Origin of the sequence: Verrucosispora sp. NA02020, assembly GCF_013364215.1 — a bacterium.
Taxonomy (GTDB): Bacteria; Actinomycetota; Actinomycetes; order Mycobacteriales; family Micromonosporaceae; genus Micromonospora.
Genome location: NZ_CP054923.1, coordinates 1 through 57,671 on the forward strand (window position 1 = coordinate 1; position 57,671 = coordinate 57,671).

General features: G+C 71.2%; 47 protein-coding genes and 2 tRNA genes (1 of these 49 running past the window's edge). 29 read left to right on the plus strand and 20 right to left on the minus strand.

Annotated elements, in window-relative coordinates:
* Positions 1-174: 174 nt before the first annotated feature.
* The 5 genes from gyrA to HUT12_RS00020 all read left to right on the plus strand — a co-directional run bounded on the left by gyrA (position 175) and on the right by HUT12_RS00020 (position 5,396).
* Positions 175-3,894 (plus strand): intein-containing DNA gyrase subunit A, encoded by a 3,720-nt coding sequence (gene gyrA / locus HUT12_RS00005; protein ID WP_368660298.1) that lies wholly within the window; start codon positions 175-177, stop codon positions 3,892-3,894.
* Between the two features lie 4 nt (positions 3,895-3,898).
* Positions 3,899-4,825, plus strand: coding sequence for a DUF3566 domain-containing protein (locus HUT12_RS00010; RefSeq protein WP_131053422.1), 927 nt, complete (start codon positions 3,899-3,901; stop codon positions 4,823-4,825).
* Between the two features lie 209 nt (positions 4,826-5,034).
* A tRNA-Ile gene (locus tag HUT12_RS00015) sits at positions 5,035-5,108 on the plus strand.
* 43 nt (positions 5,109-5,151) lie between these two features.
* The gene (locus HUT12_RS32535) at positions 5,152-5,280 is read left to right on the plus strand and encodes a DLW-39 family protein (protein WP_217705935.1); all 129 of its coding nucleotides are present in this window, start codon (positions 5,152-5,154) and stop codon (positions 5,278-5,280) included.
* A gap of 40 nt (positions 5,281-5,320) precedes the next feature.
* Positions 5,321-5,396, plus strand: a tRNA-Ala gene (locus tag HUT12_RS00020).
* 173 nt (positions 5,397-5,569) lie between these two features.
* On the opposite strand, the gene HUT12_RS00025 is transcribed toward HUT12_RS00020, so the two are convergent.
* Positions 5,570-6,529: an SDR family NAD(P)-dependent oxidoreductase gene (locus tag HUT12_RS00025; RefSeq protein ID WP_368660218.1), complete on the minus strand. Its 960-nt coding sequence runs from the start codon at positions 6,527-6,529 to the stop codon at positions 5,570-5,572.
* Positions 6,478-7,221 carry a TetR/AcrR family transcriptional regulator gene (locus HUT12_RS00030; RefSeq protein WP_176092183.1) on the minus strand — a complete coding sequence of 248 codons (744 nt, stop codon included), beginning with the start codon at positions 7,219-7,221 and terminating at the stop codon, positions 6,478-6,480. The genes HUT12_RS00025 and HUT12_RS00030 overlap by 52 nt, the downstream gene beginning before the upstream one ends.
* Positions 7,222-7,520: 299 nt before the next feature.
* On the opposite strand from HUT12_RS00030, the gene HUT12_RS00035 reads away from it, so the two are divergent.
* Positions 7,521-8,483 (plus strand): L-threonylcarbamoyladenylate synthase, encoded by a 963-nt coding sequence (locus tag HUT12_RS00035; RefSeq protein ID WP_176095603.1) that lies wholly within the window; start codon positions 7,521-7,523, stop codon positions 8,481-8,483.
* A gap of 3 nt (positions 8,484-8,486) precedes the next feature.
* Here HUT12_RS00035 and HUT12_RS00040 read toward each other — a convergent pair whose 3' ends face one another.
* A complete protein-coding gene (locus HUT12_RS00040) occupies positions 8,487-13,049 on the minus strand; it encodes an HAD-IC family P-type ATPase (protein ID WP_176092184.1) in 4,563 nt (1,520 codons plus the stop codon).
* A 151-nt stretch (positions 13,050-13,200) separates the two neighbouring features.
* On the opposite strand from HUT12_RS00040, the gene HUT12_RS00045 reads away from it, so the two are divergent.
* The 6 genes from HUT12_RS00045 to HUT12_RS00070 all read left to right on the plus strand — a co-directional run bounded on the left by HUT12_RS00045 (position 13,201) and on the right by HUT12_RS00070 (position 17,491).
* Positions 13,201-13,461 (plus strand): hypothetical protein, encoded by a 261-nt coding sequence (locus HUT12_RS00045; RefSeq protein ID WP_131052530.1) that lies wholly within the window; start codon positions 13,201-13,203, stop codon positions 13,459-13,461.
* A 202-nt stretch (positions 13,462-13,663) separates the two neighbouring features.
* Complete coding sequence (locus HUT12_RS00050) at positions 13,664-15,061, plus strand: MFS transporter (RefSeq protein WP_176092185.1); 1,398 nt, start codon at positions 13,664-13,666, stop codon at positions 15,059-15,061.
* Positions 15,062-15,130: 69 nt separating this feature from the next.
* Positions 15,131-15,760, plus strand: a complete 630-nt coding sequence (locus HUT12_RS00055; RefSeq protein WP_176092186.1) for a GAP family protein — start codon at positions 15,131-15,133, stop codon at positions 15,758-15,760.
* Positions 15,761-15,829: 69 nt separating this feature from the next.
* Positions 15,830-16,609, plus strand: a complete 780-nt coding sequence (locus HUT12_RS00060; protein WP_176092187.1) for an SDR family oxidoreductase — start codon at positions 15,830-15,832, stop codon at positions 16,607-16,609.
* Between the two features lie 37 nt (positions 16,610-16,646).
* Positions 16,647-16,841 carry a hypothetical protein gene (locus HUT12_RS00065; protein ID WP_131052533.1) on the plus strand — a complete coding sequence of 65 codons (195 nt, stop codon included), beginning with the start codon at positions 16,647-16,649 and terminating at the stop codon, positions 16,839-16,841.
* A 101-nt stretch (positions 16,842-16,942) separates the two neighbouring features.
* Positions 16,943-17,491 carry a YbaK/EbsC family protein gene (locus HUT12_RS00070; RefSeq protein ID WP_131052551.1) on the plus strand — a complete coding sequence of 183 codons (549 nt, stop codon included), beginning with the start codon at positions 16,943-16,945 and terminating at the stop codon, positions 17,489-17,491.
* A 53-nt stretch (positions 17,492-17,544) separates the two neighbouring features.
* Here the strand turns inward: HUT12_RS00070 and HUT12_RS00075 are convergent, their stop codons facing one another.
* The 6 genes from HUT12_RS00075 to HUT12_RS00100 form a co-directional block, all read right to left on the minus strand.
* Positions 17,545-18,237, minus strand: coding sequence for a DsbA family oxidoreductase (locus HUT12_RS00075; RefSeq protein ID WP_357214751.1), 693 nt, complete (start codon positions 18,235-18,237; stop codon positions 17,545-17,547).
* Between the two features lie 38 nt (positions 18,238-18,275).
* Positions 18,276-18,704 carry a SufE family protein gene (locus tag HUT12_RS00080; protein ID WP_131052535.1) on the minus strand — a complete coding sequence of 143 codons (429 nt, stop codon included), beginning with the start codon at positions 18,702-18,704 and terminating at the stop codon, positions 18,276-18,278.
* Positions 18,705-18,852: 148 nt separating this feature from the next.
* Positions 18,853-19,278 carry a CBS domain-containing protein gene (locus HUT12_RS00085; RefSeq protein ID WP_176092189.1) on the minus strand — a complete coding sequence of 142 codons (426 nt, stop codon included), beginning with the start codon at positions 19,276-19,278 and terminating at the stop codon, positions 18,853-18,855.
* A gap of 56 nt (positions 19,279-19,334) precedes the next feature.
* On the minus strand, positions 19,335-21,095 hold the full coding sequence (locus tag HUT12_RS00090; RefSeq protein WP_176092190.1) for a proline--tRNA ligase: 1,761 nt from the start codon (positions 21,093-21,095) through the stop codon (positions 19,335-19,337).
* 40 nt (positions 21,096-21,135) lie between these two features.
* Positions 21,136-21,798 (minus strand): response regulator transcription factor, encoded by a 663-nt coding sequence (locus HUT12_RS00095; RefSeq protein ID WP_176092191.1) that lies wholly within the window; start codon positions 21,796-21,798, stop codon positions 21,136-21,138.
* Positions 21,795-22,964, minus strand: a complete 1,170-nt coding sequence (locus HUT12_RS00100) for a sensor histidine kinase (protein WP_176092192.1) — start codon at positions 22,962-22,964, stop codon at positions 21,795-21,797. The genes HUT12_RS00095 and HUT12_RS00100 overlap by 4 nt, the downstream gene beginning before the upstream one ends.
* 132 nt (positions 22,965-23,096) lie before the next feature.
* Between HUT12_RS00100 and HUT12_RS00105 the strand changes: the two genes are divergently transcribed.
* The 3 genes from HUT12_RS00105 (at position 23,097) to HUT12_RS00115 (ending at position 25,378) form a co-directional block, all read left to right on the plus strand.
* Positions 23,097-23,540: a hypothetical protein gene (locus HUT12_RS00105; protein WP_176092193.1), complete on the plus strand. Its 444-nt coding sequence runs from the start codon at positions 23,097-23,099 to the stop codon at positions 23,538-23,540.
* A gap of 67 nt (positions 23,541-23,607) precedes the next feature.
* On the plus strand, positions 23,608-24,369 hold the full coding sequence (locus HUT12_RS00110) for an HAD family hydrolase (protein WP_176092194.1): 762 nt from the start codon (positions 23,608-23,610) through the stop codon (positions 24,367-24,369).
* Positions 24,370-24,478: 109 nt separating this feature from the next.
* Complete coding sequence (locus HUT12_RS00115; RefSeq protein WP_131052542.1) at positions 24,479-25,378, plus strand: alpha/beta fold hydrolase; 900 nt, start codon at positions 24,479-24,481, stop codon at positions 25,376-25,378.
* A gap of 18 nt (positions 25,379-25,396) precedes the next feature.
* On the opposite strand, the gene HUT12_RS00120 is transcribed toward HUT12_RS00115, so the two are convergent.
* Positions 25,397-25,585: a DUF397 domain-containing protein gene (locus HUT12_RS00120; RefSeq protein WP_176092195.1), complete on the minus strand. Its 189-nt coding sequence runs from the start codon at positions 25,583-25,585 to the stop codon at positions 25,397-25,399.
* Positions 25,570-26,379, minus strand: coding sequence for a helix-turn-helix transcriptional regulator (locus HUT12_RS00125; RefSeq protein ID WP_176092196.1), 810 nt, complete (start codon positions 26,377-26,379; stop codon positions 25,570-25,572). The genes HUT12_RS00120 and HUT12_RS00125 overlap by 16 nt, the downstream gene beginning before the upstream one ends.
* A gap of 217 nt (positions 26,380-26,596) precedes the next feature.
* On the opposite strand from HUT12_RS00125, the gene HUT12_RS00130 reads away from it, so the two are divergent.
* The 3 genes from HUT12_RS00130 to HUT12_RS00140 all read left to right on the plus strand — a co-directional run bounded on the left by HUT12_RS00130 (position 26,597) and on the right by HUT12_RS00140 (position 29,098).
* Positions 26,597-26,983 (plus strand): hypothetical protein, encoded by a 387-nt coding sequence (locus tag HUT12_RS00130; RefSeq protein WP_131052545.1) that lies wholly within the window; start codon positions 26,597-26,599, stop codon positions 26,981-26,983.
* A 195-nt stretch (positions 26,984-27,178) separates the two neighbouring features.
* Positions 27,179-27,946: an SGNH/GDSL hydrolase family protein gene (locus HUT12_RS00135; RefSeq protein ID WP_131052546.1), complete on the plus strand. Its 768-nt coding sequence runs from the start codon at positions 27,179-27,181 to the stop codon at positions 27,944-27,946.
* Positions 27,947-28,207: 261 nt separating this feature from the next.
* Complete coding sequence (locus tag HUT12_RS00140; protein WP_176092197.1) at positions 28,208-29,098, plus strand: sulfurtransferase; 891 nt, start codon at positions 28,208-28,210, stop codon at positions 29,096-29,098.
* Between the two features lie 128 nt (positions 29,099-29,226).
* Here HUT12_RS00140 and HUT12_RS00145 read toward each other — a convergent pair whose 3' ends face one another.
* Positions 29,227-29,835, minus strand: a complete 609-nt coding sequence (locus tag HUT12_RS00145) for a TetR family transcriptional regulator (RefSeq protein WP_131052548.1) — start codon at positions 29,833-29,835, stop codon at positions 29,227-29,229.
* Between the two features lie 108 nt (positions 29,836-29,943).
* Here HUT12_RS00145 and HUT12_RS00150 point away from each other — a divergent pair, with 108 nt between their 5' ends.
* The 6 genes from HUT12_RS00150 to HUT12_RS00175 all read left to right on the plus strand — a co-directional run bounded on the left by HUT12_RS00150 (position 29,944) and on the right by HUT12_RS00175 (position 39,189).
* Positions 29,944-31,125 (plus strand): FAD-dependent oxidoreductase, encoded by a 1,182-nt coding sequence (locus HUT12_RS00150; protein WP_176092198.1) that lies wholly within the window; start codon positions 29,944-29,946, stop codon positions 31,123-31,125.
* A 75-nt stretch (positions 31,126-31,200) separates the two neighbouring features.
* A complete protein-coding gene (locus HUT12_RS00155) occupies positions 31,201-32,988 on the plus strand; it encodes an HSP90 family protein (RefSeq protein ID WP_131053724.1) in 1,788 nt (595 codons plus the stop codon).
* Between the two features lie 6 nt (positions 32,989-32,994).
* Entirely contained in the window at positions 32,995-35,901 is a 2,907-nt protein-coding gene (locus HUT12_RS00160; protein WP_176092199.1) for a hypothetical protein, read from the plus strand.
* Positions 35,902-35,992: 91 nt separating this feature from the next.
* A complete protein-coding gene (locus HUT12_RS00165) occupies positions 35,993-36,619 on the plus strand; it encodes a TetR/AcrR family transcriptional regulator (RefSeq protein ID WP_131053726.1) in 627 nt (208 codons plus the stop codon).
* 154 nt (positions 36,620-36,773) lie between these two features.
* On the plus strand, positions 36,774-38,141 hold the full coding sequence (locus tag HUT12_RS00170; RefSeq protein ID WP_176092200.1) for an acetyl/propionyl/methylcrotonyl-CoA carboxylase subunit alpha: 1,368 nt from the start codon (positions 36,774-36,776) through the stop codon (positions 38,139-38,141).
* A 127-nt stretch (positions 38,142-38,268) separates the two neighbouring features.
* Positions 38,269-39,189, plus strand: coding sequence for a hydroxymethylglutaryl-CoA lyase (locus HUT12_RS00175; RefSeq protein ID WP_176092201.1), 921 nt, complete (start codon positions 38,269-38,271; stop codon positions 39,187-39,189).
* Between the two features lie 85 nt (positions 39,190-39,274).
* Here HUT12_RS00175 and HUT12_RS00180 read toward each other — a convergent pair whose 3' ends face one another.
* From HUT12_RS00180 to HUT12_RS00215, 8 genes are all read right to left on the minus strand, one after another.
* Positions 39,275-40,258 carry an aldo/keto reductase gene (locus HUT12_RS00180; RefSeq protein WP_176092202.1) on the minus strand — a complete coding sequence of 328 codons (984 nt, stop codon included), beginning with the start codon at positions 40,256-40,258 and terminating at the stop codon, positions 39,275-39,277.
* A 3-nt stretch (positions 40,259-40,261) separates the two neighbouring features.
* Positions 40,262-41,449, minus strand: coding sequence for a GNAT family N-acetyltransferase (locus HUT12_RS00185; protein WP_176092203.1), 1,188 nt, complete (start codon positions 41,447-41,449; stop codon positions 40,262-40,264).
* Positions 41,449-42,765, minus strand: coding sequence for a diaminopimelate decarboxylase (gene lysA, locus HUT12_RS00190; RefSeq protein ID WP_131053731.1), 1,317 nt, complete (start codon positions 42,763-42,765; stop codon positions 41,449-41,451). The genes HUT12_RS00185 and lysA overlap by 1 nt, the downstream gene beginning before the upstream one ends.
* A 60-nt stretch (positions 42,766-42,825) precedes the next feature.
* On the minus strand, positions 42,826-45,054 hold the full coding sequence (locus HUT12_RS00195; protein WP_176092204.1) for a GNAT family N-acetyltransferase: 2,229 nt from the start codon (positions 45,052-45,054) through the stop codon (positions 42,826-42,828).
* A 66-nt stretch (positions 45,055-45,120) separates the two neighbouring features.
* Positions 45,121-46,374: an MFS transporter gene (locus tag HUT12_RS00200; protein WP_176092205.1), complete on the minus strand. Its 1,254-nt coding sequence runs from the start codon at positions 46,372-46,374 to the stop codon at positions 45,121-45,123.
* A complete protein-coding gene (locus HUT12_RS00205) occupies positions 46,361-47,959 on the minus strand; it encodes a cobalamin-dependent protein (RefSeq protein ID WP_176092206.1) in 1,599 nt (532 codons plus the stop codon). The genes HUT12_RS00200 and HUT12_RS00205 overlap by 14 nt, the downstream gene beginning before the upstream one ends.
* A 14-nt stretch (positions 47,960-47,973) precedes the next feature.
* The gene (locus HUT12_RS00210; RefSeq protein ID WP_176092207.1) at positions 47,974-49,527 is read right to left on the minus strand and encodes a radical SAM protein; all 1,554 of its coding nucleotides are present in this window, start codon (positions 49,525-49,527) and stop codon (positions 47,974-47,976) included.
* A 28-nt stretch (positions 49,528-49,555) separates the two neighbouring features.
* Positions 49,556-52,516 (minus strand): amino acid adenylation domain-containing protein, encoded by a 2,961-nt coding sequence (locus HUT12_RS00215; RefSeq protein WP_176092208.1) that lies wholly within the window; start codon positions 52,514-52,516, stop codon positions 49,556-49,558.
* Between the two features lie 511 nt (positions 52,517-53,027).
* Here HUT12_RS00215 and HUT12_RS00220 point away from each other — a divergent pair.
* The 5 genes from HUT12_RS00220 to HUT12_RS00240 all read left to right on the plus strand — a co-directional run.
* Positions 53,028-53,780: a basic amino acid ABC transporter substrate-binding protein gene (locus HUT12_RS00220; protein ID WP_236145567.1), complete on the plus strand. Its 753-nt coding sequence runs from the start codon at positions 53,028-53,030 to the stop codon at positions 53,778-53,780.
* Entirely contained in the window at positions 53,777-54,571 is a 795-nt protein-coding gene (locus tag HUT12_RS00225) for an amino acid ABC transporter permease (RefSeq protein ID WP_176092210.1), read from the plus strand. Before HUT12_RS00220 ends, HUT12_RS00225 begins: the two co-directional genes overlap by 4 nt.
* 5 nt (positions 54,572-54,576) lie before the next feature.
* Positions 54,577-55,398 (plus strand): amino acid ABC transporter ATP-binding protein, encoded by an 822-nt coding sequence (locus tag HUT12_RS00230; protein WP_131051401.1) that lies wholly within the window; start codon positions 54,577-54,579, stop codon positions 55,396-55,398.
* Between the two features lie 125 nt (positions 55,399-55,523).
* Positions 55,524-57,056, plus strand: coding sequence for an acyl-CoA carboxylase subunit beta (locus tag HUT12_RS00235; RefSeq protein ID WP_176092211.1), 1,533 nt, complete (start codon positions 55,524-55,526; stop codon positions 57,054-57,056).
* A gap of 83 nt (positions 57,057-57,139) precedes the next feature.
* Positions 57,140-57,671, plus strand: the 5' portion of a protein-coding gene (locus HUT12_RS00240; RefSeq protein ID WP_131051399.1) for an acyl-CoA dehydrogenase family protein. It continues 623 nt past the right edge of the window; only the first 532 of its 1,155 coding nucleotides appear in the window; the start codon lies at positions 57,140-57,142; its stop codon lies off the right edge, out of view.

The window sequence follows — 57,671 nt, forward strand, 5'->3', positions numbered from 1 at the left end:
GGGTCGGGACTCCGGTCCGGCAGGCCGGTCCACAGAGTTATCCACAACTTGGCCGCTATCCACAGCAGTTATCCACAGGCACAAAAACGACTCTCAGTCTGATAAGGGTTAACAGTGACCGATTCCCCCGAGTCCACACCGAACGAGCCCGAGGTCCCCGAGGCGCCGGCTGCCGTGGTCGCCCACGACCGCATCGAGCCGGTCGGGCTCGAGGTGGAGATGCAGCGCTCCTACCTCGACTACGCGATGAGCGTCATCGTCGGGCGGGCGCTGCCGGACGTCCGGGACGGGCTCAAGCCGGTCCACCGCAAGATCCTCTACGCCATGTTCGACTCGGGCTACCGACCGGACCGTGGTTACGTCAAGTGTTCGCGCGTCGTCGGCGACGTGATGGGCCAGTTCCACCCGCACGGGGACTCGGCCATCTACGACGCCCTGGTCCGGATGGCCCAGCCCTGGTCGCTGCGCTACCCGCTGGTGGACGGCAACGGCAACTTCGGTTCGCCCGGAAACGACCCTGCTGCGGCTATGCGTTATTGTCTGACCGCAGATGTCCGTATTCGTGCCGCCAGTGGCAGCGTGCGGATCGGTGACGTGGTGCCGGGCGCGGCGTCGAGCAGCGAGAGCGACATCGACCTCAAGGTTCGCGACCGCAACGGCGACCTGGTCCGCGCCTCGGCGTTCTTCCACTCCGGCGAGCACCCGACGCTACGGCTGCGCACCCGCGAGGGGTACGAGCTGACCGGCACCCACAACCACCCGGTGCTCTGCCTGGTGGACGTGGCCGGCGTGCCGACCCTGCTCTGGAAGCTGCTCGCCGAGATCTCGCAAGGCGACCGGGTGGTCCTTCAGCGCAGTGTGCCGGACGAGATCGGCTACCCGATGCTGGAGCACGTCGAGGCCGCCGTCCTCGCGGGTGCCTTCGTCAGCGAGGGCTGGGTCTCCGAGACCCGCGCGGGCTTCAACAACGTCGACCGCGAGTTCTTCGTCCGCGTCCTGGCGGCGTACGACCTCGCTGTCGGCGGTCGTCGGTACGTCAGCGAGCGGGTGATCGCGTCCGGGAGCGTCCTGCACGAACTCGACATCCAGGACCTTTCCGCGCTCCGGGCCAGCGTCCTCGGTGAGATGGTCGGTGCGCGCAGCGCCGACAAGTTCGTGCCGGAGTTCGTCTGGCAGGGGCCAGCGGCAATCAAGCGGGCCTTCCTCCAGGCGCTGTTCGAGGGCGACGGTTCCTCGTCGCTGCTGCCGCGCAACACCATCCAGATCTCGTACTCCACGCGCAGCGAGCGGCTCGCCCGCGAGGTGCAGCAGTTGCTGCTGGAGTTCGGCGTCGTCAGCCGCCAGTGCCGGTACGACAATGGCGAGATCAAGGTCGTGGTGACCAACCGCCGGGACGCGCGGATCTTCGCCGCCCAGGTCGGCTTCCTCGGCCGCAAGCAGGCCAAGCTGGAGTCGGAGTTGGCCTCGGTCCCGGCGAGCAGCACGGCGCTCTCCAGCGACCACGTGCCGCTGGTCGGTGACTTCATCCGGGAGCACGGCGCCAGCCGCTGGACCGAGCGGGACTGGCTGCGCCGGCACAACGTGGACCGGATCGAGCGCTGGGAGCGCGATCGCGACGAGATCGCCGCCCGGATCACCGAGTCCGAGGTGCTCGACGTGGTCGAGCCGTTGGTGGACGGTCGCTTCTACTACGCCGAGGTGGCCGGGGTCACCGACGCGGGTGTGCAGCCGGTCTACAGCATCCGGGTGGACACCGACGACCACTCGTTCGTCTCCGACGGGTTCGTCAGCCACAACACCGAGTGCAAGCTCGACCCGCTCGCCATGGAGATGCTGCGGGACATCGACGAGGACACCGTCGACCTCCAGGACAACTACGACGGCCGGGCCAAGGAGCCCACCATCCTGCCGTCGCGGATCCCGAACCTGCTGATCAACGGCTCCGAGGGCATCGCGGTCGGCATGGCCACGAAGATCCCGCCGCACAACCTGCGGGAGATCGGTGCGGCGGTGCAGTGGTGCCTGGAGAACCCGGAGGCGGACGAGGCCACCACGCTGGAAGCGCTGCTGGAGATCGTCAAGGGTCCGGACTTCCCCACCCACGGTCTGATCGTCGGCCAGTCCGCCATCCAGGACGCGTACCGCACCGGTCGGGGCTCGATCCGGATGCGCGCGGTGGTCGAGGTCGAGGAGGACAAGCGCGGTCGGCCGGCGCTGGTGGTCAGCGAGCTGCCGTACCAGGTGAACCCGGACAACCTGGCCGAGCGGATCGCCGAGCTGATCAAGGAGGGCAAGCTCGGCGGGATCGCCGACATCCGGGACGAGTCCTCCGGGCGTACCGGTATGCGGATCGTGCTGGTGCTCAAGCGCGACGCGGTCGCGAAGGTGGTGCTGAACAACCTCTACAAGCACACCCAGCTTCAGGAGACCTTCGGCGCGAACATGCTGGCGCTGGTCGACGGGGTGCCGCGCACGCTGAACCTGGCGCAGTTCATCCGCTACTACGTCGAGCACCAGATCGAGGTGATCCGGCGACGGACGGCATTCCGGCTGCGCAAGGCCGAGGAGCGGGCGCACATCCTGCGGGGTCTCTCCAAGGCGCTGGACGCCCTGGACGAGGTGATCGCCCTGATCCGGCGTTCGCCCACGGTCGAGGACGCCCGGCAGGGCCTGATCCGGCTGCTGGAGATCGACGAGATCCAGGCGACCGCGATCCTGGACATGCAGCTGCGCCGCCTCGCCGCGCTGGAGCGGCAGCGGATCCTCGATGACCTGGCCAAGCTGGAACTGGAGATCGCCGACCTCAAGGACATCCTGGCCAAGCCGGAGCGGCAGCGGCGGATCGTCTCGGAGGAGCTGGGCGAGATCGTCGCGAAGTGGGGCGACGACCGGCGTACCCAGATCATCCCCTTCGACGGCGAGGTCTCGATGGAGGACCTCATCGCCCGCGAGGACGTGGTGGTCACCATCACCCGCACCGGGTACGCCAAGCGGACGAAGGTGGATCTCTACCGCTCGCAGCGGCGCGGCGGCAAGGGTGTCAGCGGTGCCACGTTGCGGCAGGACGACATCGTCAGCCACTTCTTCGTATGCTCGACGCACGACTGGATGCTGTTCTTCACCAACAAGGGGCGCGTGTACCGGGCCAAGGCGTACGAGCTTCCGGAGGCCAGTAGGGTGGCCAAGGGCCAGCACGTGGCCAACTTGCTGGCGTTCCAACCAGACGAGCAGATCGCACAGATCATCGAGATTCCGAATTACCAGGTGGCGCCCTACCTGGTCCTGGCGACGAAGAACGGCCTGGTGAAGAAGACGCGGCTTGAGGAGTTCGACTCCAACCGGTCCGGCGGCATCATCGCGATCAACCTGCGCGATGAGGACGAGCTGGTCGGTGCTGCGCTGGTCGACCCCGGCGAGGATCTGCTGCTGGTCTCCAAGAACGCCCAGGCCATCCGGTTCAACGCGACGGACGACGCGCTGCGGCCGATGGGCCGGGCCACGTCGGGTGTGATCGGCATGCGCTTCAGCGACGAGGACGAGCTGCTGGCCATGGAGGTGGTCCGCGAGGGGCTGGACGTACTCGTCGCCACGAACGGGGGATACGCGAAACGTACCCCGATCGAGGAATACCCGGTCCAGGGCCGGGGAGGTAAGGGCGTACTGACTGCGAAGATCACCGAACGGCGCGGTGGTCTGGTCGGTGCCGTCGTGATCGACCCGGACGACGAGCTGTTTGCCATCACCAGCAACGGTGGCGTTATCCGGACTCCGGTGAAGCCTGTACGCCGTACACGCGACCGGAACACAATGGGGGTCAAGCTGATGGACCTCCCGGATGGCGTGACTATCGTGGCGATTGCTCGCAATGCCGACGAGCCTGACGAACAGGACTAGTTGAATGACGGAGACACAGGCGAAGTCGGGGAACGCGGGGACCTCGGCCAACCCGGTCGACGAGGATGCCGCGAAGACCGGCACGCCAGCGACCGGCCGCGCGGCCGTGGGCCGGGCGACCGTTCCCGCCGACGCGCCTGCCCCGAAGTTCACCCGGGCACCCGGTATGGCTCCGCCGCCCGACAAGCCCACAGACGAGAAGGACGCCGAGGCGTCCGGCGACAAGCCGGGTGCCGAGGCCGCCGTCTCCCCGGGCACACCGACAGCTGCCGCCAGCGCCGCCGGCAAGCCGTCGACCCCGACGAAGAGCGGACCTCGCCCGGGTCAGCCCTCGCCGGGCACCACCGGCGTGCTGCCGGCGATGAGTACCGGCACGACAGGTACCCAGCCACGGATCACCGGTCTCGGCCCGAAGCCGGACGCCAACCGTCCGCTCGGTGCGGGTCGCCCGGCTAACGGAGGTGGCCTGCCCCCGGGAGTCGGCTCGTCGGCCGTCGGTGCCGCGCGGGTGGGCGAGGCGGTACGCGCCGCGCGTACCTCGGTCAGTTCGGCCGCGTCGCGCGGACCGCGTCGGGCCCGGCTGAACCTCAAGCGGATCGACCCCTGGTCCGTGATGAAGTTCGCGTTCGCCGTGTCAGTGGTGCTGTTCATCGTCATCGTTGTCGCGACCTCGGTGCTCTACCTCGCGCTGGACGCGATGGGCGTCTTCACCAGCGTGAACGACAGCCTGGGTGACCTGGTCAACGCGGGTGGTGGGCAGGGCACCAGCGGTTTCCAGATCACCGCACGTGGCGTGATCTTCAGTTCGGCGCTGATCGGTCTGGTCAACGTCGTCCTGTTCACCGCGCTGGCCACACTCGGGGCGTTCGTCTACAACGTCTGCGCCGACCTGGTCGGTGGCATCGAGTTGACGCTCGCCGAGCGCGACTGACACCTCGGGAACATCGCCTCCGGGCCGGCCGCTCCTCGCGGCCGGCCCGGTCGCCGTTTCCGGCCCCGACCCGGGGCGTCCGGGGTATCTCGGTGGGCTCACCACCGGCTCTCGGGTAGTTTCGAGGACGACGGTGTCGGGCAGTCCCGAGGGTCCACCCCGATTTGGGGCGGCGTGAGCGGATGGGTTAACCTTGCTCGTCGCTACGCGGGGCTATAGCTCAGTCGGTTAGAGCGCAGAGCTGATAACTCTGAGGTCGCTGGTTCGATTCCAGCTAGCCCCACCGCAATGGTCCGACGGTGCGTCGAGCGTAAGGGGCAGGCCCCATGTTCAAGAAGCTGTTGATCCTGGCCGGCGTCGTCGGTGTGGCCGCCGTGGTGGCCAAGAAGATCAAGGAAGCGAACGACGAGCGCGCGCTCTGGCACGAGGCCACCACCTCCCCGGACCTGCGCTGATCGTCACCGTTCCGATCGGCGGGCGCCTCAGCCCGCGTACGGGGCCCTAGCTCAACTGGCAGAGCACTGCCTTTGCAAGGCAGGGGTTAGGGGTTCGAGTCCCCTGGGCTCCACCAGCACTTTCCTTGGTTGATCTCGGTCCGAGTACAGCCATTCGTACAGCCAAGCCCCTGTAACGAGTCGTCAGGCCCTTCCGGTGGGCGACGAAGAACCCCGGTTGACGCCGACCGCGGTCGACACTTCAACCGGGGGTTCTGTACGCGGCGGTTGTCGGCTGTCAGCACCATGTCTATGGCTGCATGCCGACCAGTTCCGCGCTGCGCTCCCAGAGGGCCTCGCAGCGTTCGACGGAGAGCGTGTGGTCGGGCGTGGTGACCTGTTTGCGGTCCACGAAGAAGCGTCCGTTCACGCCGTCCAGGCCGGGATCGGTCGCGACCCATACCGGGTTGTCGGCTCCCTGGTCGGGTGTCTTCCGCAAGGGGTTGAGGTTCACCATCGTGTCCAGCATCTTGCCCAGTCCGCGCGCGTCACGGGAGAGGCCGGTCTGGGCGATGATCCCGGGGTGGGCTCCGTTGACGGTGATGCCACTGTCCGCCACCCGTCTCGCCAGGCTGTAGACGAACATCGTGTTCATGTTCTTGGTGCGTGCATAGGCGGCGAAGGGGCGAAAGCTGGAGAAGCGACCGAGCGCCCGGGCGTTCTGTGTGTGCAGATCATCCAGGTCCACCGGGTAGGACCTCAGCACGGTGGGGCTTGCGCCGACCACGACGAACCGGGCGGGGCGCTCCTTGACGGACTCGACGAGGGTTCGCATCAGCACGTAGGGCGCCAGGTGGTTGGTGGCCAGGGTGAGTTGGATGCCCTCGTCGGTGCGAGTGCCGATGTCGGCGGTTATTGCGGCGTTGTTGATCACCACACTGGGTGACGTGCTGTCAGCGAGTCGGTCGGCCAGTGTGCGGACCTCCCGGATCAGCGACAGGTCCGCGCTCTCCAGGCGAAGGTCGGCGTCCGGAACCGTCGCCCGGATCCTGTCGGCGGCCTGTCGCAGCGTTGCGTCGCTACGACCGACCATGACCACGCTCATCCCCGCGGCGGCGAGTCGGCGGACGGCGGCCTCTCCAATGCCACGGGTACCTCCGGTGACTATCGCTTGCTTGCCCTCGTACCTCTGTGATCTTCCGCCGTCGGCTCTCTCGGTCATGTGTGTGTCCTTCGCTGTGGCGGGTTGTCTGTGAGGGAGGTGAGCCATTCGCGCAGCAGCGCGACTTCCGTCGCACGCAAGGGCCCCAGGAAATCCGGCGGCAACGCGTCGAGGAGAAGGCGGGCGGGCCGTGACGTGCCTGCGGCGACCTCGTCGCGCGCGTTCTGAGGATGGAACAGTGCGTGGGCGACGGTGTCGCGAACGTTCGTCGAGATCGGGTGCGTGCTGTCGGCCTGTAGGGCGATCAGCTGCAACACCACCCCGATCGCGGCAGCCGACATCGTCTGCGTCGCGACCTCGACGGGGACCTTGAGATAACCGCCCACACCCCATTCGGTGACCTGGCGGGCGAGCTCTTCCTGCGCCACCAACGCCGCGGGAACGGTCTGCTCAGCCTGGGGATTGCCGAACATCAACCGGTAGTGGGCAGGATGCTCGCAGCCAAAGGACACATGCATGTCCCATCCCGCACGGAAGTCATCGAGCACATCACCGCTCCACCCGACGGCATGCTTTCTTGCGAGATAGGCGTTGAAACCCTCCAACACCGCCGCATCCAGCAGCGCGTCCTTGTCCGCGAAATGATGGTAAAGAGTCGGGGCGGTGACGCCCGCCCGCGCGCAGATCTCGCGCGTGGAGATCTGGCCATCTTTCGACGAGGCCAGCAGAAGCTCTGCGGCACGCATCAGCCTCGTGCGGACATCACTCTCGACCGCTCGGGTCGAAGGACTGTCGCTCATGTTATCAACGCTACACGATATCGTCGCAGTTTGGGTAGCAGCGATACCCCGACGCTCGGCGTCGGTGACAGGCTCGAACCGCACCCGCGTGGAACAGCAACGGCGCGACCACCCGATCCCGCAACACGCGGCCCAGCGATAGACGCTCCGCGCACTCCGCCTTGGTCGGCGGTACGGGACCGGGGGCGGTGCCGCTCACTGCGTACGTTGCCGATTTCTCGGGGGGAGTCGGGGCATGTCGGGGCAGGCGTCGGACGCAGGCTAGCGTCGACGGTGTGAGCACTGGATCTCCGCGCGTCCTGCCCGCCGAGGGTGACCTGACCGAGGCCGCCTCGGTGCTGCGTACCGGCGGATTGGTGGCCTTTCCCACCGAGACCGTCTACGGCCTGGGGGCGAACGCGTTGGACGCGCGGGCGGCGGCCCGGATCTTCGAGGCGAAGGCGCGGCCCAGCTTCGATCCGTTGATCACCCACCTTGCCGACGCCGCTGACCTGGAGGCGCTGGTGGGGGTGGTCCCGGCGGGCGTGGCGGCGTTGGCGGAGCGGTTCTGGCCGGGGCCGTTGACGCTGATCGTGGACCGCCCGGAGGCGATCCCGCCGATCGTCACCTCCGGGTTGGCGACGATGGCGGTGCGGGTGCCGGACAACGAGTACGCGCGCCAGCTGATCGCCACGGCGGGGGTGCCGGTGGCGGCGCCGAGTGCCAACCGGTTCGGGCAGCTCAGTCCGACCCGGGCGGAGCACGTGGTACGCGGACTGGGTGGCGCGGTGGACGTGGTGCTCGACGGTGGGCCGACCCGGTGCGGGATCGAGTCGACGATCGTGGACGCTCGCGGGGACCGTCCGGTGGTGCTGCGTCTGGGCGCGTTGCCGGTCGAGGAGGTGGAGAGGTTCACCGGCCCGGTGACGGTGCGTCAGGGCAGTTCGGGGCAGCCGGTCGCGCCGGGCACGTTGGCCGCGCACTACGCGCCGCGTACGCCGCTGCGTCTGCGGGACGTGGGGGCACCGCCTGTCGAGGACGGGGTTCGGCGTGGCTACCTGGCGTTCCGGGATCGGCCGGCGGGCGGCTGGGCGGCGGTGGAGGTGCTCTCGACCGCCGGTGACCTGACCGAGGCGGCGGCGCGGCTCTTCGAGGCACTGCACCGGTTGGACGCCGCCGGGGTCACCGAGATCGTCGCCGAGCCGGTGCCGGAGCGCGGGGTGGGGCGGGCGGTCAACGACCGACTGCGTCGCGCCGCCGCCACCTGGCATCCCGCCGGCTGACGGTCACGACTCCTGCGGGCCGGAACCGACCCGGGCGGCCCGACCGTCCGCCGACGCCGGGCTCGGTGACGAACCGTCGGACCTAGCGCTATCAGTCTGTGCACCCTCGGCCCGTGCGCCGTCAGCCTTCGCGCCGTCGGTCCGCGCGCCGTCGGCCTCAGCGTGAGAGCTGCCGGCCTGAGCGTGAGCGCCGTCGGCCTGGGGTAGGCGGGCGACCAGCTTGGTGAGGGCGCCGTTGGCGAAGGTGGCGCCGAGTGCGGAGCCGGTCGCGATGGTCCAGCCGACCGGTCCGAGCGGGGTGCACCCGAAGAACTGGCTGACGCCGGGGGTCTGCACCACGACGGCCAGGACGCCGACCGAGGCGGCGGTGGAGGCGAGTACGGACGGGCTGGTGCCACCGGCCAGGACGGTCTGACCGAGTTGGGTGCCGACCAGGGAGACCAGGGCGACGGTGCCGGCGCGCCGGCGGCTGCCGGTGTAGCGGGCCAGCGTCCAGCCGGCGGTCGCGCCGAGGGTGGTGGCGGCGGCACGCAGCCCGATCTCGCGGGTCATGGTCTCGCCGAGGGAGCTGTCGGGGCCCTCGCGGAGCAGCCCGTCGGTGTGGTCGCCGTCGCCGGGTGGGCGGACGGCGATGGCCAGGGCGGGTGCCATGTCGGTGAGCAGGTTGACCAGCAGCAGTTGGCGTCCGTTGAGTGCGGCCTGACCGGTGGCGGCGGCGGTCAGCACGCTGAACGCGATCTCACCGAGGTTGCCGCCGACCAGGATGCTCAGCGCGTGGCGGACCGATGACCACATCGCCCGGCCCTCGACCAGGGTGGCGATGATGGTCTCCAGCCGGTCGTCGGTGACCACCAGGTCGGCGGCGGCGCGGGCCGCCGGGGTGCCCCGTTGGCCGAGGGCGATGCCGACGTCGGCCAGCCGGATGGCGGGTGCGTCGTTGGCGCCGTCGCCGGTCATCGCGACGGTCCGGCCGCACTTCTGCAACGCCTGGATGATCCGCACCTTGTGGGCGGGGGTGCAGCGGGCCACCACGTCGGTGGCGGCGAGCCGGGCGGCGAGGGCGTCGTCGTCGAGGGCGTCGAGTTCGGTGGCGGTGACCACCCGCTGGGCGTCGCCCGCGCTGATGGTGGCGGCGATGGCTTCGGCGGTCGCCGGATGGTCACCGGTGATCATGATGGTGTGCACACCGGCCTGCCGGATCCGGCGCACGGCGGGGGCGGCGCTGTCGCGGACCCCGTCGGCGATCGCCAGGAATCCGGTGAAGACCAGGCCGCGTACGTCGTCGTCGGTGAGGTCGGGGTCGTCGACCACGCATTCGGCGACGGCCAGGATGCGGTGTCCGGCTCCGGCGCGCTCACCGAGCAGGCGGTGCAGGTGGGCCCGGCCCGCGTCGTCGAGCGGTTCGTCGCGGCCGTCGGTGCGGCGGGCGGCACAGCGGGGCAGCACGCTCTCCGGCGCGCCCTTCACGCTGAGCAGCATCCGCCCCTCGGTCTCGCCGACCGTGGCGTGGTAGCCCCGGGACGGCTCGAAGGGAAGGCCGCCGACGGCTCGCCAGCCCGGTGCCGCGTACTGCTCGGGGACGCCTGCGGAGGTGGCACCGCGCAGGACCGCGCGGTCGGTCTGCATGGACAGCTCCTCGGGGTCGTCGGCGGCGGGGGTGGCGCGCAGCGCGGTGGCGAGGATCTGCCGGAGCCGGTCGTCGATCTGGTCCGCCGGGGCGTACCCGTCGGCGTCTCCGACGCCCGCGAGCAGCAGGTGGCCCTCGGTGAGGGTGCCGGTCTTGTCGAAGCAGAGGACGTCGACCCGGCCGAGCGCCTCGATGGTGCGCGGGTTGCGGACCAACGCGCCGTGCTCGGCGAGCCGCCGGGCGGCGGCCAGTTGGGCGGCGCTGACCAGGAAGGGCAGTCCTTCCGGCACGGAGGCGACGGCAAGGTTCGCGGCGGTGGCGGCGGTCTGTGCCAGGGGTACGCCGCGCAGCAACCCGGCACCGACGACGGCCACGGCCGACCCGGCGGCCAGCGGGATCGCGGCCCGGGTCAGTCGTCCGAGCCGGGCCTCGACGCCGCTGGCGGGTGGGGCCTGTCGGGCGAGGGCGAGACTGCGCCCGGCCTCGGTGTCGGTGCCGGTGGCGACCACGACGGCGACGCCACGTCCGGCGGCGATGGTGGTGCCCTCGTAGAGCATCGACCGGCGGTCGGCGACGGCGGCGGCCACCACCGGCTGGTCGGTCTTGGCGACCGGCAGCGACTCACCGGTCAGCGAGGACTCGTCGGTCTCCAGCCCGACGCTGTCCAGCACCCGGCAGTCGGCGGGTACGGCGTCGCCGGATTCGAGCACGATCACGTCGCCCGCCACGAGGTCCTCGGCCGGGATCACCCGGTCCGTGCCGTCGCGGCGGACCCGGGCGGTGACGGCCGCGCGGGACAGCAGCGCGGCCAACGACTTCTCGGTGTTGCGCTGGTGCACGGCGCCGACCAGCGCGGACGCACCGACCACGCCACCGACCAGGGCGGCGTCGACGAGCGAGCCGAAACTGGCGGAGAGGACCGCCCCGGCGGCGAGCACCGGCGTGAGCGGGTTGGCCAGCTCGTCGACGAAGGCCCGCAGCAGCCCGCCGGGACCGGAGGTCTCGCCCGGCCCGGCGGCGCGTCGACGCTCGGCCTCGGTGTCGGTCAGTCCGCCGCGTTCGCTTCCGAGCTGGTCGAGGACGGTCGGCACCGGCATCAGGTGCCAGGCGGTGAGCGCCGGGGCCGTCGACTCGGTGCGGGCGGAGAGGCGGCCGGCGCGCCACATGCCGTGCGCGAAGGCCAGTGCCGCCGCTCCGTTGACCGAGGCGAGGCTGCGGCCGGGCAGCAGCGCGGGGTCGGCGGTGAAGGCCGCGAGTGCGCCGAGCCCGCTGCCGGCCAGCCCGATGCGCATGTTCTGGCTGGTCATCCGGCGGGCCACCCCGGCTGCCTCGATGATCAGTGCGACCGATCGCAGGTCGGTGCCGACCAGCAGGTGTGCTCCCCAGGGCGGGGTGGCTTCCGGGTCGGCGACGCCCAGGCCGCAGTCCGCCGCGGCGAGCGCCGCGCGGTCGCCGGAGACGAGCATCACCACCGCTCCCTCGCGTTGCAGGGTGCGGATCGATTCGGCCAGCCGGTCGCCGCCGGGCAGGAGCGCGTCGGCGGAGGCGTACCGTTCGGTGTCGTCACCGGCCACCACGAGCCGCAGGCCGGCCTGTCGGGTGACGGTGGGCAGGGTGTCGACGCCGGGCGCGGGTTCCGGTTCCACCCGCAGTACGGACGCGAGGGTGTCGCCCTGGGCCAGCCCGAGCAGGGTGCCGCCGCGTTCGCGGAGTCGGCGGCTGTCGTCGGTGTCGCCGGGATCGTGGACGTCGAGGCGGTCGAGCGGGCCGAGTCGCCATCCGTCGAGTCGGCGGACGTCGGTCGGCGCTGTCGGCGTGAACAGGGCGAAGGCCCGTGCCGCGACCTGGGAGGTGTCGGCGCCGGGTAGCGGGGCCAGGTCGGCCAGGACGCCCCGGTCGGAGCCGAGCACCCGGGCGTCGAGGACCAGCGTGTCGATCCGGTCGAGTTCGCGCAGCACGCTGCGGTCCATCGCGATGACGCCCCGCCTGGCGAGGATGCGGCCGAGTTGGGCGGCGTACCCCTCGCGACCGCTGCCGGGTGCCTTGGGTAGCGCGGAGAGCCCCAGCGCGGCGGCGCGTTTCGGACCGACGACGGGTGTGGCGGCGGCGAAGGCCGCCGCGCCGGTGCCGAGCATCCGGGTGACGTACCGCTCCGGGGCGCCGTCCGGTTTCGGGCAGGGACGTTCGCCGACGGGCGAGCGGGCCACCGCCCGGTCCGGCTCTCCGGTGAGGCGGGGTTCGGCCTTCTCCCAGGCGTGCAGTTGGGCGAGCCCTTCGCCCCACTGCACGATGCGTTGGGCGCCGTCCAGCACGATGCCCGTCCAGCCGCCGGTGAGGCCCTGCACCACCGCTTCGGCGAGCGGGAAGATGACCTCGGCCCGGGGGTCGCGGCGCAGGCCGAAACCGGCGAGGGCGTGCAGCTTCGGGTGCAGGTCGATGGCACTGAGCAGGCCGGACACCTCGGCGGGCACCGGTGTCACGGGCAGGATCCGGGTGGCCGCGGAGATGGTCAGGCCGAGCGCGTCGGAGGCGAGCGCCCCGAGGGTACGGGCGGTACGCGGTCCTTCCTCGGGCGGATGCGGGGGCGGGATCTCCGGGTCGGGCTCGTGCGGGCAGGTGCGTTCGACCCGGGCGACGGCGGCGATCAGGTGGCGTACCTTCGGCCCCGGTGTGTCGACGGCGACGACCACCCGTCCGGAGGGGGCGTTGACCCGGGCCCAGAGCACGCCGGGCATCCGCTCCAGGGCCGCCTCGACCTGCCGGGCCAGCGTGTCGCCGCCGTCCTGGCAGACGCCGTGCACCTCGATGTGGTGGCGTCCCGGCCGGGACCACACCCGACGGCTGGACAGCCCGACGGCCCGGGCCAGCCGGGTGGCGGCGGCACCGACGCTACGTGAGGCGTCGCCCACCAGCGGCGGTACGGACACGGGTCGCCGCATCTAGCCTCCTACCGGTCGGGCCCGGCGGCCTGGCTTCCCGGCGGGGCGTCCCTTATGCCCGTCGGGGCGGGGAAGTTTCTCGGCTCGGCGGGCATGGACGGCCTCGACGGTGGAATCCGGGGTGCGCGTCGTCGTCCACGGGGAGGCCGAGATGAGTGCGTTGACACGAGAACTCAGCGGGACGGAGGAGACGCTGCGGGCGTTCACCCACCGGGTGGAGATCCCGTGGCTCGGCATGGTGGCCGTACCACCGCCGGACAAGCTCGCCTACTACGCGGGAATCGGGGTGCTCACCGCGCTCCAGGTGATCGAGTGGCCGCTGGCGCTGGTGATCACCGCCGGGCACCTGCTCGCTGATCAGCACCTGTCAGGGCTGGCGAAGGGCATCGGGGAGGCACTGGAGTCGGCCTGACGGTTAGCGGCGTCACCCTTGACCTGAACCTGGGTCTAGGTCGCATGCTCACCGACATGCCCATCGTGTCGCTCCGGCGTTCCGTCGGTGTCCCGGCCTGCCATGAGGACGTCCGGTGACCGCCATCGCCTCGACGCCGGATGTGACCCCGGCTCCAGCTTCGGCGAGGGACGAAACGATCTTCGCCGCTCGGCTGCGGGCGATGACTGTGGGCAGCGTGGCGCTGGTCTCGTTGCTGGCCTTCGAGGCGCTGGCGGTGGGCACCGCCATGCCGACCGTGGCCCGTGCCCTGGACGGCCTGGCCCTGTACGGGATCGCCTTCGGCGGCCCGTTCGCGGCGGGCGTGGTGGCGATGGTGATCTCCGGCATCTGGTGCGATGCCCGGGGACCACGCCTGCCGATGTGGTCCGGTCTCGGCGGCTTCGTCGTCGGGCTGCTGCTCGCCGGGAGCGCGATCACGATGGGCACGCTGGTGGTGGGCCGGATCGTGCAGGGATTCGGCTCCGGTCTGCTGTCGGTCGCGTTGTACGTGATCGTCGCGAAGGCGTACCCGGAGCACCTGCACCGGCGGATCTTCGCCGCGTTCGCCGCCGCGTGGGTGGTGCCGTCGCTGGTGGGGCCGTTGCTGGCGGGCCTGGTGGTGGAGTACGTCGGCTGGCGGTGGGTCTTCCTGGCGGTGCCGGTGGTGGCGGTGCCGGCGGTGCTGCTGGTCCATCCCGGCCTGCGGTCGATCGGCGCGGGCCCGTCGACCAAAGCGGGCCCGTCGACCAAAGCGGGCCCGTCACCGGACGGGCCGGTTACCGGCGTCGACGGGCCGGTGCGGTCGCCGCGCGACGCGTTCGGTCCGCTGAGGCGGATCGGCTGGGCGTGCGGGGCGGGGGTGAGCGCCGCACTGCTGCACATCGGGGGTCAGCAGCGCGGCGTCACCGCCGTGGCGTTGGTCGGGTCGGCCATGGTCGGTCTGCTGGTCTGCGCTCCGCGACTGCTGCCCGGCGGATTCCTCCGGGCCGGACGGGGTCTACCCACCGTGGTCGGCCTGCGCGGGTTGGCCTCCGGCGCGTTCGTCGGCGCGGAGGTGGTGATCCCGCTGATGCTGTCCCGCGAACGCGGATTCTCGCCCACCGCAGCCGGCCTGGTGCTGACCACCGGGGCGGTCGCGTGGTCGTTCGGGTCGTGGCTACAGGGCCGGGTCCGCGCGCCCCGCAGCCGGGCCACCCTGCCGAGAGCCGGGCTGACCTGCATCACCCTCGGTGTCGCGGTGGTGGGCCTCACGGTGCTGCCCGCCGTGCCGGTCGGGGTGGGCGTGTGCGGCTGGGCGGCGGCCGGGATCGGCATGGGCCTGCTGTATCCGTCGCTGTCGGTGCTGACCCTGGAGTTGTCGGCCCCGGGCGAGCAGGGACGCAACAGTTCGTCGTTGCAGTTGTGCGACTCGCTCGCCGCAGCCGCCGTGCTGGCGCTGACGGGCGCGGTGCTGGCGGCGGGCGCGGCACCCGGCCCGGGCAGTTACGCGGTGACCCTCGCGGCAGCAGCCGGGTTGGCGCTGGTCGGCGCGCTGCTCGCCGGTCGGGTCGTGCCCGGCGTACGGGTCGCGGCGGCCTGAGCCCGGCGGGTGTGCGCATCCGCTGAATCCGGGGTGCGGGGCGGAGGCAGCCGGGAGGATGGGCACGCGATGAACTTCCTGACTCTCCTACCGCTGGCCGTGGTCATGGTCGCCGGGACCCAGTTGGTGGCGGCGGTCTTCTTCGCCTCCTCCGACCGGCCCCGGGCCGCGTCGCTGGGCTACCTGGCCGGCGCGGCCATCGTGGTGTGCGGCGGTACGACCCTGGCCTGGCTGGTCACCCGCCTGTTCCGGATCAGCCTCGACACCGGGGACGGCCGGTTCGAACGGGTCGTCGACTGGATCGTCCTGGCGCTGTTGGCCGTCCTGGCGGTGGTGGTGTTCCTGCGCCGGCACTCCGGGCCGCCCGCCTGGATGGGTCGGCTCCAACACGCCACTCCCCGGTACGCGCTCCGCGTCGGCCTGCTGCTCTTCCTCGCCATGCCGGCCGACGACCTGACCATGCTCACGGTCGGTGCCAGCGCCGCCCGGCAGGGCCTGCCGTGGTGGCACCTGCTGCCGTTCATGCTGCTCACCCTCACCCTGCTGGCGTTGCCGCTGCTGGCGTTGCTGCTGCTCGGCCGTCGGGCGGCAGCGGTGCTGCCCCGGATCCGGGACTGGGCCGACAGCCACGCCTGGCTGGTCAGCGAGGCGGTGATCGCCTTCTTCGTCGTACTCACCGTGCTGGATCTGATCCGGTGAGGTGGCCCACAGCTGTCACGTCGCGCCGGTCTCGACCCGTCGTCCCGGTAGTCGACGAAGGAGGCTGAGATGCGGGTACTGGTCACCGGAGCGGGCGGCCGGCTCGGCGGGGCGGTGCTGCCCCGGCTGGTCGCCGAGGGGTTCCAGGTGCGGGCCACCAGACGGCGGGCGCGTACCGGATCGGGTGTCGAATGGGTGGTGGCGGACCTGGCGACCGGCGAGGGCGTCGCGGCGGCGGTGGCCGGGGTGGACGCGATCCTGCACCTGGCGTCCTCGCCGACCCGGCGTACCCACGAGATCGACGTGCGGGGCACCGGCCGGTTGGTCGCCGCGGCGGCCGGTGCGGGCGTGGCCCACCTGGTCTACATATCGATCGTGGGCGTGGACCGGGTGCCCTACGCGTACTACCGGCACAAGCTCGCCGCCGAGCAGGTGGTGGCCGCCGGTGGGGTGCCGTGGACGGTGCTGCGGGCCACCCAGTTCCCGCAGTTTCTCGACGAGCTGCTGCAGATGTCCAGCAAGCTCGGCCCGGTGATCGCCGACCGGGCCGTGGTGGCCCAGCCGGTCGATCCGGGTGAGGTGGCGGAAAAGCTGATCGAGCTGCTGCGCGCCGGTCCGCGCGACGGCATCGTGGAGTACGGCGGCCCCGAGGTGCTGCGGTTCGACGACGCGGTACGCACCTGGCGGCAGGCGCGGAACTCCCGCCGCCCGATGCTGCCGGTGCGTTTTCCCGGCCGCCTCGGTCGCGAGCTGCGCGACGGTGGACTGGTCACCGAGGCCCGCCCGACCGGTCGTCGCACCTGGGCGGAGTACCTGGCCGACACGTACGGGGGAACGGCGACAAGATGACAGTCGCTCTCGTTCACGTTCGTCCTACCGTCGGCTCATGCTCACGTTCGTCGTCACCTGTCTCCTGTACGTCTGCGGCTTCGTCTTCCTCTACGGGGTGATCCGGCTCGCGGTCCGGCACGCACTGGAGGACATCGAGGCGCGCCGCGTGCAGGCGGAGCGGGCGGAGGAGATGGCCGTCGCCCGGGACCGGGCGTTGCTCCAGGAGCACGGTTTCCTGACCAACGGCTGACCGGCGACGGGACCGGCGTGTCCTGTTGCCGGTCGCTCCACGGCTGGCCGGGGCCCTCGGTGACCAGCGCACGCGTCGCGGGTGCGACGATCGCTTCCGTGATGGGAACGTTGCGCACCGAGCCCGCCCGTAATCGCCCCGACCTGCTGGCCGCACCGGTCGCCGACGCGCTGGCGCAGTGGCCCGCCGACGCGCCGGTGGACGTCGACGCGGTGCTGGTCGCGCCGATCGACGCCGAGCTCGCCGACACCGCCGCATTCTGCGCCGCGTACCAGGTGGGGCTCGACGAATCGGCCAACTGCGTGGTGGTCGCCGGCAAGCGGGAGGGCGTCGTCCGGTACGCGGCCTGCGTGGTGCTGGCCACCACCCGGGCCGACGTGAACGGCGTGGCCCGGCGTGCGCTCGACGTCCGCAAGGCGAGCTTCGCCCCGATGGCCGACGCGGTCGAGTCGACCGGCATGGAGTACGGCGGCATCACCCCGATCGGGTTGCCGCCAGAGTGGCCGATCCTGGTCGACGCCCGGGTGGTGGCCGCACCGTACGTGATCATCGGATCGGGTGTGCGGCACAGCAAGATCGCCCTACCGGGCTCGGCGCTGGCCGTGTTGCCCGGTGCGCGAGTGGTGGAGGACCTGGCCAGGCTGGCCTGATCCTCGATCGACGTCGATGTTGTTGCACGTGAAACATCGCCGCCGCCAATGGATCAGGAGCCGGCGGCCTCACGTTCCGCGACCTCGCTGAGGGCGGCGAGCAGGGTGGCCGGGTCCTGGGCGCCGGAGACGGCGTACTTCCCGGCGAACACGAAGGTCGGCACGCTGGTGATGCCGAGCTGCCGCGCCTCGGTCAGCTCCTCGTCGAGGGCGGGGACGCCCTCATCGGAGTCGAGGAAGCGGCGGGCTTCCGCGCCGTCCAGCCCGACACCGGTGGCGATCTCGGCGAGCGCCGCCCGGTCGCCGATGTCCACGCCGTCGGTGAAGTGGGCCTTGTGCAGGGCGTTCACCGTCTCGGTGCCGCGACCCCGCTCGGACGCCCAGTCGATCAGTCGGTGCGCCTCGAACGTGTTGGCCGCGATCGCCCGCGAGAAGTTCAGCTCCAACCCGACGCTCGTACCGATCTCGGCGACCTGGGCGGCCATCTGCTGGGCCTGCTCCGGGCCGCCGAACTTGGCGGCCAGCGCGTCGAGCAGCGGCACCGGCGCGGTCACCGGGGACGGGTCGAGTTGGAAGGGGCGATGCCGGACGGTGACCTCACCGTCGTACGAGGCGAGGGCCTCCTCCAGGCGACGCAGGCCGATCCAGCACCAGGGACAGACCACGTCGGCGTAGATGTCGATCTCCATGACCGGAGACAACCCGCCGGTACGCCGATCTGTTCCCGTACCTGCCGATGGAGTGATCCGGCCCGCTCCCGGACCTGCCGTGGGAGCAGGGCAGGTCAGCCGACCTGCTCGCGGACCTGCCGCTTGAGTCGGGCGAGGATGGCGTTGCCGCCGCGTACGCGTAGCGGGCTGATCGCCTGCGCCAGACCCATCCGCTGGTACAGGTCGTCCGGGACGGCGAGCACCTGCTCCGGGCTCGCACCGGCCAGCCCCTCGGCGAGGATGCCGGCGAACGCGCGGGTGGTGGGCGCCTCCGGCGGGCAGTCGAACAGGGTGCGCACGGTGCCCTCGGGCGTCACCTCGGCGCGGAGGAAGAACGACGTCTGGCACTCCGGCACCTGCTCCATGCCCTCGTGCCCGGTCTGGTCGGCGGGCAGCGGCGGCACCGCGTCGGAGTACTCCAGCAGCATCTCCAGCACCACGTCACGGGGTGCGGAGGCGAACTCGTCGACGATCTCCGCCAGCTTGCTCGGCATCTCGGGCATCCCGCCAGGCTACCGGCGCCAGGCGCGGCACTGCGGTCGCGCCCACGGCCGTGGTCGCGGGTGCACCCGGGTGTTAGCAGGGGACCCCTTCTCTACCGCAGGCGTTAGAAAGGGGCCCTTCCTTACACCTGTCGCTTTCTGACACCTGTCACACCTGGGGGGCCTGTTCGCTGATCTCGCTGAGGGCGGAGGTGGGGTCGAGCTGCATCGCCAGGTCGCCGAGGGAGACGATGCCGACCAGTTTGCGTTCGTGGTCGCAGACGAGGATGCGGCGGATACCGCGCTCGCGCATCAGGGCGGCTGCCTTCGCGGCGGTGCAGAACTGCTCGATCATCACCACCTCGCGGGTGAGGATCGCGCCGATGGTGGTGGTCGTCGCGCTGGCGTTCTCCGCCACCGCGCGGACCACGATGTCCCGGTCGGTCAGGATGCCGGCCAGTTCGGCACCGTCGGTCACCACCACGTCGCCGATGTCGGCGTCCCGCATCACCCGGGCGGCCTCGTCCAGTGTGGTCTCCGCCGACAGGTAGATCACCTGTTTGGTCATCACGTCGACGACCCGATACTCGGTCATGAGAGCCTCCAGAACACCTTCTGCCGATCGGGATGCGTTACCCGGTTACGTGACTGCTACACCACGTTCCGGCCTACCTCCTCAACGAGACGCTCCGTCAGGTCGCCTACCAGGATCTCGGCACGTTCCCCGGTGGACCGGTCACGGAGTTCGACGTACCCGTCGGCCAGGCGGCGGCCGACCACGACGGTGCGCGGGATGCCGATCAGCTCGGCGTCGGTGAACTTCACCCCGGCGGAGACTCCCGCCCGGTCGTCCACCAGCACCCGCAGACCGGCGGCGGCGAGTCGGGTGCCGAGGTCGAGCGCCGCCTCGACCTGCGGACCCTTGCCGGCCGCCACCAGGTGTACGTCGCAGGGGGCGATCGCCGCCGGCCAGACCAGTCCCCGGTCGTCGTGGTGCTGCTCGGCGATCGCGGCCACCGCCCGGGACACCCCGATGCCGTAGCAGCCCATGGTGGGGCGTACCGGCTTGCCCTGCGGTCCGAGGACGTCGACCGTGAAGGCGTCGGTGTAGCGGCGGCCGAGTTGGAAGATGTGTCCGATCTCGATGCCCCGACGCATGGTCAGGCTTCCGCCGACGCAGGCGGGGCAGGGGTCGCCGGGGCGTACGTCGGCGGCTTCGACGGTGCCGTTCGGGGTGAAGTCGCGGCCACAGACCACGTTCGTGGCGTGCCGCCCCGGCTCGTTCGCCCCGGTCAGCCAGGCGGTGCCCGGCGCCACCCGGGGGTCGACCAGATAGCGGATGCCGAGTTTGTCGAAGACCTGCGGCCCGATGTAGCCGCGGACCAGGTCGGGCCGCTCGTCCCAGGCGTCGAAGACGTCCACGGTGGCCGGTGCCAGCACCGCGGCGAGCCGTTTGAGGTCGACCTCGCGGTCACCGGGCACGCCGATGACGAGCAGTTCGGTTTCATGAACGCCGGGTCGGCGTACGGTCAGCACGACGTTCTTGAGGGTGTCGGCGGCGGTCCAGTCGTCGCGTCCGGCGAGTCGACGGTCGTTGGCCAGCGCGACCAGGCTGGCGATGGTGGGCGTCTCCGGGGTGTCGTGCACCTCGGCGGGCGGCTGGGCCAGCGGGTCACCGGCCGCCGGGGCGGGCGTCGTCACCGCCTCGGTGTTGGCCGCGTAGTGGCAGTCCGTGCAGCCCACGAAGGTGTCCTCGCCGACCGGCGCGATGGCCAGGAACTCCTCCGAGGCGGAACCGCCCATCGCCCCCGACGTCGCGTGCACCACCGTGTACTCCAGGCCCAGCCGGTCGAAGACCCGCCGGTACGCGTCCCGGTGCCGGTCGTACGCTGCGCGCAGCCCCGCCTCGTCCAGGTCGAAGGAGTACGCGTCCTTCATCAGGAATTCGCGTCCGCGCAGCAGTCCGGCACGGGGCCGGGCCTCGTCGCGGAACTTGGTCTGGATCTGGAACAACGTGACCGGGAAGTCGCGGTAGGAGGTGAACAGGTCCTTCACCAGCAGCGCGGCCAACTCCTCGTGGGTGGGGGCGAGCAGGTGCTCGGCACCACGGCGGTCGGCCAGCGTGAAGATGTCGTCGCCGTACTCGGTCCACCGTCCGCTGGTGCGGTACGGCTCGGCCGGCAGCAGCGCCGGGAAGTGCACCTCCTGGTCACCGATCGCGGCCATCTCGGCCCGGACGATCTCGGCGACCCGGTCCAGCACCAGCTTGCCCAGCGGCAGCCAGGTGTACCCGCCGGGGGCGGCTCGGCGCAGGTAACCGGCGCGCAGCAGCAACCGGTGACTCGGCACCTCCGCGTCGGCCGGGTCCTCGCGCAGCGTCCGGATCAGCGTGGTCGACATGCGCAGCAGCATGGCCGCAGCGTACGACCCGGGGTGCCCGACGGCGATCCGATTAGGCGTGGCCAGGGTCGTCGAGCCCGGCGCGATGGGCGATGACGGCCAACGCGGTGCGGTCCCGGGCGTCCAGCTTGGCCAGCAGGCGACTGACGTACGTGCGGGCGGTGGCCGGGCTGATGAACAGCGCCCGGCCGATCTCGTCGTTGGACTCGCCCAGCCCGACCCGGGCCAGCACGGCCCGTTCCCGCTCGGTGAGCACGGCCAGTCGAGGGTCCGGCGGCGGCAGCCGGGGAACGGCGGCGAGCTGTTCCATCACCCGGCGGGTGACGGTGGGCGACAGCAGGTTCCCACCGGCTGCGGCGGTGTGCACGGCTCGCCGCAGGTCGTCCGAGCCGGTGTCCTTGAGCAGGTACCCGGCGGCACCGAGCCGGACCGCCTCGACGATGTCCTCGTCGTCGTCGAAGGTGGTGAGGATCAGCACGCGCGTCCCGGTCAGCGTCTCGTCGGCGCGGATCGCGGCGGTGGCGGCCAACCCGTCCAGGATCGGCATCCGGATGTCCATCAGCACCACGTCCGGCCGCAACCGGCGGGCCAGGTGCAGGCCGGTGCGGCCGTCGGCGGCCTCCCCGACGACGCGGATCCGCGCGTCGGACTCCAGCAGCGTGCGGATCCCGGCCCGGACCAGGTCCTGGTCGTCGACCACGAGCACGGTCGTCACGTCGTACCCGCCCACGGCAGTTCGGCCCGTACGGCGAAACCGGTGGGCTGGTGCTCGGCGGTGAGTGAGCCGCCGAGGCTCTGGGCCCGCTCCCGCATCCCGGCGATGCCGTGCCCGCTGTCCGCCGCGCGGTCGGTGCTCCGCCGGTCCGCGCCGGAGTCGGTGACCGACACCGTCACCTGCCGGTCGTCCTGCGCGACGTGGATCTCCACCCGGCTGCCCGCCGAGTGCCGGACCACGTTGGTGACCGCCTCCTGGACGATCCGGTATGCGGCGGCCTCCACCGGCGCCGGCAGCGCGGAGTGCAGGTCGACCCGCACGTCGACGTCGAACCCGGCGGCACCGGCCGCCCCGGCCACCGCGTCGAGGTGCGCCAGCGACACGACCGTGCGGGCCGGGTCGTCGTCCCGACGGAGAAGGGCCACGGTCCGCCGCAGGTCGTCCATGCTCCGGCGGGCGGTGGCGCGGATCAGCTCCAGGGCCGACCGGGTGGCCTCCTCGTCGCGGCCCAGCGCCTCCCGGGCGACGTCGGCGTGCAGCGCGATCACCGAGGTGGTGTGGCCGAGCGAGTCGTGCAGGTCCCGGGCGATCGCGAGCCGCTCACCCTGCACCCGGGCGTCCGCCTCCTGCCGGTAGCGCTCCCCGGTCAGCTCGGCGATCCGTCGCGCGTCGGCCTGCGCGGCCCGCCGGGACCGCAGGCTGTCGCCGAGCGCGATCGCCGCACCCATCAGCAGTACGTGACCGGCCAGCTCGTAGCCGACGACGAAGGAGAAGTTCTGCCCCTCGGCGAGACGGACGACCACGGACACGACGACCACCACCACGGCACCGGTGATCGAGGCAGCGAGGCGGCCCTGCTCGGCGGCGGAGAAGAGGGCGGCGGCGACCGGCACGGCCAGACCGACCGCCGGGTAGCCGGCGGCGTAGTAGGCGAACAGGCCGAGCACCGTGACGGCGAGCACCGCCACCGGGTAGCGGCGGCGGGCCAGCATCAGCGCGCCGAGACCGACCGCCCACAGGTAGGCGATCCGGTCCGGCTCCTGCCGCCCACCCTCGTTGGCGGTGATGACCACCGAGACGACGGCGGTGACGCCCACGCCGAGCAGGACGTCGGTGAGCCAGGGCCGGACCCGGCGTACCGCAGACTGGCTCGGCTGACCGCTCACCGGCCCAGCGTACGGCGCGGACGGGGCGCTCCGGAGTCGTCGCGGGGCGACGTCCGGGGTCGCCTCCCGACGTACCGCGATCGGGTCCGCGTGCGGATGGCAGGCGACCCGGCCGTCCCTAGCGTTGCCGGCATGACCGCTACCTCGTCGCACCGCTCCATGCTCGGTCTGCCGCTGCTCGCCCTGTTCGGGTTGGCCCTGCTCGGCCTGCCCAGGGTGGTGTTGCACGACCTGGGCCTGGTGCACGAGCGCACCTTCGTCAACCTGCTGCTGGTGGTCGTACCGCCGGTCGTCTGGATCACGGTGGCGCTGGTCCGGAGGGTACCCAACCCGTTCCTGACCCTGCTCGCGGTCGGTCTCTGCTACGGCGTCCTGCTGGCGGTCACCCACCAGCTCCTCTGGGACGTCGCCTTCGACGAACCGCCGACGCTCGGCGGCAACCTCACCGACCTGGCACCGGGAGTACAGACGGTCGTCATCCGGTTCTTCGCCACCATCAGCAGCGTCTTCACCGGGGTCATCGTGGGCGTGGTGACCGGTCTCGTCGCCTGGGCGCTGAGCCGGGTACGTCCCTGACCGGTGCGGATCGGCGGATCTCCACACCGGGCCCGTCGCCGGTGACGGTCTGGGCGAGGATGGGGGCATGATGCGGGCGCCGGGCGGACTGTTGCTGGATTTCGGGGGCGTACTGGCGGACGCGCCGGGGAACGGATGGGCGTCGCCGGAGGTCGTCCGGCGGATGTCCGAGGTGATCGACGGTGTCCTGCCGGACGAGCGGATCGCGGCCGACCTGACCTCGGGTGCGCGGGCGTACGGGCGGTGGCGGGACGAGACCGGCGTCTCGGCTGAGCCGATGGAGCTGACGCACGACCGGGTGTGGGCGGACTTCGTCACCCACGGCTGGCCCGAACCGGCCCGGGCCGCCGTCGCACGGCAGGCCACCCCGCTGGCGTACGCGTCGACGTGGCGCACGGAGTGGCAGGTGCGGCCCGGCATCCCCGAGGCGTTGGCCGCCGCCGCCGAGGCGGGAGTGCCGATGGCCGTGGTCAGCAACGCGCTCTGCGGTGCCGCCCACCGCGACTTCCTGGCCGCCGCCGGACTCTCCGGCCGCTTCGTCGCCGAGTTCTACAGCGACGAGACGGGGCTGCGGAAGCCGAACCCGCGCTTCGCCGCGTTGGCCGCCGACGCCATCGGCGTACCGGTGGATCGGTGTTGGTTCGTCGGTGACAGCCTGCACCGGGACATCGCCTGCGCGCGGCGGGCCGGTGTCGGGGCGGCGGTCCTGATGCGCTCGCCGCGCACCGACCGCGAACCCGACGCGCCGGAGCTGGCGCCGGATGTCTGGATCGAGGACGGTCACGGGCTGCTCGCCCTGCTGCGGGCCAACGTCGACGCGGGATTGTAGTCAGCGCCGCAGCGACTCCCGCCTCCTTGCCGGAACCGTCGTCGTCGCCTTCCCTCGCGCCCTACCGTCCGGAGGGAGCGGTCGGTGATCGAGGGCGAGGAGCGGGACCTTGTTCGATGACGTGCGGCAGATCGACGCGGGTGTCCTGAACGTCGGGTACGTCGACGCCGGACCGCCGGACGGACCGGTCGTCCTGCTCCTGCACGGCTGGCCGTACGACATCCACAGCTTCGCCGAGGTGGTACCGCTGCTCACCGACGCCGGCCACCGCGTGCTCGTGCCACACCTACGCGGCTACGGCACGACGAGCTTCCGCTCGCCCGACGCCGTCCGCAACGGCGAACCGGCGGCCATGGCCTGCGACGCCGTCGCGTTCCTGGACGCCCTCGACGTGCCGCAGGCGACGGTGGCCGGGTTCGACTGGGGTGCCCGCACCGCCGACATCGTGGCCGCCCTCTGGCCGGACCGCTGCGCCGGCCTGGTCGCGGTGAGTGGCTACCTGATCGACGGTCAGGAGTCGGGCAAGGCACCCTTGCCCCCTGCGGCCGAGCACGCCTGGTGGTACCAGTTCTACTTCGCCACCGACCGGGGCCGTCAGGGGTACGCCCGCAACCTGCGGGACTTCGCCAAACTGATCTGGCGGACGGCGTCCCCGCAGTGGACCTTCGACGACGCCACGTTCGACCGGAGCATGGCCTCCCTCGACAACCCCGACCACGTCGACATCGTGATCCACAACTATCGCTGGCGGATGGGCCTGGCCGACGGCGAACCGCAGTACGCCGACCTGGAAGACCGGCTGGCCGACAAGCCCGCCGTCACGGTGCCCACCATCAGCCTCGAAGGCGACGCCAACGGCGCACCCCACCTGGAACCTCAGGTGTACGCCAAGCAGTTCACCGGCCCGTACGAGCACCGCACGATCAGCGGCGGCATCGGGCACAACCTGCCGCAGGAAGCGCCGAGGGCCTTCGCCGACGCGATCATGCAGGTGACGTCGCTGACCTGACCTCTCTGCTGTTCGGGTTCAGGGGCGCTTGGTCTTGGCGATGAAGGCGTGCCAGGCGGTCGGGGTGAAGACGAGCGCCGGGCCGGTGGCGTCCTTGCTGTCGCGGACGCCGACGATGCCGGGAAGGTTGTCGGCTACCTCGATGCATTCGCCGCTCGCGCTGCGGGTGGACTTGCGCCAGGCTGCGCCGGTCAGATCGTGGACCATGACTCCATCACTTCCTTCATCAGGGCTTCGGACTGTCCTTTGGAGAGAGCGACGCTGCGGACACCCTCCCACCTCACCAGCAGGGTATCGATCTGCTCGTCACGGTCGATGGTCGCGCCGCCGACATGGTTCTCCAGATGCCCCAGCCACTCACCCTCGACCCCTCGGGCTAAGGTGATCGGTCCAGCGTGTCCAACATGGACGGTTGCCTCGGCAGGAATGAGGTGCACCAGCACGCCCCCGCGCTTGACGCATTCGAGCAGGTGGCTGATCTGCTGAGTCATGATGCTTCGGAAGCTCTCGTCAGCTCGGCGCAGGGTGGTCTCCTCGATCACCGCAATGAGGGCCGGTGGATTCGGCTGGGCGAGGATCGCCTGACGATCCATCCGTACCGCCAACCGCCGTTCGATCTCTTCATCGTTGAGCATGTCGTCGGACTGGATCACCGCGCGGGCGTAGTGCTCGGTCTGGAGCAGGCCGGGGATCAGCGTCGGGTGGTAGCAGCGCAACTGCCGCGCGTTGCGCTCGGCGTCCAGCCAGGGGCGTAGCCAGTTCGGCTGGCCGTGCAGTTCGGCGATGCGTAGCAGCCCCGACAACAGGCCGTCGCTGTGCAACACCTCGTCGGCCCGCTTGAGGAAGAGCCGGTCGAACGGGCGTTGCCCCAGCTCGATCGCGGAGACCTGCGAGCCGGAGAAGTGCACCAACTTGCCGAAATCCTCCTGGGTCAGGTCGGCCGAAAGTCGCAGCCTGCGCAACTGTGCCCGGATCAGTTCGGCGGTCGGCTCGGATTCCACACTGCCTCCACGAATTCTCGGCCGCTCGGACGGATGCCCGGCCCGGCCCCACCATCGCCACGGCCGGTGTCGATGCCTTCCGACAGTAGTCGTCCGGTCAGCAGAATGTGACCCGGCGGTCCTGCTCCCATCCACCGGGGACGGGGTGGGACTGCACCGGGGCCGTCCCGGCACCTCCCCCGTGCCGGGGCGGCCCCACCCGGAGGCGGAGGTCGAGATGTCCCACCCGAAGTCGTACCCGGTGCCGCGTCGTGGCCCGGCGGCCGAGCGGCCTCGGCAGCATCCGATGTCCGGCCCGCAGCATCTGCCGCTGCGTCCGCTCTGGTTGTGCCGGGCCTGCGGGCACTCGTGGCCCTGCGCGGAGGCGCGGCTGCTGCTCCGGGTCGAGTACGACGACCGCTGGCTCGACCTGGCCGTCTACCTGTCCGGGCTGTACTTCGAGGCGACACACGATCTGTTCCGGCTCGACCCGGACGGCGGCCCGACACCGCCTGAGCTGTTCGCCCGGTTCGTGGCCTGGGGGCCGTACCGTCGCTCGGCGGTCGACCCGCCGCGCGCCTGCACCGGCCGCTGTCGGCTGCCCGCCGCCTCGGTGGAGGGATGACGTCTGCCCGCCGCGTCGCCGCGTCGCCGGGTGGATGACGTCTGCCACGTTCGGCGAGCGCGGGGCAGACCGGTGAATGCGGCCGGTGCCAGACTCCCAGGTGTTAGGAGGGGACCCCTGCTCTACCGCAGGCGTTAATAAGGTGCCCTTCCTTACACACACAGCAGCTTTACCCGCAGCTTCGAGGAGTGAGCAGTGCGCTGGCGCAGTTACGTCGCGGTCGGGGACAGCTTCACCGAGGGCCTGGACGACTCGTACCCGGACGGCACGTTCCGGGGCTGGGCGGATCTGGTGGCCACCCGGCTGGCCGCCGAGGCCGGGCCCGAGTTCCGGTACGCCAACCTGGCCATCCGCGGTCGACTCTTCCCACACGTGGTGGCCGAGCAGGTGCCGTCGGCGTTGGCGATGAGGCCCGACCTGATCAGCTTCGCCGCCGGCGGCAACGACGTGCTGCGCCGCAACTTCGACCCGGCCGCGCTGGTCGGCCGCTTCGACGAGGTCGTCCGCGATCTGCGTTCGGGCGGCTCCGACGTGGTGCTGTTCCGGTTCGCCGACGTGATGGCCCGACTGCCGGGGCAGCGGCTGATCGCACCCCGCATCGAGCTGCTCAACCGCGCCGTCGGGGAGACCGCCGAGCGGCACGGCGCGATCCTGGTCGACCTGTACGCCGACGACACGTACCTCAACCCGCTGCTCTGGAGCACCGACCGGCTGCACCTGTCGCCGGTCGGTCACCGTCGGGTGGCCGCCCAGGTGCTCGACGCGCTGGGCGTCGGCTGCGACGAGGAGTGGTTGCTCGTACCCCCGAGGCCGGCGCCGAGCCCGTGGTTGGCGGCCCGTACCGCTGACGTGCGCTGGGCCGGTCAACACCTGGCGCCCTGGCTCAAGCGCCGCCTCACCGGCCGTTCCTCCGGCGACACCCGCACCGCCAAACGCCCCACCCTCAGCCCCCTCCCCGACTGACCTGCACCCTGCCCAGCCCCACCCCGTTCAGCCCCGTCGATCATGGAGTTGTGGTCGACAGTATGGGCGGATATTAGTGGCTTTGGCCGCACCATAACTCCATGATCGACGGGCAAGGCCCGACTGGGGTGCTCCGGGCGGTGCTGCCGCTCGGTGCATGTTGTTAGGAGGGGTCCCCTGCTATACCGGAGGCGTTAGCAGGGGACCCCTCCTTACATACAACCCCGCGCGGACGCGGGTGCTCGGCGTACCTTGGGGCTCATGTCTGTGCCCAGTGATCCCGATCCCCGACTCCAGTCGTACGCGGACCCGCAACGGCTGGTGACCACCGAATGGCTGGCGGAGCACCTCGGCGACGAGGGTCTCGTCGTGGTCGAGTCCGACGAGGACGTGCTGCTCTACGACACCGGCCACATTCCCGGTGCCGTGAAGGTCGACTGGCACCTGGAGCTGAACGACCAGGTGACCCGCGACTACCTGGACGCCGAGCGGTTCGCCGAGTTGTGTGCGGCCAAGGGCATCGGCCGTGACGACACGGTCGTCTTCTACGGCGACAACTTCAACTGGTGGGCCGCGTACGCCCTCTGGGTCTTCACCCCCTTCGGCCACCGGGACGTGCGGTTGCTCGACGGCGGTCGGCAGAAGTGGATCGCCGAGGGGCGGGAGCTGACCCGCGACAAGCCGGTCCGGCCGAGGGCGGAGTACCCGGTGCCGCAGCGCGACGACGCGCCGGTGCGCGCGTTCCGGGAGGATGTGTCGGCGCACGTCGACGCTGATCGTCCGCTGGTGGACGTGCGGTCGCCGGGTGAGTACACCGGCGAGATGCTGCACATGCCGGACTACCCGCAGGAGGGCGCGCTGCGCGGCGGGCACATCCCGGGCGCGGTGAGCAAGCCGTGGAAGTCCGCCGCCAACGACGACGGCACCTTCAAGTCCGCCGACGAGCTGAGGACGATCTACGCCGACCAGCTCGGGTTGAGCCCGGACGACGACGTGATCGCGTACTGCCGGATCGGCGAGCGGTCCAGCCACACCTGGTTCGTGCTGCGGCACCTGCTGGGGTACCCGCGCGTACGCAACTACGACGGCTCGTGGACCGAGTGGGGCAACCTGGTCCGGGCTCCTGTCGTCAAGGGCCCCGACCCGAGGTGAGCCTTCCCGCCAAGCCCTTTCCACGGCGATGATCAAGAGGTTTTGGGGCTCCCACCGCCCGATTGTGACCAGAACTTCTTGATCGACTCAGGGCGTCCGGCATTGCCGGACGCTCTGAGCGGGCCCATTCATGACCGGCTCGGCGTCGGGTCGCGGAGGTAGCGCTGGATGGTGGGGGCCAGCCAGGCGACCAGGTCGGGTGGGGAGAGATCGACCATGGGGGGCAGGTGCAGGACGTACCGCGTCAGGGCCACGCCGAGTAGCTGGCTGGCGACCAGGCCGGCGCGGTGTGGGGCTTCCGTCGGGTCGACGACCACCCGGGCCACGGCCGTGCCGAGCTGGGTGGCGAAGATGTCGCGTACCCGCTCGGCGCCGCTCGGGTTGGTGCTGGCCGTGCGCAGCAGCGCCGGCAGCGTGGTGTCCCCCTCCCAGCGGGTGAAGAAGTAGCCGACCAGCGTCTCGCCGAGGCGGTCGGCCGGTGTGCCGCTCAGGTCCGGTAGCCGCAGGTCGAACTCGGCCGCCGCCGCGAACAGGCCCTCCTTGCTGCCGTAGTAGCGCATCACCATGGACGGGTCGATGCGCGCGTCGGCGGCGATGGCCCGGATCGTCGCCCGGTCGTAGCCGTCGGCCGCGAAGCGCTCGCGGGCGGCCCGCAGGATGGCCGCGCGGGTCGCGTCCGCGTTGCGCGGGCGGCCACCGCCGGGTGCCGGCTCGTTCTGCGGTACGCCTTCCGTCATGTGCACGACGGTATGCCAACACGTGTTGACTTCTTCCGTCGGGGGCGCCTAGCGTTGCCAACAAGTGTTTGCCAACGCTTGTTGGCAATCGGATCGGGGGAGGTCGTCATGCTGCCCGCCACCACGGACGTCCTGATCGTCGGAGCCGGACCGACCGGCCTGACCGCCGCGCTCACGATGGCCCGGCGGGGGGTCGAGGTCACCCTGGTCGACCAGCGGGAGACACCGGCGGTGACCTCGCGTGCGGCGGTCGTGCACGCGTACACCCTGGAGATGCTGGACCGGGTCGGCGTCGGCGCGCCGCTGGTCGCGCGCGGGCTGCGGTCGGCCCGGTTCAGTGTCCGCGACCGGGACCGGATGCTGGTCACCGTGCCGTTCGACCGGCTGCCCAGCCGTCACCGGTACGCGCTGATGGTCTCCCAGTCCGTCACCGAGGAGGTGCTCGCCGAGCGGCTGGCCGAGGCGGGCGGCCGGGTGCTGCGGCCGTACCGGCTGACCGGGCTGCGTCAGGACGCCGACGGCGTGGTGGCGCAGTTCGGCGACGCGACCGTCCGGGCGCGCTGGGTCGTCGGTGCCGACGGCATCCACAGCACGGTCCGTGAGCTGGCCGGTATCCCCTTCACCGGGCCGGACGGGTCGGCGGAGTCGTTCGTCCTGGCCGACGTACACCTGGACAGCGCGCTGCCCCGCGACGGCGCGTCGGTCTTCCTCGCCCGGGGCGGTCCGCTGGTCTGGGCTCCACTGCCCGACGACCGGGTGCGGCTGGTCGCCACCGTGACCGACCCACCCGCCGAGCCGGACCGGCCCTACCTGCAACGACTGCTCGACGAGCGGGGCCCGCGACGGCAGCCGGACCAGGTCCGGGAGGTCCTCTGGTCCTCGCGGTTCCGGCTGCACCGACGCGTCGCGGAGACCTTTCGCGCAGGGCGGACACTGCTCGCCGGGGACGCCGGGCACGTGCACAGCCCGGCCGGTGGGCAGGGCATGAACCTCGGCATCTGCGACGCCGTCGACCTCGGCGAGACCCTGTCGGCGGTGCTGGCCGGGGGCCCCGACACCCTCCTGGACGAGTACGCGGCCCGGCGTCGCCCGCTCGCTCACGAGGTGGCCGGCTTCGCCGACCGGCTGACCCGGCTCGCCACCGTGCCGCCCGCCGGGCGTCCGGCCCGGGACGCGCTGCTGCGCCTGCTCGCGGCGCTGCCGCCGGTGCGCCGACGGGTCGCCCTGCGGCTCTCCGGGCTCCACCAACGCGCGTCCGATAAGGTGGCCCACCCGGCGAGGTCTCGCTGAGGAACCGGGCACGCGGATGTCGGCCCGCACCGGTACGGTGAGCGCCGACATCCGGGAGCGGGGAGCGGACAAGGCGTGGACCGTACCTTCCAGGTGGACCTGCGTGGCGTGGTCGACCTGCTCAGTCATCACCTCTACGGCAGCCCACGGGTCTACGTCCGCGAGCTGATGCAGAACGCGGTGGACGCGATCACCGCACGTCGGGCCGCCGAGCCGGACGCACCGGCCCTGGTCCGGATCGAGCCGCCCGAGCTGACCGGCGACGGCACCCTGCGGGTGCACGACACCGGTATCGGGCTGACCGAGGAGCAGGTGCACGAGCTGCTGGCCACCATCGGCCGCAGCTCGAAGCGGGACGAGCTGGGTTTCTCCCGCCACGAGTTCCTCGGCCAGTTCGGCATCGGGCTGCTCTCCTGCTTCCTCGTCGCCGACGAGATCCGGGTGGTCACCCGCAACGGCGACCACCCCACCGTGCTCTGGACCGGCTACGCCGACGGCCGCTACGCGGTGCGCCTGGCCCCGCCGCAGGAGGCACGTGCCGAGGTCGGCACCACGGTCACCCTGGTGCCGCGCCACGACGCCGACCAGTGGTACGCCACCTCCACCGTCACCGAGCTGGCCCGCCTCTACGGCAGCCTGCTGCCGGTGACCGTCCGGGTCGGCAGCGTGGTCACCACCACCGGGGAACCGCCCTGGCCGACCAGCCCGGGTGCGACCGTGGACCGCGCCGCCCTGATCGCGTACGCCCGCGAGACGCTCGGCGTCGACCCGTTCGACGTGGTGCCGCTGCGGGCGCCGGAGGCCGGGCTGACCGGAGTGGCGTTCATCCTGCCCACGGCCGTGAATCCGGCCGCCCGGGCCGGTCACCGGGTCTACCTCAAGCGGATGCTGCTGACCGAGCACGCCGACGGCCTGCTGCCGGACTGGGCCTTCTTCGCGCACTGCGTGATCGACACCAGCGAGCTGCGGCCCACCGCCAGCCGCGAGGCGCTCTACGAGGACTCCCTGCTCACCAGCACGCGCGAGTCGCTCGGCGCGCAGATCCGTGGCTGGCTGGTCCGGCTCGCCAAGCACCAGCCGCACCGGCTGGCCGAGTTCCTCCAGGTGCACCACCTCGGGGTGAAGGCGCTCGCCCTGCACGACGACGAGATGCTCAACCTGGTCGACCAGTGGTGGCCGATGGACACCAACGTCGGCACGCTCACCCTGGCCGAGTTCCGGCAGCGCTACGGCCTGGTCCGGTACGCCGCCAGCCTGGACGAGTTCCGCCAGCTCGCGGCCGTCGCCGCCGCGCAGGACCTGGCCGTGGTGAACGGCGGCTACACGTACGACAGCGAGCTGATCGAGCGACTGCCCACGGTGGACCGTACGGTCCTCATCGAGCGGCTCGAACCGAGTGACCTGACCACCCGGTTCGACGCCCTCGAACCGCACGTCGAGTTGGCGCTGCGGCCGTTCCTCACCGCCGCCGGCCGGGCCCTGGAACGGCTCGGCTGCGAGGTGCTGATCCGGGCCTACGATCCGGCCTCGCTCCCGGCGCTCTACCTGCTCAGCCGCTCGGCCGCGTTCACCGACCAGCTCGCCGCGAGCCGCGACAAGGCCGACGAGCTGTGGGGCGGCGTACTCGACGCGTTGGCCGCCTCCGCCCCGGCGGACCGCCCGCAGCTCGTGCTCAACCACCGCAACCCGTTGGTGCGTCGGATCACCGCGCTGGGTGACCCGGAGCTGGTCGGGCTCGCCGTCGAGGCGCTCTACGGGCAGGCGTTGCTGCTCGGGCACCACCCCATCCGCGCGGCGGACGCCGCCCTGCTCAACAGTTCTTTCCTCGGCCTGCTGGGTCGGGCCGTCCCTGGACAGGAGTGAGACGTCGTGGCTGACGAGGACCTGTGGCGGATGCTGCGCCAGACCGGCGAGATGCCGTACGGCATCGGGCAGATCGCCGCGCTGGAGCAGCTGCTGCGTCGGGCGGACGCCGCCGACGACCGGCACCTCGCCTTCGCGGTCCGCATCCAGGGCATCACCACGTACATCTACGGTGGCGAGCCGGCCAAGTCGTTCGTCGTCTTCGCCTGGTGTCTGGCGGAGTTCGACAGGGACCCGCAGCCCTACCACGAGCGGTACGCCCAACACCTGCTCTGGCACTTCAAGCACATGGTCAACGGGATGCTGAACTTCCCCGAGGTGCCGTTGGACCGCACCCACGCGGTGCTCGACGACATGGAGCGGCGCTACCGCGAGGGTGGGCACAGCCTCCAGGCCGTGTACAAGTACCGCTACCGGGTGGCCGACCACCTGGGTGACCGTGAGCAGGCCGAGGAGTGGTACCGCAAGTGGCTGACCACGCCTCGTGACCAGCTCTCCGACTGCGCGGGCTGCGACCCGACCACGCAGGTCAACCACCTGAGCCGCACCGGCCGTCACGATGAGGCCGTGGCGCTGGCCGAGCCGGTGCTCAGTGGGCGGCTGAGCTGCACCGAGCAGCCGCAGGGGATCCTCACCGCGCTACTGCCGGCATACCTGCACAGTGGTCGGCACGACGAGGCGCGCAACGCGCACCGGGAGGCGTACCGCCGGCACCGGGGCAGCATCGCCGACCTGTGGGACGTCAGCGAGCACATCGAGTTCTGCACGCTCACCGGCAACGAGGCGCGGGCGCTGGAGATCGTCGAGCGGCACCTGGACTGGCTGGACCGTGCCCCCTCGCCGGGTGCCGCGATGCACTTCGCCGCATCCGCCGCCGCCGCGCTGCGGCAGGTGGACGACCAGACGCTGACGGTGCACCGCCGCGCCTTCGGTGAGCGGCCGGCCGACGAGGTGACGGTGGGTGCGCTCGCCGCCGAGCTGACCGAGACGGCGACCGGGATCGCCGCCCGGTTCGACACCCGCAACGGCAACAGCAACCAGTCCGAGGGCATCGCCCGGCGACTGGCCGTCACGCCGGTCGGTGACCACCTGCCCCTCTCCGCGAGCCTGCGGCGTCGACCGGTGCCCACCACCCGCCCGGCTCCTACCACCGGCACTGCTCCCGCCGCCGGGTCGGCGTCCGAGGCCGTCCCGCCGCGCGAGGTCACGGTGCCCGAACCACGCCGATCGGTGGAGTTCGTCGTACCCGCCGAGGCGGACGCGGGCGAGTTGCTGGCGCTGGCCGAGCAGCGCTGGTCGTCGCACGACCGCCCCGGTATGCGTGCCGTCCTGGCCGCCTTCGAGGAACGCTTCGGCGAGGCGGAGCTGTCGCCGCGCGAGCGTGCCCTCCGGGGCGAACTGCGTGCCGCCGAGCTGGTCGACGCCGGGGACCTGACCGGTGCGGTGACGGTCAACCGGACGACCATGGCGGCGTACGAGGAGTTGGCCGACCCGGCGCGCGCCCAGGTCGTCGCCAGCCGTCTCGGCGCGTTGCTGGCGCAGGGAGACGAGCCGGACGAGGAGGCGTACGCGCTGGCGCACACCGCCGCCGGTTTCCTCGACGAGCACGGTGACGCCCGGCAGCGAGCCGCCGCGCACGATCGGCTGGCGGTGGTGCTGGCACAGCAGGCCCGCTGGCCGGAGGCGCTGGCCGCCTCGGAGCAGGCGGCCGACGGCGCGGGAGACCCGTTCCTGGCGGCCCGGATCGCGCTGCACCGGGCACACATCCTCGAACAGCTCGACGACGAGGACGCCTTCCGGGCCGGCGCGGAGCAGGCCCATCGGCTCGCACAGGAGGCCGGGGTCCCGGAGCTGATCGCCACCGCCGCCCTGGCGCACGCCCGCGTCGCGCAGGATCCGGCTGAGGCGGTCGCCGCGTGCGACGAGGCACTGGCCCACGCCGGGGACGCGCTGCTCCTGCCGGCGCGGGTGACCCGTGCCCGGGCGCTGATCGCGGCGCAGCGCGCCGACGAGGCGGTGGAGGACTTCGCCGAGGCGGTGGCGCTCTGCGTCGAGCGGGGCGAGGCCGGTGACGCCTACCTGCGCTGGGAGTTGGCCACGGCGTACCGGGTAGCCGGGCGGCTCGGCGATGCGGCCGAGGTGGCCGAGGAGGCGGTGACCGGTCTGGATCGCCTCGGGCACCAGGCGGACGCCGATGCGGCCCGACACATGCTGGCCGGTATCTACCAGGGGCTGGGCGAGATCGACCCGGCGCTGGCTCTGCTGGACCGGCTCGCCGAGAACCTCGACGGGCCGGACAATCTCCCGCACCGGGCGCAGGTGCTCGAAGACGCCGGGGACATCCTCTATCAGGCCGACCGGGATGCGGCGGCGGGGCAGAAGTTCGCGGCTGCCGCCTCGGCCTACCAACTGGCCGGCCAACACCTGGACGAGCTGCGGGCCCGTCGTCGGGAGGCGTCGGCGTACCTCTGGGCCGGTGAGACGGCCAGTGCGCTGCGGGCGGTCGAGGCGACCGACCGGCTCGCCGCCGAGTTGACGGCCGGTGCCGCCGAGGAGCCTCCGGTGATCTACGAGGTGTCGTTGGCGGCCGAGACGGCGGCGCGGGTGCTGGCCGGGGACGACCGGGAGGGCGAGGCGCTGGACCGACTGGCGGGGGTCGCGCACCGGCTGCGGTCCGTGGAGGCGTTCGGCGAGGCGGCGCAGGTCGAGATCCTCAGCGGCGAGCTGCTGCTGCGGCAGGGCCGACCGGCCGAGGCGGAGCCGGTGCTGCGCGAGGTGCTCGGCGGTCTGCCGACCGGATCGAGGCCGACGGCCCAGGCCGCCTGGCTGCTCGCCCGCGCGTTGGACGAGTTGGGTCGCTCGACGGAGGCGACCGACCTGCGCAAGCAGCACGACCTGGACCACGACCACTGACGACCTGGGGATTCGTGGGCCTTTCCCGGCAGTCGGACTGGCGGGTAACCAAGGGCCCACGTCTCTTCCCCGGTGGGTCTACGCTGGCCCGGTGACGGTGGAGCAGCAGGCCCGGAGCGGGAGCAGCGGGGCCACGGGATCGGGACGGCGCCGGTCCCGCAAGGACGAGATTCTGGAGATCGCGGTGGGGCTGTTCGCCTCCCGTGGCTACCACGGCGTGTCGATGGACGACATCGGCGCGGCCGCCGGGGTGACCGGCCCGGCGCTTTACCACCACTTCGCCGGCAAGGAGGCGATGCTGGTCGCCGCGCTGGTGCCGGTGAGTGAGGGCTTGCTGGAGGGTGGTCGACAGCGGTCCGCCGCGCATCCCGGCGACCCACGGGCGGTCCTGGAGTCGCTGATCGACTTCCACGTCGACTTCGCGTTGGCCAACCCGGCCGTCATCGCGTTGCACCTGCACGAGCTGGACCGGCTGCCCGAGGAGCCTCGACGGCGTATCCGTCGACTCCAGCGCCTCTATGTCGAGGAGTGGGTCACCGTGCTGACCGCGCTGCACCCCGGCCTGCCGGCCGGTGAGGCGCGGGTGTTGGCGCACGCCGCCTTCGGCCTGATGAACTCGACCCCGTTCCTCGGCGGTGAGGTCGACCGTCGACGCCGGGCCGAGTTGCTGCGCGCCGCCACCCTGGCCGCTCTGCTCGCCCCGACCGACCCGGCCTGACCCGTACCCTCGCGCATCAGCTCGCATCCTTTTCGGCCTGGATGTTAGGAGGGGTCCCCTGCTATACCGCAGGCGTTAGCAGGGGACCCTTCCTTACATGCAGGGCGGCGTGGTTGGCTTGCCCGCGTCCCACAAAATGGAACGCGGAGGAAGCATGATCGAGTCGTTGCTGGTCGCCAACCGAGGTGAGATAGCCCGCCGGATCATCCGTACCGCCAAGCGGCTCGGGGTGCGCGCGATCGCGGTGCACTCGGAGGCCGACACCGACCTGCCGTTCGTCACCGAAGCCGACCAGGCGATCTGTGTCGGACCGGCCAACCCGGCGCAGAGTTACCGCAACGCCGAGGCAATCCTCGCCGCCGCCGAGTCGACCGGGGCGCAGGCGATCCACCCCGGCTACGGCTTCCTGTCGGAGAACGCCGACTTCGCCCGCGCGGTGGAGGCGGCCGGTCTGATCTGGGTCGGACCGGACGCGGACGCGATCAGCGCGATGGGCGACAAGATCAATGCGCGGAACCTGATGGCCGCAGCCGGTGTGCCGGTGGCACCGGGCACCACCGAACCGGCGGGGGACCTGTCGGCGGCGCGCGCCGCGGCGGCCGAGATCGGCTACCCGGTGATGGTGAAGGCCGCTGCGGGCGGTGGCGGCATGGGCATGGGTGTGGCCGTCGACGAGGCCGCGCTGGACACCGAGTACGACAAGGTGCGCGCGTTCGCCGAGCGGATGTTCGGCGACGGTTCGGTGCTGATCGAGCGCTACTTCCCCCGGGTACGTCACGTCGAGGTGCAGATCCTCGGACTGGCCGACGGTCGGGTGGTGGCGCTGGGCGAGCGCGAGTGTTCGGTGCAGCGCCGCAACCAGAAGCTGGTCGAGGAGTCGCCGTCACCGGCGGTCTCGCCGGAGTTGCGTACCCGCCTGCTGGCGGCGGCGGTCCGGGCCGGTGAGGCGGTGAAGTACCGCAACGCGGGCACGGTGGAGTGCCTGTTGGTCCCGCGTCAGCGGGATCTCAGCGGGGATAGCCCTACCTCCGAAGAATTCTTCTTCCTGGAGATGAACACCCGGCTCCAGGTGGAGCACCCGGTCACCGAGCTGGTCTACGGCCTCGACCTGGTCGAGGAGCAGCTCCGGGTGGCGGCCGGGTTGGCGCCGACCTTCGACCCGGACGCGTTGACGCCGCGCGGGCACGCCATCGAACTGCGGATCAACGCCGAGGACCCGAAGCGTTTCCTGCCCGGACCGGGCGTGGTCAGGACCTGGGTGGAGCCGACCGGCGCCGGGGTACGCGTCGACTCCGGCTACGTCGCCGGCAACACCGTGACCCCGTTCTACGACAGCCTGATGGCCAAGCTCGTGGTCGACGCGCCCACCCGGGCCGAGGCGATCGACCGGGCCCGCGCGGCGGTGGCCGGATTCGAGCTGGCCGGTCCCAAGAACAACCTGCCGTTCTTCGCCGAGTTGCTGGAGAACCCGGAGTTCGTCTCCGGTGACTACGACACCGGCATCGTCTCCCGGATGCGCTGACCCCGCCGGGTCACGAGATGCCGCCGGGACGTCTGGACGGGCACCTCGTGACCCTGGCGGTCACCGCCTGACGTGACATGCTTGGGTGGTCAGCGACAGATAAGTGTCACAGTGAGGTGATGTCGTGATGGCGGAGCTGCCGACGTCCGTGTCCATCCGCGAGGTCGGGCCGCGCGACGGGCTGCAGAACGAGGACCCGATCCCGACCGGGGCCAAGGTGCGCCTGCTCGACGCGCTCTCCCGCACCGGCGTACGGCGGATCGAAGCGGTGTCGTTCGTGCACCCCCGGGCGATCCCGCAGATGGCCGACGCCGACGAGGTGTGGCAGCGGGCGGCGAAGGCGGACGGGGTCCGCTACTCGGCGTTGGTGCCCAACTCGAAGGGCGCGCAGCGGGCCCTGGCCGCCGGCTTCACCGAGATCGAGGTGGTCGTCTCGGCCAGCGACACGCACAACCGCCGCAACGTCAACCGGGGCACCGACGAGTCGTTGGACGACATCGCCGAGCTGATCGACCTGCTGCACGGGGCCGACGCCACCGCCGAGGTGATCATCGCGACCAGTTTCGGCTGCCCCTACGAGGGCGACGTCGACCCGGCCCGCGTCGCCGCCATCGTCGAGCGCGTGGTCCGCGACGGCGCCGACCGCGTCGCGTTCGGCGACACCACCGGCATGGGTACGCCCCGACGCGTCCGTGACCTGGTCACCGCCGTACGCGACCGCGACGCGGACGTGCCGGTGCTGCTGCACTTCCACAACACCCGGGGCACCGCGTTGGCCAACCTGCTGACCGCCCTGGAACTGGGTGTCACGGAGTTCGACGCCAGTGTGGGTGGCCTCGGCGGCTGCCCCTACGCGCCCGGTGCCAGCGGCAACCTGGCGACCGAGGAGGCGGTGCACATGCTGCACGACATGGGCGTCGACACCGGCATCGACCTGGACGCCCTGATCGAGGTGGCCGAACTGGCCGAGGAGCTGACCGGTCGACGCCTGCCCTCCGGGGTGCTGCGCGCCGGTCCGCGTACCCGGCTGACCCCCTCCCCGGCCTGACCCGGCCGCCGCCCGCACCATCCGGGCCGAGCGGCCCGGCCGACACCGACGCGGTGCCCGACCGGGGCGACGTCGGCGGGCTCGGCTACTGGGACCACCAGGTGGGTTGGCGTGACCAGCGGTGGCCGCGCAGGGTCTCCCGCAGCGCCGGGTCGAGCTGCTGCCCGTCGCTGACCGCGAGGTTGCGTTCGACGTGGCTGACCCGGCGCATCCCGGGAATGACGGTGGCGACCCGGGGTTCGGCGAGGATGAACCGCAGCGCGGCCTCCGGCATCGGCATCCCGGTCGGCAGGTCCTTGCGCAGCTCCTCGGCCCGCGCGACGCTGGCGGCGAGGTTCTCCGGCACGAAGTACGAGTTGCGCCAGTCCCCCTCCGGCCAGGTCGTCTCCGTCGTCAGCGTGCCGGTCAAGGTGCCCTCGTCGAACGGCACCCGGGCGATGACCGCCACGTCGTGTTCCGCCGCCGCCGGGAACAGGTCGTCCTCGGGAGCCTGGTCGAAGATGTTGTAGATCACCTGGACGGCGTCGATCAGCCCGGTGGCCAGCGCGCGTACGCCGTTCCAGGACTCCCACCGGTTGACCGAGATGCCGATGCCGCCGATCAGGCCCTGCTCGCGCAGCCCGGTGAGGGTGCGCTGCCAGCGTGGGTCGTCCGCCCAGGAGTCCTCCCAGACGTGCAACTGCAACAGGTCGATGGTGTCCAGGCCGAGGTTGCCGAGACTCGTGTGGACGTACTCCTCGATGTGGTCCGGCGGGAAGACGTCGTCCAGGGTGGACTCACGCGTCGACGGCCAGTTCATGTCCTTCGGCGGCACCTTCGTGGCGACGTACAGCCGGGTGCCCGGGTTGGCGCGGACCAGTTCACCCAGCACCCGCTCGCTGTGCCCGCGCCCGTACACCCAGGCGGTGTCGAAGAAGTTGCAGCCCAGGTCCACGGCCCGCTGGAGAGCGGCGATCTTCTCGTCGTCCTCGACGCCGGTCCAGCCGTGCAGACCGCCGCCGACGCCCCACATGCCGTACGAGACCTCGCTGACCTGCCAGTCCAGTCGACCGAACCTGCGGTAGCGCATGTGTCACCTCTCCGGTGCCCGAGGGGGTTGAGGGGGTGTGCCGTCGCCCCACACGCGTACCGCCTGCTCATGGTCCGAGCCGGGCGACGCGAAGGAACGTACGAGTTCGGCGGAGAGGTCGGCCGGTGGCCGGACCAGACCGGCCGTCCAGCGCGGTTCGGCGCCCCGGGCGCGTTTGGCGCCGTACGTGCCGGCGCCGAGGTGGACCTGACCCAGGCCGCGTTCCGCCGCCAACTCCCGGGGCCGGTACATGCTGAGGTTGAAGTACGAGTAGGGCGCCGCCCCCTCGGCGAACCCGGCGGCGCGGACGTACACCCCGTCGGGCCACAGGTAGTTGAGGCTGAACCCGACCACCGTGTCGCCCGCGTACTCCAGGAGCACGTGGCTGTACGCGTCGAGCGCCGGCACCTGCGAGGCGAAGTAGGCGTGCATGTCGGCGTCCGTGTCCGGCCCGCCGTACTTGCGCTGCGTCGCGCCGAGCAGCGGGGCGATCACGTCCACGCAGGCGGAGAGCGGCACCGTCGCCACCCGGTCGACGGCGGCCTCGTACCGGCGGCGTTCCCGTCGCCACTCGCGGCGCCCGGCCGTCGCGGCGGAGTCCTCGCCGACGTGCACCGGCAGCACCGCCTCGGCCGACAGCGGCGCGGCCACCGGCGGCGGACCGTCCGGGCCGACCGCCCGCGTCCACGCGGCCCGGTACGCCGCGACGTTCGCCACCGGTGTGTAGAGCAGCGCGACGCTGGCCGCGCCGAGCCGTGCGGCCAGCGCCTCCACCTCGGTGAAGAGGGCGGTCAGCACGGCGTCGCGCCGGTCGTCGGTGAGGTCGTCGGCGATCGCCACCGCGCCGTGGTAGCCGGCCCGCGAGCCCACCAGCAGCACCGGCAGGAAGGCCGCGTGCTCCTCGGGCGACAGCGACCGCCCGAGGTTCTCCTCGGCCATGTGGCTCGGGCTGTAGGCCAGGTTCATCGACGGCACGCTCGCGCCGTGCCACAGATAGGTGGCCACCGCCGCCAGCGGGATGCCCGCCGCGTCCTGCACGACCAGGTAGGTGGTGTCGAACGACCTGTCGGTCTCCGACCAGGCGACCCACGGGTAGCCGAGGTAGAAGCCGTCACCGGCGGCGAGGCCGTTCCACACGTCCTCGCCGATCTCGGTGACCGAACGTCGGGTGGTGACCGACAGGTCGTCCATCAACTCCCCTGGTGGTCGCCGTCGTCGAACAGTTCGAGGGCCACCAGGTCGTCGTAGGTCTCCCGACGGCGGATCAACGTCACCTGGTCGCCGTGCACCAGCACTTCGGCGGGCCGCTGCTGGCTGTTGTAGTTGCTGGTCATCGTCATGCCGTACGCCCCGGCGGTGAAGATGGCGAAGTGTGCGCCGGGCTCCAGCTCGGGCAGCGAGCGACCCCGCGCCAGGTAGTCGCTGGACTCGCAGATCGGCCCCACCACGTCGTACGAGGTCAGCCCGGCCAGGCCGGACACGTCCCGGGAGACCGGCGTGGCGTCGGCAGGGGGCTGGACCGGCCACATGAAGTGGTAGCTGTCGTACATCGCCGCTCGGGCCAGGTGCGTCATGCCCGCGTCGAGCACCACGAGCTGCCGTTCACCGGCCTGCTTCAGGTAGCGGACGGTGCTGACCAGGACACCGGCGTTGGCGGCGATCGTGCGACCCGGCTCGAAGATCACCTGACCGCCGAGGCGGGCGAACCCGGTCAGCCGGGGGATGATCGCCTCGGCGAAGTCGTCCCAGCTCGGTGCGGTGCGGTCCACGTACTCGGCGGGGAAACCACCACCCAGGTTGAGCGTGGTGATGCGGTGCCCGGCCTGTTCGAGCTGGGCCACCAGGGCCATCAGCCGGTCGAGCGCGGTGGCGTACACCTGCGGGTCGAAGATCGGGCTGCCCAGGTGGACGTGGAAGCCCTCGATGCGCAGCGCCTCGTCGGCGGCGGCCTGCGCGAACAGCGCGGCGGCGCGGTCGATGTCCACGCCGAACTTGCCGCCCCGGGTGCCGGTGGTCGTCCGCGCCGGGGTCCGCTCGTCCGGTGCCACGTCCGGGTTGACCCGGATCGCCAGCCGGGGACGCCGGCCCTCCTGCCGGGCGATGCGGGACAGCAACTCCACCTCGGCCTCGGACTCGACGTTGATGCAGCGGATGTTGCGGACGACCGCCTCGCGCAGCTCGGCCTCCGACTTGCCGACCCCGGCGAGCACCGTGCGCTCCGGGTCGACGCCCGCCAGCATCGCCCGGTGCAGTTCGCCGCCGCTGACCGCGTCGACCCCGGCGCCCTCCCGACCGAGCAGCCGGAGCAGGTGCACGTTGCTCAGCGCCTTCGCCGAGAAACAGACCAGCGGGTTGACCGCGTCGAACGCCTTCGCGAAGCGACGGTAGTGATCGATCAGGGTGCTCGCCGAATAGACGTAGGTGGGTGTGCCGAAACGCTCGGCCACCGAGGTCAGCGGGACCCCTTCACAGTGCAGCGTGCCGTCGCGATAGGTGAACTCGTCCATCTGTTCCTCATTCAGGAGATCAGCGCACAGGATATCCGTCCACTCAACGAAGATCGGCCCCTACCTGTGCCGGTAGAGAGCATCCTGTTCGAGAGCACGAATACGCTGGTAATCCTCCTCCAGACGACTCGGATCCTCGGCGATCAGATAGAGATGTCCGGGTGAGGTGAACAGGTCGACGGTCCGGTGCACCGGAGTGTCCGGAAGCAGATTCAACGCCGACCCGCAGAGCACCGAGGGGATCTCGGCCAGGCGGTCGGCGGCACCGTCGGCGATCAGACCGTCGTAGGGGGCCACCAGGCAGACCACCATCAGGGCGCGGTGGCGGTGGTACCCGCTGCCGAGACGGCGGCGGAAGCGCTCCGGTACGGCGTACCGCTCGACGGTCAGCGAGAGCTGACTCTCCCCGGTCGCCTGCGTCGGCCCGTCCGGCGTGACGCCCCCTTCGAGGCGGGCGCCGGACTCGATCAGCACCGGTCCACGGTCGTCGACGAAGAGTTCGGTGTGCGCCGGACCGTCGTGTACGCCGAGCGCGTCCAGCACCCGTTCGACGAAGATCCGCACCTGGTCCTGGAGATCGCCGGTGCCGTCCAACAGGACCTGCCGGTCGTACACCGGCCGTCCGTCGACGAAGATCCGGTCGTCGCGCCAGATCTCGTGGACGTGGTGCCGGCCGTCGAGACTCACGCTGTTGACGAAGTACTGCTGACCGACCAACTGCTCCTGCACCAGCAGCGCGTCGTTGACCTGGGCCATCGCGTTGGCCGAGCCGAGCAGCTTGCCCGCCGCCGACCGGGCCTCGGTGCCGTCCGCGCAGAAGTGCACCCCCTCGGAACCGGCGCTGGCGGCGGGCTTCACCACGACCGGGAGCACCCGCGTCGCGGCCAGCCAGTCGTCGAGTTCCTCGATGCTGCGGATCTGGGTGCCGAGCGGCACCCGCAGACCGGCGCGGGCGGCGGCGGCCATCATCGCCGGCTTCTGCCGCCGGGGCCGGTCGTCGGCGCGGGAGTTGCCCGGCAACCCCAGCTCGGCGGCGAGGTCGTCGGCCAGGTCGACGCCCCACTCGCAACCGGGGATCACGTGAGCCGGGCGCAGCGGTGCGAGCTGGTCGGCGAGCTGTCGGACCGCCGCCGGACCGTCGCCGGCGGCGGTCAGCACGTCGACGAACTCCTCCCGGCGCAGCCCGGCGGCGTACCGCTCGTTGATGGTGCCGGTGAGGACGGCGACGCAGCGCCGACCGTGCCGGGCGAACGCGGGTGCCAGGAGCGCACCGGTGGAGAACGGGTCGACGATCACGATGGTCTCGTCGGTGTCGGCGGCGACCGGGTCGAGGCGACGGCCGGGGCGGCTCTGCGGTGACGCCGCGACCACCTCGGTCACGAACGACGCCCGGTAGGGGCGCAGGTCCAGCCCGACGGCGGGGCTGAGCACGTCCAGCCGCATCGGCAGCGGGTCCGCCCAGGTGGCGGCCCGCTCGGGCGGTCGGGCGTAGCAGAGGCTCAGCACCGGGTCGGCGAACCGGTCGGTACGCAGCACCAGCTCGGCCTCGTCGCACCCGTCGTCGTCCGGGTCGAGGTGGTGCAGCGGGACCGGGACGAAGCCGAGGCGGCTCTTGAAGCTGAGGAGCCCCGCCTGGGCGATGTGGCCGTACAGGGTCGGGTCGGTGCCGAGCGAGATCCAGGGGAGGCCACGCCGGGCGCTCTCCTCGAACGCGGCCACGTAGAGCGCGCGGCTGATCATCCCGCGTCGCGCCTGTGGCCGGGCGGCCGAGAAGGCCACCCGCAGGGCCTCGGGCGTGACCCGGCACATCACCGCGCCGACCAGCTCACCGGCGGATCTGGCGGTGACCAGCACGAAGTCGGCGAGTCCGGCCTCGGTCGCGGTGACCGCGTGCGCCGCCGGCAGGCCGTACGGCATGGTGGCGATCTGCGCGTCGTAGACGGCGAGGAACTCGCCGAACAGGTCCGGACCGATCCGGTCGTGCACCTCGACGTCGAGCCCCGCCGACTCGACGTACCGCAGCGCGTGGCGGACGTTCTGCCGTTCCGCCTTCGGCAGGGCGGCCAGGAAGTCCGCCGTCCGCTCCGGCGTACGCCGTCCCCAGGTCACCCAGCGTGGCTTGAGTCGGAAACCGGACGCCGTCAGATCCGCCCACCGGTCCCGGGCCGGATCGGTGACGACCACCAGGTCGACGTCGTCGAATCCGACCCAGGCCCGGTCGAGCGCGTCCTCGGTGGACATCTCCCACCTGCGGACGCCGTAGTAGTCGCTCCCCCCGAAACCGGACACGCGTCCCCCCTCGCTGCTGCTGCGGATCCCGGCCCGGTGGTGCCCGGCGAACGGTGGCTCAGCCGGTCACGATGCGCTGCCGACGCTGGCCGGGGCATCGACGCGACTCAGCGTATCCCGCACCCACAAGACGGCCGCGAGCGCGACGAGCGCGGCCACCGGGGACAGCAGACGTGCCTCGGCGGGGCCGAACCACCCCAGGACCGCGCCGGCCAGAAGGGTGCCCGCCGCACTGCCGACCGCCATCATCGTCGCGGCCAGAGCGAACGACTCGTTGATCACCGTCTTGGGCACCATCCGGCCGAGCAGCCCGAACTCCTCGGCGCTGAGCGCCGCCAACGGGAGGCCGGCGAGGAACAGGCAGACCGCGAGCACCGGGATCGAGGTGGCGAAGACCAGCGGGATCATGCAGGCCAGCGCCACCGCCAGCAGCACCAGGTAGCGGTGTACCGCCCGGCGGGTGTGCTGTCGCGCGCCCCAGACCAGCCCGCCGAGGACGCTCGCGGCCGGGGGCAGGGACAGCAGCGCCACCCCGGTCGCGGCCGTGCTGCCATGTGCCGAGACGGTGGCCGGCACCGCGACCTCCAGGACGGCGAAGGCGGCGGCGGCGGCACCGGCGGCGACCAGGATCGCCACCACGCCGGGAACTCGCCAGGGGCGACGGGAACGCGCCGGACCGTCACCGGTCGCGTCGGCCTCCGCCGACCCGTCCGGCTTGCGCATGGTGGCGACGGCCGGGGCGCTGCCGTAGAGCAGCGAGCCGACCACCAGCATGCCGCCGGCCAGCAGGGTGGTGGCCAGCGCGCTGAAGACGCCCGTGAACAGGCCGGTCGCCGCCGGCCCGATCACGAAGAACACCTCGATCAGCACCGCTTCCAGGGCGTTGGCGGTGTTCAGCTTCGGTCCGGGCGGCAGGATCAGCGCCCAGGCCGCCCGGACGGTCGAACCGACCGGCGCCATGCTGAGCGCCACCGGCACCACGGACGAGATCAACAGCCAACCGGGCCCCTGGTTCGCGGCGACGAACCCGACCAGCGCCACCGCGTGCAGCAGCGCTAGCACCGGTAGCACCCGGCGCAACCCGTGGCGGTCGATCAGTCGACCGTGCACCGGCCAGGCGACCGCCAGGCCGCCGCTGAAGAGGGCGAGCGCGGTCGCACCGGCCGAGTAGGACCCGGTCTTCTCACTGACGTGCAGGAAGATCGCGAGTGGCTCGATCGCCACCGGCAGTCGGGCGAGCATCGCGGGCAGCATCACCCGGGGTACGCCGGGGGTACGCCAGAGTTCGACGTACCGCCCGACGGCGTCAACCAGCGACACGGGCGTCCAACCTGGCCACCGGGGCCTCGTCGGCACCGGACCCCGGCCGGTAGATCCCGTCGTACTGGTCGATCAGTGACCCGTTCAGCGCCTCGGTGAGCCGGAGACGCTGCTCGAACAACTCGTAGTACGACAGGTGCTTGGACGGCATCGGCGAGAGGTAGACGCTGATCACCTCCGGAGTCTGCTCGATGTCGAAGGCGAGCCGGTCCGCCTTCTTGCGGAAGTCCGCAGTGCCGGGCAGCAGTGTCCGGTTGAACACGTTGAAGTAGTTGGTCGCCTCGGGACTGGCCTCGACCAGCCGATCCTTGAGTTCGAGGCACCGGTCCAGGTACATGTCGATCATCGATTGGTCATCGTCGTCGTGCCCGATCAGCATGTTGAACGTCAGATATCGGACGCCCAGGTCCAGCATGGACGTGATGATCCGCATCTGCTCCTGGAACGGACGCAGCTTACGGAACTTCTGGGTGGGCTCGTCCCCGAGGTATTCCAACGGGATCTGGACCCGATAGCAACCGACCCACCGGTCACCGCTGGTGTCGTTCCAGAACAACGTCTCCATCAGTTCCCGGTCCACCTCACCGAGGTCCAGGAACTTGCCGAATTCGAGCCCGTTGGCGAACTCCCAGGAGAACTCGTACTCACGGGCGATCCGGAAGATCTCCAGGGTGTCCTCGCGGCCGGAGTCGTGCAGCAGCGTGCCCCGGCCGGACCGCTGGATCCGGGAGAGCGTGTTGTCCTCCTGGAAGAGGATGTTCGAGATGCCGACCGACCGGAAGTAGTCGAAGTGCCGGCGCACCACGTCCGGCTTCATGTAGCGGTAGTGCCCCCGCATCGGGGTCGCGCAGAACGAGCAGGTCCGGTAACAACCGCGCGAGGTCTCGAAGCAGGTGAACGGTGCCCGTACGGTCTTCGGCGGCTGACCCTCGCCGGTGTCGTCATAGATGGACAGGTCGTCGATCAGGTCGAGTGCCATCGGCGGCAACTCGGCCAGGTTGAGCTGGGGACCGCCCATGATGACGATGCCGTCGCCGATCCGGCGACTGAGCACCGACTCCTCGATCGGTCTGCCGGTGGCCCGGGCCTCGACCACCCGGGCGAAGGTCTGCTCGCCTTCGAGCTGGATCACCACGTCGAAGCCGTTGGCGAGGTACCACTCGGGCCGGGCGGTGACGTCCATCCCGCCGCCCACGATCAGCGCGTCCGGGTTGGCCTTCTTGAGGAACTTGGCGAAGTCGGTCACCACCCGGGCCGAGTTGGTGAAGTTGTTCGAGATGCCGATGACGTCGGCGGCCCGCGCCTCGTCCGCGTAGTTCTCGAAGGCGCCGCCGTAGCGGATGCAGTCGACGGTGCGGGGCCCGTACGCGAACGAGGCGTAGTGCTCGGGCTCACCGGCGTCGACCTGGGTGTCGACGATCCGGAACTCCGCGTCGACACCCCACTCCCGCAGGTACGCCCGCGCTCCGGCGGCCAACGTGACGAGAGCGCTCTTGGGGTTGCGTACCCGCACCGGGCTGATCGTGGTGCCCTCGTCCCGGAACGACTGCCCCGGGTACGGGGCGTAGAAGAGGGTGACGCGCATGGTCGGACCTCCCGTCAACCCGCGTAGATGCCGTCGTAGAGACGGTGCATCTCGCGGTCGTTGAGCATGTTCGTCATTTCGAGACGCTTCTGATAGATGTCCCAGTAGGTGAAGTGGTCGGTGTTGATGGCCGACAGGAAGATCCCGATCACCTCGGGGTTCTCGTCGATGTCGAACTGGAGCAGCGAGCGCAGCGTCACCCAGTCGCGGGCGCCCGGCAGCAGCGACAGGTTGAACACGTTGAAGTACGGCTTGTACTTGCCCTTGCCGACCGAGGTCAGCTCCTCCTTCAGCCGCATGCAGTAGTCGGTGAAGATGTCGATGCCCTCGCGGTCGTGCTCCGGGTAGCCGATGAACAGGTCGTACGTCTGGTGGCCGACCCCGTGGTCGGTGAGCATGGTGGCCAGGACGTTCACCTGCTCGTCGAAGCCGAGCAGCTTGGGGAACCGGCGCTTCTTGACGTTCATGTTGTCCAGCGGGATCTGCACCCGGTAGCAGCCCACCCACCGGCCGTCGACGGTCTCGCTGCCCAGCAGCGCGTCGGCGAGTTCGTGGTCGAAGCTGCCGTTCTGCATGAACTTGCCGAACTCGATGCCGTTGGCGAACTCCCAGGCGAAGCCGTACTCGCGGAACATCCGGAACATGGCGAGGACGTCCTCGCGCCCGGAGTCGTACAGGTAGCGGCCGGCGCCGTTCTGCTGGATCCGGGAGAGCGGATTGTCCTCCTGCCAGACGATCGTCTTGATGCCGTACTCCTGGAAGACCCGGAGGTGCTTCTCCATCATGGGCAGGCTCATGTAGCGGTAGCCGCCCCGCGACGGTGCGGTGCAGAACGAGCACCGCCACGCGCATCCCCGGGAGGTCTCCCAACAGATGAAGTTGCCCTGCACACCGGCAGGCGGCGGACCCTCGGCGGTGTCGTCGTAGACGGACAGGTCGGGGATGAGGTCCAGCGCCATCGGCTCGATCGAGTCCATCGGCACGGTCTCGGAGGTGTCGACCTTGTGGGGGATCAGCCGGCCCGGCAGCGAGATGTTCGGCACCGTGTTCAGGTCCTGCTTGCGATAGACGGCGTCCACCAGCCGCGCGAAGGTCAGCTCGCCCTCCCCGCGCACCACCGCGTCGGCGCCCCGGGCCAGGTAGTACTGCGGACGGGCGGTGCAGTCGACCCCGCCCACCACCACGATCGCCTTGGGGTTGATCCGCTTGATGTGCAACGCCAGGTCGGCCACGATCTGCGCGCTGTTGGTGAAGTTGCAGGTGATGCCGTGCACGTCCGCCGCGCGGATCTTCTCGTTGGCCTCCTCGAACGGGGTGCCGTACCGGTAGCAGTCCATGACCCGGGGGCCGTACGGCAGCGACTTGTACTTCACCCGCTGCCCGCCGAGCTGGAGATCGATGATCTCGATGTCGCAGGAGTAGCCGAAGTGCGGTGCGTACGCCCGCAGCCCGGCGGCGATCGTGGTCAGTGCGCTCTTCGGGTTGTACGGTCGCTCGGTGTTGATCGGCTCGCTCTCGCCCTGGAAGATCTGCGAGGGGTAGGGAGCGTAGTAGAGATTGACCTTCATGGCGTCTCCTGGACCCGTTGGTCGCGGTTCACTGAGCTGTCCCGCTGGACAGATGAGGACGGCCCACCGCTGCGTGGTACGTCCGGTTGAGACGGTCGATCATCACGTCGATCTCCCTGTCCCGGCTGGTGCCCCAGTCGAGGCCGAGTCCCCGGGCCAGCCGGGTGGCTCGGGGAGTCTCGGTGCCGACCAGAGCGTCGTGGACCACCTCGGCCAGTGGCTCGGCCTCCGCGGCGGTGCGGGGACGCAGCACGGCGAGGCAGCGCGCCACCTCGTCGTCGCCGACCGCGTCGGCAGCCCGGTCGAGGAACTCGTCGTAGCTGATCTCCGGCAGTGGTCGGTCCTCGACGCGTAGCCGGGCCAACAGGTCGGCCACGGCCACGGAGGCGGGTGCCACCACGTTCAGCACACCCTCGGCGGGCGTGCGGCGGTGCGGGTCGGCGAGCGCGGCCACCATCCGGGCGACCACGTCGACCGGCGTCCAGTCCACCCGCAGCCGGGTCGACGGGCGTACGCCGAGCCGCAGGCAGAGCCGCAGGATCATGGTCACCGTCGAGCGCGGGTTGGCGTGGCCGGTACGGGAGTGTGCCGCCACCTCGCCGAGCCGGACGACGGCGGCGGGTACGCCCTGCGCGGCGGCACCCCGGACGAGTTGCTCGGCGACCCACTTGGACTGGCTGTAGCCGTCGACCGGCGGTGCCGACGTGAGCGCGAGGAACGCCTCGGCCAACGGCGTTCCGGGTGTGCTCCGGACCGTGGTGGTGGAGAGCGTGACCAGGCGTTTGCGGACCTGCGTGCCGGCGAGGTCGACGAGCGTCCGCAGCCCGTGCACGTTGGTGTCGCGCAGGTCGAGGTAGTCGCGGAGGGTGTCCACCCGGCCCGCCGAGTCCACGATCGTGCCGACCTCCCGGCTCAGCCGCCGCCAGTCGTCACCGGAGAGACCGAGCTGCGGTCGGGCCAGGTCACCGGCGAGCGCCGTCCACCGGTGCGCCGCTGCCGACCCGCCACCGGTCGCGGCCAGCACGTCGGCCACCCGACGCGAGGCGGCCCCGTCGTCGGCGGCCCTCACCAGGCAGACCACCGGCCGGTCGCCATGGGCCAGCAGCGCCGCGAGCACCTGTGCGCCGACGAAACCGGTCGCCCCGAGCAGGAGGACCGTGCCAGGGTCCTCGGCCGGTCGTAGCGGTGCGGTGCCCAGGTCACCGAGCCTCGCGTCCCGGGCCAACTCGGGTGCCACGGTGGTGGACGTCGGCAGGGACGGGCCGCCGCGGACCAGGTCCGCCTGGGCCGGGATGGTGGAGGCCCGGACCAGGTCGCGGGCGGCGAGCCACACCCCGAACGTCCGTTCCAGGTCGACCGCGAGTCGGGCGGCGCCGAGCGAGGTCCCGCCGAGGCAGTAGAAGTCCTCGTCGTACGCGCCGAAGCCGAGCACCCGCGACCAGATCTGGGCGATCCGCGCCTCCACGCTCCCCGGCGGGTACGCCGGACCGGGCCCGTCGGTGCCCGGCGGAACGTCGGTGAGGTGCTCCCGCAGACGCTGCTGGTCCACCTTGCCGTTCGCGAGCAGCGGCAGGCTGTCGAGGCGGACGAAGCGGCCCGGCACCAGCTCACCGGGGAGACCGGCGCGGGCGTACTCGCGCAGCGTCTCCTCGCCCACCTCGCCGTCGGCCGAGTAGAAGCAGACCAGCGCCGGGGTGGCACCGGTCTCGTCCACGAGCACCGTCACCTGACGCAGGCCGGGTGCCGTGACGAGGGTGCACTCGATCTCGCCGAGGTCGACGCGTACCCCGGCGATCTGGACCTGGGCGTCGCGTCGGCCGGTGAACATCAGCAGGCCGTCGTCGCGCACCCAGCCGAAGTCGCCGGTGCGGTAGAGCAGGTCACCGGGAACGCCGGCGTACCGGTTCGGCACGAAGACCTGGCGGGTGCGGTCGGTGTCGCCGTGGTAGCCCGCGCCGAGACACAGGCCTGCGAGGTGGATCTGGCCGACCTCGCCGCGCGGTGTGGGCGCGCCGTGTTCGTCCAGGAGCAGCACGGACGTGTTGGGCAGCGGCAGGCCGAGCGGGATGACCTGGCGGTCGTCGTCGCCGACGGCGTGGAAGACCGAGCCGATCGAGGCTTCGGTGGGCCCGTAGGTGTTGGTCACCCGCACGTCCGGGAACATCCGCCGGAACGCCTGCACGGCCGGTGGTTTGGCGGCCTCGCCACCGATGAAGACCTGCCGCATCGACGCCAGCAGGTGCCGGTCCTGCGGCCGGCTCCGCAGGCGCTCGACGAGCAGGTCGAAGATGCTCGGCACGAAGTCGGTCATGGTGACCCGGTGCCGGTGGATCTGCGTCAAGGTGGCGTCGAAGTCGAGGATGCCGGTGCGGTCCGGGATGACGACGGTGGCGCCACGGGTCAGCGGCCACAGCAGTTGCCAGATCGACGAGTCGAAGGTGTGCGCGGAGTTCTGGAGCACCACCGCGCCGTCGGCGGCGAACCGCTCGGTCATCGACAGGAAGCGGTTCACCAGACCCCGGTGCAGGTTGACCGCGCACTTGGGCAGTCCGGTGGAGCCGCTGGTGAAGAACGCGTAGATCGGGTCGTCGGGTCGGGGCCGGGCCGCGACGACGGGTGCGGCGACCGCGTCCGGGCCGGCCCGGACGCCGATCACCGGCCGATCGGTGGCGGGCGGTGGCGTGCCGACGACCGCCCGGGGGGCGAGGTCGTGCAGCATCCGCTGCTGCCGCTGGGCCGGCCAGGCCCGGTCGAACGGCACGAAGGCGGCACCCGACCGCATGGTGCCGAGCATCGCGACGAGTTGCTCGACGCGATCGTCGAGCAGCAGGGCGACGAAGTCTCCCCGCCGTGTGCCGCGCGCGAGCAGGTCGGCGGCGACCACGTCGGCCAGCCGGTCGACGTCCCGGTAGGTCAGCGCGCCGGCGGGATGGACGACCGCGACGGCGTCCGGGTGACGCCGTACGGCGTCGTCGACGAGGTCGACCACGGTCCGGTGGAGCGGACGTGGCCGGGTGGGTCCTGTGAGGAGAGCGCCGACCTCAGCGGGATCGCGGTGGACGCGCTCCATTCCGAGAATCGTCAATGCGCAGCTGAGGATGCCATCGAGGGCACCTCCCCCGAGGTGTGCTTCCGCGCGACCGGCGGTGCCGGCCGACGGCGCGAGTGGTAGGTCTACATTGACCCGGGTCGGACCCTAACGGCGGTCTCGCGCGCCTGTCAACGCATTGACGGGTGTGCGTCTTGGCAGGTGCCGGAAGGGCAGGTGAGCGGCTTCGGGGAAATTGTCCGATGGCGATGACATGTGCCTTCCGTCCGGTGCATCCAGGGGGACGGAAAACCGATCGCCGGACGTCTGTCAGCGGACATCTGGATCGGGTACCGTGCGCTCTCATCGGCCGTGGCTTCCGGCCAACGGGGACGAAGCGAAGGGACACCGCGTGACTGTGCAGAGCCCGGTCCGGAAGGTTTGCCTGGTAGTGGCGGTGGCCGCTCTCGTCGTGACAGCGGGATGCGCCAAGGAGGACAAGAGCGAGGTCCAGGCCAGCGGCGTCAAGCTCATCGAAAAGGGCAAGCTGACCGTGTGCACGCACCTGCCCTATCCGCCGTTCCAGTCGAAGGACGCCGCCGGTGAGGTGATCGGCTTCGACGTCGACATGATCGACCTGGTCGCCCAGGAACTCGGCGTCGAACAACGGATCGTCGACACGCCCTTCGAGGGGATCAAGTCCGGCCAGGACCTGAACACCGGAAAGTGCGACGTCGCCGCCGCCGGAATGACGATCACCGAGGAACGGCAGAAGGTGATGGACTTCTCCGCGCCCTATTTCGACGCGACCCAGGCGATGCTGGTCAAGACCGGTAAGCCGTACAAGTCACTGGACGACCTGCGGGGCAAGAAGGTCGCCGTCCAGGCCGCCACCACCGGTCGCGACTACGCGCGGGGCCTCGCGACGGAGAAGGGTCTCGAACTCGTCGAGTTCGAGGACCTGGCCGCCGAGCAGCAGGCCCTCGCCAACGGGCAGGTGGAGGCGGCCATCAACGACCTGCCGGTCTGGACCGAGTACATCAAGGAGAACCCCGGCGGGTTCGAGGTGGCGGCCGAGTTCGACACCGGTGAGCAGTACGGCTTCTCGGTCCGCAAGGACGACAACCCTGAGCTGCTCAAGACCATCAACGAGGTGCTCGACCGGGCCAAGCAGGACGGCACCTACGAGCGGGTCTACGAGAAGTGGATCGGCCCACGACCGTGAAACTGCGTCGTCGTCAGCGCGAGCGACTGTCCCTCTGGCTTCAATACCTGGCCTTCGTGGCGGTCGCCGCGCTGGTGATCGGCAGCGCGGACTGGGGCAGGCTCGCCGACGCCTTCTTCCGGGTCGACATCATCAGGTCGATGTTCCCGACGATCATCACGGTCGCGTTGCGCAACACGATTCTCTACACCCTGGGCGCTTTCGCCTTCGGTCTCGTGTTCGGCACGCTGCTGGCGTTGATGCGGTTGTCCCGGGTGGCGCCGTACCGGTGGGTCGCGACGGCCTACATCGAGTTGTTCCGGGGGCTTCCCGCGCTGCTGGTGCTCTTTCTGGTCGGGTACGGCATCCCTATCGCCTTCCCCGAGCGGGAGATCCCGGGCGGGGTGTTCGGCTCGATCGCCATCGGTCTCGGACTGACGGCGGCGGCGTACATGGCCGAGACCATTCGCGCCGGTATCCAGGCGGTTCCGAAGGGGCAGATGGAGGCGGCCCGTACGCTCGGCATGTCGCACTTCACCGCGATGCGCGCCATCGTCATCCCGCAGGCGTTCCGTATCGTCATCCCACCGTTGACGAACGAACTCATCCTGCTCACCAAGGATTCGTCGCTCGCCTACGTGCTCGGCGTGACCGCGCAGACCATCGAGATCACGAAATTCGGCCGGGATGCGCTCAACGATCGGGTGAACGCCACACCGTTGCTGGTTGCCGGCTTCACCTATCTGATCATCACGTTGCCGTTGTCCCAGCTCGTACGGCGTCTCGAACTCCGTTACGCGAAAGCCCGGTGATCCGGATGTCGAATGATCGGGTCCGCCCCGCCGTACGAATCAGTGATCTGCACAAGTCGTTCGGGTCGCTGGAGGTGCTTCGGGGCATCGACGTCGAGGTCGGTCACGGTGAGGTCGTCTGTGTCATCGGGCCGTCCGGTTCCGGGAAGTCCACGTTGCTCCGCTGCGTGAATCTGCTGGAGGAACCGACCTCGGGCCGGATCTGGGTCGGCGACGTCGAGATGACCGACCCGGACGTCGAGATCGACAGGGTCCGTCGGGGCATCGGCATGGTGTTCCAGTCGTTCAATCTCTTCCCGCACCTGACCGTGCTGGACAACCTCACCATCGCCCAGCGTCGGGTGCTGCGGCGCGGTCGCGCGGAGGCCGAGCGGATCGCGCGGGGCAACCTCGCGCGGGTCGGTCTGACCGACAAGGCCGACGCGTTTCCGGCGCAGCTCTCCGGTGGACAGCAGCAGCGGGCGGCGATCGCCCGGTCGTTGTCCATGGATCCGGAGCTGATGCTCTTCGACGAGCCGACCTCGGCCCTCGACCCGGAGCTGGTCGGTGACGTGCTCACCGTGATGCGGAAGCTGGCCGAGGACGGTATGACGATGATGGTGGTGACCCACGAGATGGCGTTCGCCCGGGAGGTCGCCGACCGGGTGGTGTTCATGGACGGCGGGGTGGTCGTCGAGCAGGGGCCGCCGCAGGCGGTGCTCGGTGCTCCCCGGCACGAACGGACCCGGGCCTTCCTCGCCCGGGTGCTGGACCCGACCCACGTGGCGGAACTGGACCGGCCCGACCGGGCGCCGGAGCCGCCTTCGGCTGGTGACGACGGTCGGTGACGCTTCACCGCGTGCCGGTGGCCGGCGGGTCGCCGGTGCCGCCCCCGATGCGTTAGCCTAACGATCGTTCAGGCTGGTTGACCCGTGCCGGGGTGCCGGTGTCGGGATGGCGGCGAGGGGGCGGCGTGACGCTCGACGGTGAGGCTCTGGAACAGCTACGCAAGCGGGTCCGCGCCGGTGGCGCGGAGAAGTACCACGCGGCGAACGCGGCCAAGGGCAAGATGTTCGCCCGGGAACGGGTCGCACTGCTGGTGGACGAGGGGTCGTTCGTCGAGGACGGGCTCTACGCGAACGCGCTCGCCGACGGCCTGCCGGCCGACGGGGTGGTCACCGGCACCGCCACCATCGACGGCCGCCAGGTCTGCCTGATGGCCAACGACTCGACGGTCAAGGCCGGCAGTTGGGGCGCGCGGACCGTCGAGAAGATCATCCGGACCATCGAGCGGGCGTACGACACCGGCGTGCCGATGGTCTACCTGGTCGACTCGGCCGGCGCCCGGATCACCGACCAGGTCGACCTCTTCCCGGGCCGGCGTGGCGCGGGCAAGATCTTCTGGAACCAGGTACGCGCCTCCGGCTCGATCCCGCAGGTCTGCGCGCTGTTCGGGCCGAGCGCGGCGGGCGGTGCCTACATCCCGGCGTTCTGCGACGTGGTGGCGATGGTGGACGGCAACGCCAGCATGTATCTCGGCTCCGACCGGATGGTCGAGATGGTCACCGGCGAGAAGACCACGCTGGAGGCGATGGGCGGGGCCAAGGTGCACTGTGCCGAGTCCGGCGTGGGGCACTTCCTCTGCAAGTCCGAGGCTGAGGCGCTCGACGTGGTCAAGCGCTACCTGTCCTACCTGCCGGCGAACTGGACGCAGCGTCCGCCCGCCGCCGAGGCCGCCGAGGCGCCCGCGAAGGCGGACCTGGCCGCGCTGGTGCCGGCGAGCGAACGCCAGGCGTTCGACATGCGGCGGTACGTCAAGGGCCTGCTCGACGACGGCTCCTTCTTCGAGATCCAGGCGCTCTGGGCCAGGGAGCTGACCATCGGCTTCGGCCGGCTGAACGGCGAGGTCGTCGGCGTGGTCGGCAACAACTCGATGTTCAAGGGCGGCGTGCTCTTCGTCGACTCGGCCGACAAGGCGACCCGCTTCGTGCAGCTCTGCGACGCGTTCAACGTGCCGCTGCTGTTCCTGAGCGACGTACCCGGCTTCATGGTCGGCAGCGCGGTGGAGAAGCAGGGCATCATCCGGCACGGCGCAAAGATGATCACCGCGATCTCCGAGGCGACCGTACCCAAGATCTGTGTGGTGGTCCGCAAGGCGTACGGTGCCGGGCTCTACGCCATGGCCGGGCCGGGCTTCGAGCCGGACGCCACCATCGCCCTGCCCACCGCGAAGATCGCGGTGATGGGCGCCGAGGCCGCGGTGAACGCCGTCTACGCCAACAAGATCGCCGCGATCGAGGACGAGGCCGAGCGGGCCGCCTTCGTCGCCGCGAAGCGCGAGGAGTACGAGCGGGACATCGACGTCGTGCGACTCGCCAGCGAACTGGTGGTCGACGCCATCGTGGAGCCGCACCAGCTCCGCGCCGAACTGGTCCGCCGGTTCACCGCCGCCCGGTCCAAGGACCGGCACTTCTCCCGCCGACGGCACGGCGTCACCCCCGTCTGACGGCGCACCCCGGCACCAGCCAGCACCGGCACCGTCCCGGCGTCACGAGCGCCCGACGGGCACGTCCACACAGGAGGAACCCGATGGACTTCCGGCTCACCGAGGAACACGAGGCGCTGCGCGAGAGCGTGCGGGAATTCGCCCGGGAGGTGGTCGCGCCGGTCATCGCCGAGCACTACGAGCAGCACACCTTCCCGTACGAGGTGGTCCGGCAGATGGGCAAGATGGGCCTGTTCGGCCTGCCCTTCTCCGAGGAGTACGGCGGCATGGGCGGCGACTACTTCGCGCTCTGTCTGGCCCTGGAGGAACTCGCCCGGGTCGACTCCAGTGTGGCGATCACCCTGGAGGCGGCGGTCTCCCTGGGCGCGATGCCGATCTACCGGTTCGGCACCGCCGAGCAGAAGGCGCGGTGGCTGCCGAAGCTGCTCAGCGGTGAGGCGCTGGCCGGCTTCGGGCTCACCGAGCCGGGCTTCGGCTCGGACGCAGGTGGCACCGAGACCCGGGCGGTGCGGGACGAGGCGACCGGCGAGTGGGTGATCAACGGCTCGAAGGCGTTCATCACGAACTCCGGCACCGACATCACCGCGCTGGTCACCGTCACCGCCGTCACCGGCA

Bases quoted from the DNA above. Each gene is read 5' to 3' on its own strand.
- HUT12_RS00010 (WP_131053422.1), top strand. From the start codon at position 3,899: ATGACGGAGACACAGGCGAAGTCGGGGAACGCGGGGACCTCGGCCAAC.
- HUT12_RS32535 (WP_217705935.1), top strand. From the start codon at position 5,152: ATGTTCAAGAAGCTGTTGATCCTGGCCGGCGTCGTCGGTGTGGCCGCC.
- HUT12_RS00025 (WP_368660218.1), bottom strand. From the start codon at position 6,529: ATGGCTCACCTCCCTCACAGACAACCCGCCACAGCGAAGGACACACAC.
- HUT12_RS00030 (WP_176092183.1), bottom strand. From the start codon at position 7,221: ATGAGCGACAGTCCTTCGACCCGAGCGGTCGAGAGTGATGTCCGCACG.
- HUT12_RS00040 (WP_176092184.1), bottom strand. From the start codon at position 13,049: ATGCGGCGACCCGTGTCCGTACCGCCGCTGGTGGGCGACGCCTCACGT.
- HUT12_RS00045 (WP_131052530.1), top strand. From the start codon at position 13,201: ATGAGTGCGTTGACACGAGAACTCAGCGGGACGGAGGAGACGCTGCGG.
- HUT12_RS00050 (WP_176092185.1), top strand. From the start codon at position 13,664: ATGACTGTGGGCAGCGTGGCGCTGGTCTCGTTGCTGGCCTTCGAGGCG.
- HUT12_RS00055 (WP_176092186.1), top strand. From the start codon at position 15,131: ATGAACTTCCTGACTCTCCTACCGCTGGCCGTGGTCATGGTCGCCGGG.
- HUT12_RS00060 (WP_176092187.1), top strand. From the start codon at position 15,830: ATGCGGGTACTGGTCACCGGAGCGGGCGGCCGGCTCGGCGGGGCGGTG.
- HUT12_RS00065 (WP_131052533.1), top strand. From the start codon at position 16,647: ATGCTCACGTTCGTCGTCACCTGTCTCCTGTACGTCTGCGGCTTCGTC.
- HUT12_RS00070 (WP_131052551.1), top strand. From the start codon at position 16,943: ATGGGAACGTTGCGCACCGAGCCCGCCCGTAATCGCCCCGACCTGCTG.
- HUT12_RS00080 (WP_131052535.1), bottom strand. From the start codon at position 18,704: ATGCCCGAGATGCCGAGCAAGCTGGCGGAGATCGTCGACGAGTTCGCC.
- HUT12_RS00085 (WP_176092189.1), bottom strand. From the start codon at position 19,278: ATGACCGAGTATCGGGTCGTCGACGTGATGACCAAACAGGTGATCTAC.
- HUT12_RS00090 (WP_176092190.1), bottom strand. From the start codon at position 21,095: ATGCTGCTGCGCATGTCGACCACGCTGATCCGGACGCTGCGCGAGGAC.
- HUT12_RS00105 (WP_176092193.1), top strand. From the start codon at position 23,097: ATGACCGCTACCTCGTCGCACCGCTCCATGCTCGGTCTGCCGCTGCTC.
- HUT12_RS00110 (WP_176092194.1), top strand. From the start codon at position 23,608: ATGATGCGGGCGCCGGGCGGACTGTTGCTGGATTTCGGGGGCGTACTG.
- HUT12_RS00120 (WP_176092195.1), bottom strand. From the start codon at position 25,585: ATGGTCCACGATCTGACCGGCGCAGCCTGGCGCAAGTCCACCCGCAGC.
- HUT12_RS00130 (WP_131052545.1), top strand. From the start codon at position 26,597: ATGTCCCACCCGAAGTCGTACCCGGTGCCGCGTCGTGGCCCGGCGGCC.
- HUT12_RS00140 (WP_176092197.1), top strand. From the start codon at position 28,208: ATGTCTGTGCCCAGTGATCCCGATCCCCGACTCCAGTCGTACGCGGAC.
- HUT12_RS00145 (WP_131052548.1), bottom strand. From the start codon at position 29,835: ATGACGGAAGGCGTACCGCAGAACGAGCCGGCACCCGGCGGTGGCCGC.
- HUT12_RS00150 (WP_176092198.1), top strand. From the start codon at position 29,944: ATGCTGCCCGCCACCACGGACGTCCTGATCGTCGGAGCCGGACCGACC.
- HUT12_RS00170 (WP_176092200.1), top strand. From the start codon at position 36,774: ATGATCGAGTCGTTGCTGGTCGCCAACCGAGGTGAGATAGCCCGCCGG.
- HUT12_RS00175 (WP_176092201.1), top strand. From the start codon at position 38,269: ATGGCGGAGCTGCCGACGTCCGTGTCCATCCGCGAGGTCGGGCCGCGC.
- HUT12_RS00180 (WP_176092202.1), bottom strand. From the start codon at position 40,258: ATGCGCTACCGCAGGTTCGGTCGACTGGACTGGCAGGTCAGCGAGGTC.
- HUT12_RS00185 (WP_176092203.1), bottom strand. From the start codon at position 41,449: ATGGACGACCTGTCGGTCACCACCCGACGTTCGGTCACCGAGATCGGC.
- lysA (WP_131053731.1), bottom strand. From the start codon at position 42,765: ATGGACGAGTTCACCTATCGCGACGGCACGCTGCACTGTGAAGGGGTC.
- HUT12_RS00205 (WP_176092206.1), bottom strand. From the start codon at position 47,959: ATGCGCGTCACCCTCTTCTACGCCCCGTACCCGGGGCAGTCGTTCCGG.
- HUT12_RS00210 (WP_176092207.1), bottom strand. From the start codon at position 49,527: ATGAAGGTCAATCTCTACTACGCTCCCTACCCCTCGCAGATCTTCCAG.
- HUT12_RS00230 (WP_131051401.1), top strand. From the start codon at position 54,577: ATGTCGAATGATCGGGTCCGCCCCGCCGTACGAATCAGTGATCTGCAC.